Source organism: Bartonella sp. TS82HLJMH, assembly GCF_042193495.1.
In the GTDB taxonomy this organism is placed as follows: Bacteria; Pseudomonadota; Alphaproteobacteria; order Rhizobiales; family Rhizobiaceae; genus Bartonella; species Bartonella grahamii.
This window is the reverse complement of sequence record NZ_JBHILU010000004.1, coordinates 42,590-98,830: the sequence shown is the minus strand read 5'-3', so window position 1 is coordinate 98,830 and position 56,241 is coordinate 42,590. Positions and strand designations below refer to the sequence as shown.

Annotated in this window: 60 protein-coding genes, 1 tRNA gene, 1 other RNA gene and 1 pseudogene; 23 read left to right on the top strand and 40 right to left on the bottom strand. The window is 39.6% G+C overall.

Translation table 11 applies throughout. From position 1 onward, the window contains the following. The first annotated feature begins 1,958 nt into the window (after nucleotides 1-1,958). A complete protein-coding gene (locus tag ACFIKO_RS03210; RefSeq protein ID WP_375673256.1) occupies nucleotides 1,959-2,330 on the top strand; it encodes a helix-turn-helix domain-containing protein in 372 nt (123 codons plus the stop codon). A gap of 363 nt (nucleotides 2,331-2,693) precedes the next feature. On the opposite strand, the gene ACFIKO_RS03205 is transcribed toward ACFIKO_RS03210, so the two are convergent. Further along, nucleotides 2,694-2,858, bottom strand: a complete 165-nt coding sequence (locus ACFIKO_RS03205) for a hypothetical protein (RefSeq protein WP_375620272.1) — start codon at nucleotides 2,856-2,858, stop codon at nucleotides 2,694-2,696. Nucleotides 2,859-3,167: 309 nt separating this feature from the next. Here ACFIKO_RS03205 and ACFIKO_RS03200 point away from each other — a divergent pair, with 309 nt between their 5' ends. Next, the gene (locus ACFIKO_RS03200; protein WP_375620271.1) at nucleotides 3,168-3,350 is read left to right on the top strand and encodes a hypothetical protein; all 183 of its coding nucleotides are present in this window, start codon (nucleotides 3,168-3,170) and stop codon (nucleotides 3,348-3,350) included. 35 nt (nucleotides 3,351-3,385) lie between these two features. Here the strand turns inward: ACFIKO_RS03200 and ACFIKO_RS03195 are convergent, their stop codons facing one another. The 3 genes from ACFIKO_RS03195 to ACFIKO_RS03185 form a co-directional block, all read right to left on the bottom strand. Then, a complete protein-coding gene (locus tag ACFIKO_RS03195; RefSeq protein WP_375620270.1) occupies nucleotides 3,386-3,529 on the bottom strand; it encodes a hypothetical protein in 144 nt (47 codons plus the stop codon). Nucleotides 3,530-4,216: 687 nt separating this feature from the next. Continuing rightward, complete coding sequence (locus tag ACFIKO_RS03190; protein WP_375673255.1) at nucleotides 4,217-4,792, bottom strand: disulfide bond formation protein B; 576 nt, start codon at nucleotides 4,790-4,792, stop codon at nucleotides 4,217-4,219. Between the two features lie 10 nt (nucleotides 4,793-4,802). Continuing rightward, nucleotides 4,803-4,955 (bottom strand): DUF5993 family protein, encoded by a 153-nt coding sequence (locus ACFIKO_RS03185; protein WP_015856857.1) that lies wholly within the window; start codon nucleotides 4,953-4,955, stop codon nucleotides 4,803-4,805. 803 nt (nucleotides 4,956-5,758) lie between these two features. Here ACFIKO_RS03185 and purE point away from each other — a divergent pair. Both purE and ACFIKO_RS03175 read left to right on the top strand, forming a co-directional pair. Then, on the top strand, nucleotides 5,759-6,256 hold the full coding sequence (purE, locus tag ACFIKO_RS03180) for a 5-(carboxyamino)imidazole ribonucleotide mutase (RefSeq protein WP_015856858.1): 498 nt from the start codon (nucleotides 5,759-5,761) through the stop codon (nucleotides 6,254-6,256). Nucleotide 6,257: 1 nt separating this feature from the next. Beyond that, entirely contained in the window at nucleotides 6,258-7,445 is a 1,188-nt protein-coding gene (locus tag ACFIKO_RS03175; protein ID WP_375673254.1) for a 5-(carboxyamino)imidazole ribonucleotide synthase, read from the top strand. A 242-nt stretch (nucleotides 7,446-7,687) separates the two neighbouring features. On the opposite strand, the gene ACFIKO_RS03170 is transcribed toward ACFIKO_RS03175, so the two are convergent. Beyond that, the gene (locus ACFIKO_RS03170; protein ID WP_375673253.1) at nucleotides 7,688-7,828 is read right to left on the bottom strand and encodes a hypothetical protein; all 141 of its coding nucleotides are present in this window, start codon (nucleotides 7,826-7,828) and stop codon (nucleotides 7,688-7,690) included. A gap of 2,637 nt (nucleotides 7,829-10,465) precedes the next feature. Between ACFIKO_RS03170 and ykgO the strand changes: the two genes are divergently transcribed. From ykgO to ACFIKO_RS03145, 5 genes are all read left to right on the top strand, one after another. Then, nucleotides 10,466-10,591: a type B 50S ribosomal protein L36 gene (ykgO, locus tag ACFIKO_RS03165; protein WP_013545486.1), complete on the top strand. Its 126-nt coding sequence runs from the start codon at nucleotides 10,466-10,468 to the stop codon at nucleotides 10,589-10,591. Between the two features lie 141 nt (nucleotides 10,592-10,732). Beyond that, nucleotides 10,733-11,518, top strand: coding sequence for a tetratricopeptide repeat protein (locus tag ACFIKO_RS03160; protein WP_375673251.1), 786 nt, complete (start codon nucleotides 10,733-10,735; stop codon nucleotides 11,516-11,518). Nucleotides 11,519-12,319: 801 nt separating this feature from the next. Then, a non-coding RNA gene (ssrS, locus tag ACFIKO_RS03155) (6S RNA) lies at nucleotides 12,320-12,480 on the top strand. Nucleotides 12,481-12,804: 324 nt separating this feature from the next. Then, nucleotides 12,805-13,410, top strand: a complete 606-nt coding sequence (locus ACFIKO_RS03150) for a 5-formyltetrahydrofolate cyclo-ligase (protein WP_375620274.1) — start codon at nucleotides 12,805-12,807, stop codon at nucleotides 13,408-13,410. An 18-nt stretch (nucleotides 13,411-13,428) separates the two neighbouring features. Next, entirely contained in the window at nucleotides 13,429-14,250 is an 822-nt protein-coding gene (locus tag ACFIKO_RS03145) for a TIGR00282 family metallophosphoesterase (RefSeq protein ID WP_375620265.1), read from the top strand. Between the two features lie 341 nt (nucleotides 14,251-14,591). On the opposite strand, the gene ACFIKO_RS03140 is transcribed toward ACFIKO_RS03145, so the two are convergent. The 3 genes from ACFIKO_RS03140 to ACFIKO_RS03130 form a co-directional block, all read right to left on the bottom strand. Continuing rightward, nucleotides 14,592-14,984, bottom strand: coding sequence for a helix-turn-helix domain-containing protein (locus tag ACFIKO_RS03140; RefSeq protein ID WP_375673250.1), 393 nt, complete (start codon nucleotides 14,982-14,984; stop codon nucleotides 14,592-14,594). A gap of 417 nt (nucleotides 14,985-15,401) precedes the next feature. After that, nucleotides 15,402-16,697: a UDP-N-acetylglucosamine 1-carboxyvinyltransferase gene (murA, locus tag ACFIKO_RS03135; protein WP_375673248.1), complete on the bottom strand. Its 1,296-nt coding sequence runs from the start codon at nucleotides 16,695-16,697 to the stop codon at nucleotides 15,402-15,404. A 159-nt stretch (nucleotides 16,698-16,856) separates the two neighbouring features. Beyond that, the gene (locus ACFIKO_RS03130) at nucleotides 16,857-17,009 is read right to left on the bottom strand and encodes a hypothetical protein (RefSeq protein ID WP_375620262.1); all 153 of its coding nucleotides are present in this window, start codon (nucleotides 17,007-17,009) and stop codon (nucleotides 16,857-16,859) included. Between the two features lie 177 nt (nucleotides 17,010-17,186). On the opposite strand from ACFIKO_RS03130, the gene ACFIKO_RS03125 reads away from it, so the two are divergent. After that, a tRNA-Thr gene (locus ACFIKO_RS03125) sits at nucleotides 17,187-17,261 on the top strand. Between the two features lie 28 nt (nucleotides 17,262-17,289). Here ACFIKO_RS03125 and ACFIKO_RS03120 read toward each other — a convergent pair. From ACFIKO_RS03120 to ACFIKO_RS03100, 5 genes are all read right to left on the bottom strand, one after another. Continuing rightward, nucleotides 17,290-17,547 carry a hypothetical protein gene (locus ACFIKO_RS03120; RefSeq protein WP_375620261.1) on the bottom strand — a complete coding sequence of 86 codons (258 nt, stop codon included), beginning with the start codon at nucleotides 17,545-17,547 and terminating at the stop codon, nucleotides 17,290-17,292. 339 nt (nucleotides 17,548-17,886) lie between these two features. Next, nucleotides 17,887-18,630 carry a YqaJ viral recombinase family protein gene (locus ACFIKO_RS03115; protein ID WP_375620260.1) on the bottom strand — a complete coding sequence of 248 codons (744 nt, stop codon included), beginning with the start codon at nucleotides 18,628-18,630 and terminating at the stop codon, nucleotides 17,887-17,889. Nucleotides 18,631-19,030: 400 nt separating this feature from the next. Next, entirely contained in the window at nucleotides 19,031-19,219 is a 189-nt protein-coding gene (locus ACFIKO_RS03110) for a hypothetical protein (protein WP_375620259.1), read from the bottom strand. Between the two features lie 2 nt (nucleotides 19,220-19,221). Beyond that, nucleotides 19,222-19,611 carry a hypothetical protein gene (locus tag ACFIKO_RS03105; protein ID WP_375620258.1) on the bottom strand — a complete coding sequence of 130 codons (390 nt, stop codon included), beginning with the start codon at nucleotides 19,609-19,611 and terminating at the stop codon, nucleotides 19,222-19,224. Between the two features lie 312 nt (nucleotides 19,612-19,923). After that, the gene (locus ACFIKO_RS03100; protein WP_273788625.1) at nucleotides 19,924-20,241 is read right to left on the bottom strand and encodes an XRE family transcriptional regulator; all 318 of its coding nucleotides are present in this window, start codon (nucleotides 20,239-20,241) and stop codon (nucleotides 19,924-19,926) included. Nucleotides 20,242-20,661: 420 nt separating this feature from the next. Here ACFIKO_RS03100 and ACFIKO_RS03095 point away from each other — a divergent pair, with 420 nt between their 5' ends. Next, nucleotides 20,662-21,732: a YdaU family protein gene (locus ACFIKO_RS03095; protein WP_375673247.1), complete on the top strand. Its 1,071-nt coding sequence runs from the start codon at nucleotides 20,662-20,664 to the stop codon at nucleotides 21,730-21,732. Between the two features lie 487 nt (nucleotides 21,733-22,219). After that, a complete protein-coding gene (locus ACFIKO_RS03090) occupies nucleotides 22,220-24,103 on the top strand; it encodes a toprim domain-containing protein (protein ID WP_375673246.1) in 1,884 nt (627 codons plus the stop codon). On the opposite strand, the gene ACFIKO_RS03085 is transcribed toward ACFIKO_RS03090, so the two are convergent. From ACFIKO_RS03085 to ACFIKO_RS03075, 3 genes are read right to left on the bottom strand one after another with little or no spacing between them, the layout of a single operon-like run. After that, on the bottom strand, nucleotides 24,100-24,564 hold the full coding sequence (locus ACFIKO_RS03085; protein WP_375673245.1) for a hypothetical protein: 465 nt from the start codon (nucleotides 24,562-24,564) through the stop codon (nucleotides 24,100-24,102). The two genes, ACFIKO_RS03090 and ACFIKO_RS03085, sit on opposite strands and share 4 nt — an antisense overlap. 52 nt (nucleotides 24,565-24,616) lie before the next feature. After that, the gene (locus tag ACFIKO_RS03080; protein ID WP_375620253.1) at nucleotides 24,617-25,300 is read right to left on the bottom strand and encodes a hypothetical protein; all 684 of its coding nucleotides are present in this window, start codon (nucleotides 25,298-25,300) and stop codon (nucleotides 24,617-24,619) included. A 31-nt stretch (nucleotides 25,301-25,331) separates the two neighbouring features. Beyond that, nucleotides 25,332-25,946, bottom strand: coding sequence for a hypothetical protein (locus ACFIKO_RS03075; RefSeq protein ID WP_375620252.1), 615 nt, complete (start codon nucleotides 25,944-25,946; stop codon nucleotides 25,332-25,334). A 573-nt stretch (nucleotides 25,947-26,519) separates the two neighbouring features. Between ACFIKO_RS03075 and ACFIKO_RS03070 the strand changes: the two genes are divergently transcribed. Both ACFIKO_RS03070 and ACFIKO_RS03065 read left to right on the top strand, forming a co-directional pair. Beyond that, nucleotides 26,520-27,089 (top strand): hypothetical protein, encoded by a 570-nt coding sequence (locus ACFIKO_RS03070; protein WP_375620251.1) that lies wholly within the window; start codon nucleotides 26,520-26,522, stop codon nucleotides 27,087-27,089. 3,093 nt (nucleotides 27,090-30,182) lie between these two features. Continuing rightward, on the top strand, nucleotides 30,183-30,506 hold the full coding sequence (locus ACFIKO_RS03065) for a hypothetical protein (RefSeq protein WP_375620250.1): 324 nt from the start codon (nucleotides 30,183-30,185) through the stop codon (nucleotides 30,504-30,506). A gap of 470 nt (nucleotides 30,507-30,976) precedes the next feature. Here the strand turns inward: ACFIKO_RS03065 and ACFIKO_RS03060 are convergent, their stop codons facing one another. From ACFIKO_RS03060 to ACFIKO_RS03030, 7 genes are all read right to left on the bottom strand, one after another. Continuing rightward, nucleotides 30,977-32,140 carry a DUF6990 domain-containing protein gene (locus ACFIKO_RS03060; RefSeq protein WP_375673244.1) on the bottom strand — a complete coding sequence of 388 codons (1,164 nt, stop codon included), beginning with the start codon at nucleotides 32,138-32,140 and terminating at the stop codon, nucleotides 30,977-30,979. Nucleotides 32,141-32,149: 9 nt separating this feature from the next. Then, on the bottom strand, nucleotides 32,150-32,527 hold the full coding sequence (locus ACFIKO_RS03055) for a hypothetical protein (RefSeq protein ID WP_375620248.1): 378 nt from the start codon (nucleotides 32,525-32,527) through the stop codon (nucleotides 32,150-32,152). Between the two features lie 478 nt (nucleotides 32,528-33,005). Continuing rightward, nucleotides 33,006-33,212 carry a hypothetical protein gene (locus ACFIKO_RS03050; RefSeq protein WP_375673243.1) on the bottom strand — a complete coding sequence of 69 codons (207 nt, stop codon included), beginning with the start codon at nucleotides 33,210-33,212 and terminating at the stop codon, nucleotides 33,006-33,008. A gap of 24 nt (nucleotides 33,213-33,236) precedes the next feature. Then, the gene (locus tag ACFIKO_RS03045) at nucleotides 33,237-33,521 is read right to left on the bottom strand and encodes a hypothetical protein (RefSeq protein ID WP_375673242.1); all 285 of its coding nucleotides are present in this window, start codon (nucleotides 33,519-33,521) and stop codon (nucleotides 33,237-33,239) included. A gap of 334 nt (nucleotides 33,522-33,855) precedes the next feature. After that, complete coding sequence (locus ACFIKO_RS03040; protein WP_375673241.1) at nucleotides 33,856-34,017, bottom strand: hypothetical protein; 162 nt, start codon at nucleotides 34,015-34,017, stop codon at nucleotides 33,856-33,858. Nucleotides 34,018-34,073: 56 nt separating this feature from the next. Then, on the bottom strand, nucleotides 34,074-34,631 hold the full coding sequence (locus tag ACFIKO_RS03035; protein WP_375673240.1) for a hypothetical protein: 558 nt from the start codon (nucleotides 34,629-34,631) through the stop codon (nucleotides 34,074-34,076). Between the two features lie 278 nt (nucleotides 34,632-34,909). Next, nucleotides 34,910-35,053 carry a hypothetical protein gene (locus tag ACFIKO_RS03030; protein ID WP_375620244.1) on the bottom strand — a complete coding sequence of 48 codons (144 nt, stop codon included), beginning with the start codon at nucleotides 35,051-35,053 and terminating at the stop codon, nucleotides 34,910-34,912. Between the two features lie 483 nt (nucleotides 35,054-35,536). Here ACFIKO_RS03030 and ACFIKO_RS03025 point away from each other — a divergent pair, with 483 nt between their 5' ends. Next, nucleotides 35,537-36,100, top strand: coding sequence for an NADPH-dependent FMN reductase (locus ACFIKO_RS03025; protein WP_375620243.1), 564 nt, complete (start codon nucleotides 35,537-35,539; stop codon nucleotides 36,098-36,100). Between the two features lie 18 nt (nucleotides 36,101-36,118). Next, the gene (locus ACFIKO_RS03020; RefSeq protein WP_375620242.1) at nucleotides 36,119-36,634 is read left to right on the top strand and encodes a short-chain dehydrogenase; all 516 of its coding nucleotides are present in this window, start codon (nucleotides 36,119-36,121) and stop codon (nucleotides 36,632-36,634) included. 1,988 nt (nucleotides 36,635-38,622) lie between these two features. Here ACFIKO_RS03020 and ACFIKO_RS03015 read toward each other — a convergent pair. The 13 genes from ACFIKO_RS03015 to ACFIKO_RS02955 all read right to left on the bottom strand — a co-directional run bounded on the left by ACFIKO_RS03015 (nucleotide 38,623) and on the right by ACFIKO_RS02955 (nucleotide 45,583). Next, nucleotides 38,623-38,787, bottom strand: coding sequence for a hypothetical protein (locus tag ACFIKO_RS03015; RefSeq protein ID WP_375619918.1), 165 nt, complete (start codon nucleotides 38,785-38,787; stop codon nucleotides 38,623-38,625). A gap of 39 nt (nucleotides 38,788-38,826) precedes the next feature. After that, a complete protein-coding gene (locus ACFIKO_RS03010) occupies nucleotides 38,827-39,390 on the bottom strand; it encodes a hypothetical protein (protein ID WP_375673239.1) in 564 nt (187 codons plus the stop codon). A 10-nt stretch (nucleotides 39,391-39,400) separates the two neighbouring features. After that, entirely contained in the window at nucleotides 39,401-39,775 is a 375-nt protein-coding gene (locus ACFIKO_RS03005) for a hypothetical protein (protein WP_375619920.1), read from the bottom strand. 88 nt (nucleotides 39,776-39,863) lie between these two features. Beyond that, nucleotides 39,864-40,523 (bottom strand): DUF6990 domain-containing protein, encoded by a 660-nt coding sequence (locus ACFIKO_RS03000; RefSeq protein ID WP_375673238.1) that lies wholly within the window; start codon nucleotides 40,521-40,523, stop codon nucleotides 39,864-39,866. A gap of 10 nt (nucleotides 40,524-40,533) precedes the next feature. Further along, the gene (locus ACFIKO_RS02995) at nucleotides 40,534-41,025 is read right to left on the bottom strand and encodes a hypothetical protein (protein WP_375673237.1); all 492 of its coding nucleotides are present in this window, start codon (nucleotides 41,023-41,025) and stop codon (nucleotides 40,534-40,536) included. A gap of 13 nt (nucleotides 41,026-41,038) precedes the next feature. After that, nucleotides 41,039-41,395 carry a hypothetical protein gene (locus ACFIKO_RS02990; RefSeq protein ID WP_375673236.1) on the bottom strand — a complete coding sequence of 119 codons (357 nt, stop codon included), beginning with the start codon at nucleotides 41,393-41,395 and terminating at the stop codon, nucleotides 41,039-41,041. A 227-nt stretch (nucleotides 41,396-41,622) separates the two neighbouring features. Next, entirely contained in the window at nucleotides 41,623-41,979 is a 357-nt protein-coding gene (locus ACFIKO_RS02985) for a hypothetical protein (RefSeq protein ID WP_375673235.1), read from the bottom strand. A gap of 263 nt (nucleotides 41,980-42,242) precedes the next feature. Then, nucleotides 42,243-42,602 carry a hypothetical protein gene (locus ACFIKO_RS02980; RefSeq protein ID WP_375673234.1) on the bottom strand — a complete coding sequence of 120 codons (360 nt, stop codon included), beginning with the start codon at nucleotides 42,600-42,602 and terminating at the stop codon, nucleotides 42,243-42,245. Between the two features lie 84 nt (nucleotides 42,603-42,686). Further along, on the bottom strand, nucleotides 42,687-42,941 hold the full coding sequence (locus ACFIKO_RS02975) for a hypothetical protein (RefSeq protein ID WP_375673233.1): 255 nt from the start codon (nucleotides 42,939-42,941) through the stop codon (nucleotides 42,687-42,689). A 416-nt stretch (nucleotides 42,942-43,357) separates the two neighbouring features. Next, the gene (locus ACFIKO_RS02970) at nucleotides 43,358-43,690 is read right to left on the bottom strand and encodes a hypothetical protein (RefSeq protein ID WP_375673232.1); all 333 of its coding nucleotides are present in this window, start codon (nucleotides 43,688-43,690) and stop codon (nucleotides 43,358-43,360) included. 199 nt (nucleotides 43,691-43,889) lie between these two features. Continuing rightward, entirely contained in the window at nucleotides 43,890-44,447 is a 558-nt protein-coding gene (locus tag ACFIKO_RS02965) for a hypothetical protein (RefSeq protein ID WP_375673231.1), read from the bottom strand. A gap of 57 nt (nucleotides 44,448-44,504) precedes the next feature. Further along, a complete protein-coding gene (locus ACFIKO_RS02960; protein WP_375673230.1) occupies nucleotides 44,505-45,056 on the bottom strand; it encodes a hypothetical protein in 552 nt (183 codons plus the stop codon). A gap of 8 nt (nucleotides 45,057-45,064) precedes the next feature. After that, nucleotides 45,065-45,583, bottom strand: a complete 519-nt coding sequence (locus tag ACFIKO_RS02955; protein ID WP_375673229.1) for a hypothetical protein — start codon at nucleotides 45,581-45,583, stop codon at nucleotides 45,065-45,067. 2,204 nt (nucleotides 45,584-47,787) lie between these two features. Between ACFIKO_RS02955 and ACFIKO_RS02950 the strand changes: the two genes are divergently transcribed. After that, entirely contained in the window at nucleotides 47,788-48,357 is a 570-nt protein-coding gene (locus ACFIKO_RS02950; RefSeq protein ID WP_375673228.1) for a hypothetical protein, read from the top strand. Nucleotides 48,358-48,932: 575 nt separating this feature from the next. Here the strand turns inward: ACFIKO_RS02950 and ACFIKO_RS02945 are convergent. After that, a complete protein-coding gene (locus tag ACFIKO_RS02945; RefSeq protein WP_375673227.1) occupies nucleotides 48,933-49,073 on the bottom strand; it encodes a hypothetical protein in 141 nt (46 codons plus the stop codon). Between the two features lie 802 nt (nucleotides 49,074-49,875). Here ACFIKO_RS02945 and ACFIKO_RS02940 point away from each other — a divergent pair. Further along, complete coding sequence (locus tag ACFIKO_RS02940) at nucleotides 49,876-50,820, top strand: YopJ/AvrA family T3SS effector serine/threonine acetyltransferase (protein WP_375619931.1); 945 nt, start codon at nucleotides 49,876-49,878, stop codon at nucleotides 50,818-50,820. 388 nt (nucleotides 50,821-51,208) lie between these two features. Further along, complete coding sequence (locus ACFIKO_RS02935) at nucleotides 51,209-52,138, top strand: YopJ/AvrA family T3SS effector serine/threonine acetyltransferase (RefSeq protein ID WP_375619932.1); 930 nt, start codon at nucleotides 51,209-51,211, stop codon at nucleotides 52,136-52,138. Between the two features lie 348 nt (nucleotides 52,139-52,486). Here the strand turns inward: ACFIKO_RS02935 and ACFIKO_RS02930 are convergent, their stop codons facing one another. Both ACFIKO_RS02930 and ACFIKO_RS02925 read right to left on the bottom strand, forming a co-directional pair. Further along, nucleotides 52,487-52,624, bottom strand: a complete 138-nt coding sequence (locus ACFIKO_RS02930) for a hypothetical protein (protein WP_375673226.1) — start codon at nucleotides 52,622-52,624, stop codon at nucleotides 52,487-52,489. A 120-nt stretch (nucleotides 52,625-52,744) separates the two neighbouring features. Then, the gene (locus ACFIKO_RS02925) at nucleotides 52,745-52,906 is read right to left on the bottom strand and encodes a hypothetical protein (RefSeq protein ID WP_375619934.1); all 162 of its coding nucleotides are present in this window, start codon (nucleotides 52,904-52,906) and stop codon (nucleotides 52,745-52,747) included. 149 nt (nucleotides 52,907-53,055) lie between these two features. Between ACFIKO_RS02925 and ACFIKO_RS02920 the strand changes: the two genes are divergently transcribed. From ACFIKO_RS02920 to ACFIKO_RS02905, 4 genes are read left to right on the top strand one after another with little or no spacing between them, the layout of a single operon-like run. Further along, entirely contained in the window at nucleotides 53,056-53,718 is a 663-nt protein-coding gene (locus ACFIKO_RS02920) for a lysozyme (protein WP_375619935.1), read from the top strand. After that, entirely contained in the window at nucleotides 53,715-53,951 is a 237-nt protein-coding gene (locus ACFIKO_RS02915; RefSeq protein WP_375619998.1) for a hypothetical protein, read from the top strand. Before ACFIKO_RS02920 ends, ACFIKO_RS02915 begins: the two co-directional genes overlap by 4 nt. Continuing rightward, the gene (locus tag ACFIKO_RS02910; protein WP_375619936.1) at nucleotides 53,875-54,087 is read left to right on the top strand and encodes a hypothetical protein; all 213 of its coding nucleotides are present in this window, start codon (nucleotides 53,875-53,877) and stop codon (nucleotides 54,085-54,087) included. The genes ACFIKO_RS02915 and ACFIKO_RS02910 overlap by 77 nt, the downstream gene beginning before the upstream one ends. After that, entirely contained in the window at nucleotides 54,080-54,292 is a 213-nt protein-coding gene (locus ACFIKO_RS02905; RefSeq protein WP_375619937.1) for a hypothetical protein, read from the top strand. Before ACFIKO_RS02910 ends, ACFIKO_RS02905 begins: the two co-directional genes overlap by 8 nt. Before the next feature lie 1,578 nt (nucleotides 54,293-55,870). Here ACFIKO_RS02905 and groEL read toward each other — a convergent pair. Beyond that, nucleotides 55,871-56,074 (bottom strand): annotated as a pseudogene (gene groEL / locus ACFIKO_RS02900) (chaperonin GroEL); the annotation flags it as partial. Between the last annotated feature and the right edge of the window lie 167 nt (nucleotides 56,075-56,241).

Here is a 56,241-nt window from a genome sequence, read left to right as displayed (position 1 = left end):
AACGCCTCTGACTATCCTCCACGACTTACAAACAATCCTCATCCCTCCAACTTTACCTCACCTTCCACACCCCTAAACACGCGCCATTTGGATAAACACCCCTTCCCATCCAAAAGTCCCCTCCTTTTTTCAAAAACCTCCTCCACACACCCATTCACGACATGCTTCACCGCCCCACACTTCACACTCTATGCATTTTCCGTACAGACTGACTCATTTTTCCTCTCACACACTTCATTTAAGCTATCCTCTATTTATGTTGCTCTCCCAGCTTGAAAACACTCCCTATACATTCCGTCTCATTAACCACAACGCCCCCTAACAACATAAAGCCTTTTCCTTTTTTGCATATTTCCATTTTCACGCTTTTACATATTTACAGAAAGAAGCCAAATGAAACCTCCACACCGCCCCGCGCTGCTATGAAAACAATACTCTACAACCCAGCTTCTTACCCAACACCCCCACGCACTTCAGATCCCCCCTCAAATGACACCACTTCATCAAGTACCATAAGCCAAGCGCTATCTCCTCACACCATCCTTCATGCATCCCTTCGCACCCCCGCCTTTTATCCACACCACACCCCTCTAATCTGTTCATTCTCATTCCCCAAACCCTCTCTCCTCTCTCGTCAACGCACCCACCTCTTCATCCAACTTCCCCTCCCTTCACAGACTCTTCATCCCCAAACCATCTTCCCTTCTCCCGTCAATTTCCCACCTCTTCATTCCAGCTTACCACTCCATTCACAGAAACTCTTTCCCCCATTTATCTCACCACATTCCATACCATGCCAAAAGCATACACACTGCACAAATCCTCCACTCCTTTTTCACGAATATACGTTTTCACGCTTTTACATATTTACAGAAAGAAGCCAAATGAAACCTCCACACCGCCCCGCGCGCTGCTATGAAAACAATACTCTACAACCCAGCTTCTTACCCAACACCCCCACGCACTTCAGATCACCCCCCTCAAATGAAACTATTTCATCAGACCAGACAAAGAAATCCAGCCTAATATTCATCACACTCTAAAAAACACCTTGATAAATTGATATGCCTGATATCACCACCCTATAAGCTCCCCTTCTAATCATGATTTCGGAGCCGCGTGAGAGGGATCAAACAAGCCGTTAGGTTCTTTTTGTCAAGGACGCCGTTAGGCGCCATGTAATGGTCTCCTTGACCTTAAGAACCTAGGATTGTTAGTCCCCTCATTAAATGCGGGTCTGATCTCATGATTTTGGTGAGCGTTCCGGAGAGTTTGAGAGGCGGAAAGCCTCTCATTAAAAAATAAAGTTTATAAATAAAAACTATTTTTATTTGCCAATCTTCTGAAATTACTTTATCACTTAAAAGATATTTTGATCGTCCACGCAACGATCAAGAGGGAAAACAAGCCCTAAACCCTAGCGTACAATTGAACCCACTTTTGTGGGGGGCCCGGGATTCCGGGAGTTTTTGCTATGTCCAAGTGCTTTAAGCACTAAAAGCAAAAAAACTGACTAGGGTTCAGTACTTGTGACTCCCGGAATACCAATGCGAGGGCGCTCGCAACCGGAGGGGGCTTAAAGTGCAAACTAAAAGTCCATATTTTATCGACATTTTGATAGGAAAAAACGCGATTTATAATCCATATTTCGCACTTTTTTAAAAATTACCCAATCTTATAGTCTTTGAGATTATTTTGATTTTTCTTGCCAATCTCCTGAAATTACTTTATTGATAAGCACGTGTTTTTGATCGTCCACGCAACGATCAAATAGGGAGCTAAAAGCCCGAAAGCTTAATACATAAATTTATCCCGCATTGCGGGTATCCCGGAATTCCGGGAGATTTTGCTATGTCCAGGTGCGATGAGCACTAAAAGCAAAAAGCTGATTAAGCTCAGTACTTTTAGACTCCCGGAATACCAATGCGAGGGCGCTCGCAACCGGAGGGGGGCTTGAAGTGCAAACCAAAAATCCAAATTTTGTTGATATTTCTATAGGCAAAAGAATTCGTTATAGACGCATTTCAATGGGACTTTCCCAAAAAGCATTAGGCAGCTATTTAGGCGTCAGTTTTCAACAAATCCAAAAATATGAAAAAGGCTTAAATCGTGTAAGCGCAGGGTGTTTACTCGAAATCGCCCAAAAACTGGAAGTTCCCATAAGCTTTTTTTATGCAGACCTTACTACAAAAGAAAATCTTTCAACAAAAGGCACTCTCTTACACCACAATCAAGAAACCTATAGCGAAAAAGAACACACTCTTTTGAAAAACTTTAGAGAGCTCCAGCCGAAAAAACAAAAAGCAATCTTGTGGCTGATTTCTGATTAAGCAAAAGAGCACTAATTAACATTATTTGCCAATATATCCAACATCCTAAAGTATAAACTTCAGATCACCACCCCTCAAAGGATGAGGTTTCATCAAACGCGACAGATACGTCCTATTCTAAAATATTCTTGCCCCTTCACAACCCTAAAGCAAGATCACTGAAAACACCCGATCAACCCCTCTTCAAAAAGCAACTTTCTCCCTCTATTCCCTCACACCCTTTCTTCTCTCTCGTCAACGCCCCCTCGCCTCTTCATCCAAACTTCCCCTCCCTTCACAAACTCTTCATCCCTCACACCCTCTCTTCTCTCTCGTCAACGCACCCGCCCCTTCATCCAAACTTCCCCTCCCTTCACAAACTCTTCATCCCTCACACCCTTTCTTCTCTCTCGTCAATGCACCCGCCCCTTCATCCAAACTTCCCCTCCCTTCACAAATGCGTCCCCCTAGTTCTCTGACCACATTCCATGCCATGCCAAAAGCATACACACAGCACAAATCCTCCGCATCACTTTTACAGATATACATTTTTACGCTTTTACGTCATTACAGAAAGCAGAAAATCTGTAAAAAACGCATTACACAATAACATTTTCAACAACTGTCCTTAAAATCTCGCCTCCCTTTTCATTTAAATCCCCCTATTTTCACTTAAATCATAGATATAAACCGCCCTATTATTTGCATTGGCCAGCATAAAATTTTTCAACAAATTCTAGTTATCAAAAGGGTCATAAGAAGCATTTTACGACTTTTAAAAGAATTTTTATTTACATCCAGTGCTTTCTTGTAACGTACGAGAGTACATTTAATTGACTGACTATAAGAAAATTTGAAATGAGAAAACCTTTTCGCTTTTCTCATTCAACATCCGCAACGATAACTTATCCTTATAAGTCAGTATTTTTTCGTAAAACAAAACGCACCAAAAACAATATACTTGCGTTGCATATTCACACGCTTGTTTTAAAGACAGATCTCTCAACGCTCGTCACACCCATTTCGCAAACGCATCCATAAAGGCATGATACCCCCCATGAAGGGAAAAAATCCATTCAGCCCTCCTTATCTTTACGCTTATAGAGGAACACACCGACACTATCACAAAAACTCTGCCAGCTCCCAATGTTGCAGACAGCCTTCAGTTCAAGAGCCAATTCATTAAAGGCATGCCTTTCTTGTAAAGTTTTTACCCACATGGCCCACCCGCTCATGATGTGCAAGCAAGTAATTTTAATTGATTCAATATGAGAGAACTGGTGATGAGAAAATCTTATTATATTCAGCGTTATACTTCACGTTGAAGGTGATTATTTATCATTATAAATCCATATATTAACAAAAAAGAGAGTCATCTAAACGCTTTATTTTTTCACACTGAAAGAAAACATATAAAAATTAGATAAAAAAAAGGTTTGCCTCTAATAAACAAACCCCTGTAGAAAATTATTAAGATAATTTTCAAAATTTTAAATTAATCCCTCTAAAAGTAGCAAAGATACTTCAGAAGCATCAAAATGAATACAAAAACTTATTTAACACAACGTTAAGAAAAATCAAGAACAAAAAGTTTTTATCGTTAATGCACCTTTAAAAAACGAGTTTTTTAACCCACACAGCTCAACAATTTGGGGCTGCCCTATAAACGCCTCCGACCAATCCCTTCATCTCCCTCAAAAGACCGTATAAAAGGTTCACAGAGCAAGTCTTCGCTAAAAAATACCAATCGCAAGCACTCATAAAAGCCAGCGTTGGCCTAAAAGATCAGATTATCGAATAATCTTGCTGAAATGTCTTCCCAATCAATAAAAAAGAAGCGGACTTTTAAATATTTCCGCCTCTTTAACAATAAAACCATGATGAGGGATTATTTAAAAATTTCAAGACTATGAAGGGAACCAATTTGATAACAATTCATACCTTACAGGATCATCGGCACATTGTCCACCACCACATTCCAGTATGGTAGAAATCAAATTTGCCGCAATCAAAAACACAAATAAAAAACTTGCCGTTTTACTCAAAAATGGAAAAGGAGAAAATTCTTTGAACTTGTGTGCCAATTCGCCTAAAATCATGACAAATGAGACAGCAAAGATACAAAGGACAGAAATAATGAAAGCCCAAGTATAAAAATGTAATCCAAAGAACGTTGAACCATACCCCAAATCATCAGGTGTTATATGCAAAAACACTTGCCGTGCTGCAACAGCACTCGTTACCATACAACCGATAATAACCATACCATAATGAGTATTTTTCACCTTATGGTGAATATTGAGCAAGAACCCACAACCTGCCAGCATCAATCCAACGCGCTGTAGCAAACAAAGGGGACAAGGTAACTCAAACTTTACCAATTGATAATAAAAAGCCACGACCAAGACAATGGATAACCCAATGAGTCCTAGCGTATTCATAAAGATGACGAAGTGAGGATTTTTTTGTTCAACTTGTTCCATGGCTATTCTCTCAAAAAGATAAATTTAAAGTAGAAGTTGCGTGATGATTGAAAGTGAGAAGAATGACAACGAATAAAATTGCCCACAAAGCATAACTTATATTTTTTTTGCCATACATAGTCGTTATTGCAGTACCTAAAGCGATTAAAAATGGAAAAAACATAGCTTTAAATCTCCTTTACATCCGGTGTTGAACTTTTAATTTATTTCAGTTTCCACCATTATTACAAAATTAGGCAAAAAAGAGACCATGGATTTATTATTCACAATTCGTCATTCACTTTTCTTGTCATTATATTTTAAGTGAAAAAACAAAGAACCATACAATCGCTCAGAAACACATCTCAACAAAAGCACAAAAGCGTTGATTATTCGCTGCCCTTTATATCAGCTATTATTAAAGATATATCAACGATTATAAAGCGCATATTCCCCCACTCAATTAAAAGAATCACTTGAACAGCAAAATAAATAGCCTTTGAAATTAAGAGATCGACATCTCTTTATTTCTCAAAAGAATATCCTCACTTTGCAACGCATCTTCGCCATAAAAATCTCTTTTTCTCATAAGCAATTTTTCAAATTGCAGCAGATTTTATAGTATATGGTGGTCATGTTTATTTTAGCAAATAAAAATGAAACATTTTTTAAAAAAACTGATAATCAATGGCTTTCCCCCGATGTATTTTTTCCTCTTATCTTAAATAAACGACAATCCCACAACTCCACAACCACATGGGTCCCACACCCACCCCTTAACATTCATCCCTCCTCCTCAAAAGAAGTGCTTCATGACCTTCAATACTTTAATTTTTCATCTCTCAAGATCCCCCTTTAAATTTTTAGCTTTCCATCTTATTTGAAAAATAACTGTTTCTCTGTCATCAATTGGCTTTGCAAAGAGAATATAAAACTTTAAAAAAATAATGATAAAGAATCGCATTGAACCTTTGAAAAGGATGGTGAATGATGAAAAAATCATGTGATGTCGCGATTTTAATGGGGAGCCAATCGGATTGGCAAACGATGTGCCATAGTGCAGATATTTTGACGAATCTTGGTATTTCTCATAGTTCGCATATTGTCTCAGCACACCGAACCCCTGAACGCCTTTATCAATTTGCAAAAGAAGCAAAAGACGCAGGGTTTAAAGTTTTAATCGCCGGTGCAGGGGGTGCAGCGCATCTTCCTGGTATGCTAGCAGCCCTTACTCCTCTTCCTGTTTTTGGCGTTCCAGTACATTCTCATTCTCTTTCTGGTCAAGATTCTTTGCTTTCAATTGTGCAAATGCCAGCAGGAATACCCGTCGGCACATTAGCAATTGGCAAAGCAGGCGCAATTAATGCAGCACTTTTAGCCGCAGCCGTTATGGCCATTTATGATCATGATCTCGCCCAACGATTACAAGATTGGCGTCAACAACAAACAGCCAATGTCGCCAAAACGCCTGTAACGGAGGTTTAAAATGGCACCGTTTTCCAACACGCCCCCCTCATCCAACACGCCCCCCTCATCCAACACGCCCCCCTCATCCAACACGCCCCCCTCATCCAACACCCCCTCACCTAACATGTTACCTCTAGGCAGCGTCATTGGTTTAATCGGCGGCGGACAGTTAGCACGGATGCTCGCCATAGCGGCCGCAGAATTAGGATTTCGAACAGTTATTTTTTGCCCTGAGGCCGATTGCCCAGCCGCTCAAACAGCAAACAACCATATTGTTGCCTCCTATGACGATACATCAGCCTTAGATCATTTTATTTCTCAGTGTGATGTTGTCAGCTATGAATTTGAAAATCTTTCACTTCAAACGGTTCAATATGTAGAGAAGAGTAAGCCTGTTTATCCTTCTTCCAAAGCATTAGAGATCACGCAAGATCGACTTTTTGAGAAGCAATTTTTACGTGATCAAGGGATTGGCACCGCCTCATGGTATGCTGTTGATAATTCTTCTTCTCTTCTTTCTGGTCTCAATGCATTAGGCGGACGTGGTCTTTTAAAGACGCGTCGTTTTGGTTATGACGGAAAAAATCAGATCAAACTTGATCGCCCCGATGAACAAACCCTTGACGAAGCCTTAAGAACTTTTCAGAAGCAGCCTTGTATTTTGGAAGAAATAGTTCCTTTTTTATCGGAAATTTCAGTTCTCTCGGCTCGCACAAAACAAGGGGAACATATTTTTTATGATTGCCCTGAAAACCAACACAAAAATGGGATTCTTCATAAATCCTTTGTTCCATCACATATTCCATTTGATGTGCAAAAAGCAGCCCAAAAAATCAGCCTAACAGTAATGGATGCCCTCGATTATGTTGGTGTTCTTTGTATTGAACTTTTTGTTTTAACGGATGGTCATCTTTTAGTGAATGAACTAGCGCCGCGTGTACATAATTCTGGTCATTGGACACAAAAAGCATGCATAACTTCACAATTTGAACAGCATATCCGTGCTATTTGCGGTCTTCCATTGGGCAGCACATACCGTCATAGCGATTGCCAAATGACAAATCTTCTTGGGAACAATTTAAACACGTTAAAATATTTTCTCACGCAAGAGCGCACCTCGATCCATTTATATGGTAAAAGCACTGTTCACCCCCACCGAAAAATGGGGCATGTCATCCAATTAATGGGACCAGCTAGCAAATCTTAACGCCCACATATAAAAACGCTTTTGCACCCAAGTGAAGACAGAAAAAACACCCTCTCCCCTCACACCGATATCCAGCGGCTCAAAACGCGCGGCGCGCCTAACCTTTTAACGCGCGCGCCCCTGACAGAGCTTCACGCCCTCCTACAAGCCCTGCTCTTTTAAAAACATCACCTCTTCTCGCCCACAAACTGCTTCACATCTCATCCCCCCTCAAAAACAAATCTTCACTCCACACCGATTGACTACCCATGCGGCTCAACAAGCGCTCCCCAACCCCTTTCACCCCTTCTTTCCCACCCAAAACTCTGTCCCCCTTTTTTTCTCAAAAACATCATCCCCTCATCCAACATCACCGCCTCATCCAACATGTTACCTCTAGGCATCATTATTCTCCCATGATAGAGGCAGCCCCTTCATTTTTCTTTTAATCCCAATCTTTAGAAAATAGACTGATCTATTGCGCCCATAGATCCCAATCCACGATGCGCTTTTATTGTCTCTAGCCTCTCTTCTTATGTTTATTTTTGCACAAAAGCATTTTCACAAAAGCGTCGTTTTGTTTTCTCATAAAATCGCTGAGAAGTAAAACGTATTACTCTCCCCAAACAACTCTCGCAAACGCAGCCCAATATCGGCCAGAAGATAGCCACCCAGCATGGCAACTTTCCTCTCTCTCTTTTTTCCTTAACGGATAGAGGACCTTCTTCTTTTGTTCATCCGCTCAACATCTTTCTCGAAAAAGTTTTCCCAACGTCCTCCAAAGGCTTAAATTTCTTCTTTACAAATCAATTTTTCTTCTCTCACGCTTCCCCTCTTTTCAGCGCATCGATTTTCCCACCTTTTCTTTAAGCTTGTTAAGACAATAAATTATAAGGCGCATCACCACCGTATAATGCTCATGGGTTTTATGGCATATCTTTATTGCATCCCGCACAGTTCTTTATAAACTCCCTTATCGTAAGCGTACTTTGTTTACGCATACTCTCACCCACAAAAGACTCTCTGTAACCCTCTATCCTGCTCCACAATGACATTTGTCAAGACCTTCAGACCCGCACTTCATGAAGTTCCAAATTTTTTCGCGCTGCAAGCTTCTTTCAAGAGCACCTAACAGCACCCTTAATTGACTAAGTATAAATGTTTATTTTATTATCCTGATAATAACTAAAATATACTTTTAAATACTATCATTTTAATACTATTATTGCCTTTAAAAGGCTTATTTAGCGAAAAAATACTTCATTTCTAAAAATAACGAAGCAACTTTAAATGAGGCACAGTCTGTTCCTCCTCAAAAACGTAAAGGGGGTCCATTTAGACACATGTTGTTCCTCTTTCTTTTAACCTTTCGTAAACCCATTGTTTTCGTAACGAAAATCCTAGCGATAGGCTTTTTATTAATGGCAGGAATTCTTTGTCTAACATACCTCGCAGTAGGAAGAGAGTCATTACCCCTATCGATCGGGATACCAATGATCATTACGTCAGCTCTCTTTGGCATTTGCAACATGTATATAAATTGGTATTATGACATGCTTTTATTACGTTTATCGCCAGACAATGTGAACCTTTCACTCTTTCAATAAACATCATCATAGACCACCCTTGAGAAAACCACCCTTGGGAAGGTCAAATTTTTTCTACAGCATGGATATTAAAAGGAATTCAAACTATCCACATTCAAGAACCAAAAGTGTATTCTCAGTATACTGGCTCTCTCACCGGATGATTTAAATTCCCCATCCGCTTGACAATATCCAGCAATCCACCCCACATAGAAATACACGTAGAAATCATTGGGGTGCAAAGAATCATAAGCTATTGCCCTAAAATAGAAATTTATGCAGAATCTTTCACTCTAATAGCACAAATTTAATCCCCCATTAGAAGTTCCAAGCGCGCCACTCCGTTCCTGATCTCCACGTCAAAGATATAATTACAGGACGTGATTACAGCACTAAGCTTATCCATTCCCAAACATCCTCTCAGCCCTCACGTAAAATAAAAAGCCTCAAACAGAAGACACTTGTGTTGCCAATTTACGCACTTATTTTAAAGAAATACTTACTTTAAAGAAACACTTGGCCAATGCACATTGCCACCACTTCACAACAGCCCCTCATCATAGAGTATAAAAGCTCTCGATAATAGCTTAAACATTCATACATAGTGCACCACCCTCTTCAAGCTCATGAAGCGTAAACGCCAGCCTCATCACACCGTTTTGCCAGTCCCCAATGTTGCAACACTCTCTTAGCATTTGAAAGCATTTATAAAAGACCATTTTATTCCTTACTCTTCAAGTGTCTTTACCCATACACCAATCCCGCTTGTGATATGCAAGCAGCAATTGCTATGGTTAAAGATACACAGATCTGCAATGAGAAAACCATAATACTATGCGAAACTTTTAAGTTTGCTATGTTTACTATGAATAATAGAATTTGATCCTTATCAATTCATCCCATTTGTCTTCATTATGCAATATTGTGCAATTTATTTTCTAGGTTTTAAGAGCAAACTTTAAGAATATCATCACACACTAACAAAAAACACCTCATGGTATAAATTTTACATAAGCCTTATACACCGCCTAAACGATGATATTTTACGGAAAAACAAGATTCTTTTCTCACAAATGAGAAGCTTTTACTTATTTCCACTTTTTATCCTTCTTTTTTGCGAGAATATTTTTACCTTCAAGGCAACCATTAACCCACCATAGGAAATGTATAATACACCCTTGACAAGAATAAGACTTCTTGTTAGATCTCTCTTACTTTTTTTGCAATTTTTACTTATTCGTTGTGCTAATGAAGTGTGTTAATGCGTACCTTTAGAGTGCGTTTTTCTTTTTGTGATCACAGTGAAAAAGTGTGTCGTGTGATGTTATGATGCAAGTACGATATCGCGATGCAATGTTCCTAGAGTGAGCAGTGTATTGGGGTTGTGGTGTTGTATTTTCGTGTTTTAATGTTGTATTATAGTTGTATTACGTAAACTGTTTAACGGTGAATATGATGAAAATTAAAAATTCGCTTAAAGCACTAAAGGAGCGCCACCGTAACAATCGTTTGGTGCGTCGTAAGGGTCGTATTTATATTCTTAATAAAACGAACCCACGTTTTAGAGCGCGTCAGGGCTAATTCTTTTAGGGTTAATGTTTTTATGCCTACTCTTTGTAGGCTTAAAAATTTTTTCTTAAAGTTTTTTTGGTTATAAGTCCGTTGGTTACGAGTCCATTGTTTGATAATATTTGGTGATTTATCTTTTGGGGGCTTGTTTTTATGGATTCTTCTATTTTTCTAAAAGCTTTTCGATTTTTTCAGCTGCGTTTTTTCTGTATTTTCCAGCGTATTTTTTTTCTTTTTTTTGTTGGCACTTTTTGTTTTGTTCCCTCGAGTTATGGGCAAAATCCTCCTTCGCTTCCTGAAGATCGTCCTTCTCCACAATCGCTTTTACCGTTAGATGATCTTATTCCCAATTCTCCTGCCCCTTCCTCAACACCCTCCGATTCTGATTTGTCTGCGATTACTCTTGAAGATTTTGACAAAGAGCAGCTTTCCCATGTTGACAGAATTAAGCAACGCAAAGAAGCCGAAATTTTACGTTTACTGAAAGAGTTGAAATATTGTGCTGATGTTTCTCAGGCGAAAAAGATCAGTCAACAACTTCAACATTTATGGTCCCAATCGGGGAGTGAGACAATTGATCTTTTAATGTCATGGGCTGAAAATGCGATCAGTAGCGACGATTATGGACTTGCACTTGATTATATTGATAATGCTCTTGCACTTTTACCTACTCACGCTGAAGCTTGGATAAGACGTGCTTGGATTCACATTCAACTAAACGATTTCAAGCTTGCCATGCTTGATCTCAACCATGCTCTTAAACTTGAGCCGCGCAACTATATAGCTTTTTTTGAACTTGGCGTTACCATGGAAGCAACAGAGCGTCCAAAACTTGCTCTTAAAGCTTATGAAACAGCATTAAATTATTATCCACAAATGCGGAGAATTCAAAAGCGCGTGCAAGCTCTGTTAGACGAACAATCACCGCAAACTCTTTGAAACCATTCAAAAACAAGAGCTTTACGCATCCCTTCAAACTTGGATAAGACGCAAGCCGGCTTCACATTCCACTCAATAAACTAAAAGCCCCCTGCTTATCACCACATCATCAAACGCCCCCACGCAATTGACAATGTCTTTTTTGAATTTTGACCTGTTTTGTATTAAAGGAAGCTTCCAAACACTTTCAATATACCCCCCTACAGAATTTCTTCTCATAGCAAGCAAACGCTTCACGCCTGCGTCCTCTTCACACCGCGTCTTTTTTTACATCCCTCCATCATGGATAAAAAAATTTGTAAATAGGATCCTCAAAAAATATTTTTTTTTGAAAAAAGCTTCAAACATCGCTTAGCACCTCTGATAAACTATCATCGTCTGTTTTTATTTTTATGAGCTTCAACCATAGCAGCACATACCGTATCAGCTCTCCTCTACCCCTCAAAGTTGACAAAATAGCACTGAAATATTCCCCATGAGACAAAAACTTCAAAGACGCAACGTCAGTTAAACAAACATTTTTGAATAAAAAACATCCCCTTCACCCCTCCTCCAAACATTCCCGCAAAACATAAAAATCAAGCTATTGCCAATAAACTGTTCTGCGTCACTCAATCACACACCCCCCACTCATATTTTTTGCTTTTTTTACTTTGAATAAAGCGTTCTATATATCATACAGCCATTTCTAGCAGCCACCAGCAAGATTGTAAAACCATCTTGAAAAAACTTTATGAAAAATAAGAGACTGAGGTTATTTTATCTCTAGCAGAAGATCTGAAATTGTTTTATATTAAGGAGGGTGTTCTGCGCTTCTCGACAGGAAATAACGTATTCCTGAGACCTTAATGATCTCCAAGGGAGCTGTCCCTGATCAAGCCCGTGGGCTTTTTCATATGGCGCCCACCTATTTGTATAGGTTCCCGGGATCAGCTTTTTCCATCGGCTGTTGTGGATCACCCTTTTTTACATCAATAAAATTTTTCCATATAAAAATTGAGAGCGCCCTTTTACATAAGACCAATGACGATACTCTCTTTTCAAAAAATAAAAATTACGAGGGGCTTTATTTTATGAAACAGACAGCGCTTACAAAAATAATCCCCTCTGTGAATCTGCTTCCTCCCTTAGCACGCAAGCAACGCAAAAGCGGTTTATCGCATCAAGATGCCCCTCTAACATAAGAGCGCACATTTTTCATGAGCACAGCTCTTGTCCTAACAGAGATTTACAAAACGCCAACAATAGATAAAATACCAGCATCTTATAAAACAATTGACGAGACAATGACACAAAATCCCCTCTGTGAATCTGCTTCATCCCTTCGTACACAGCAGCGCAAAAGCGGTTTATCGCGTCGTGATGCTCTTTTAATAGAAGAGCGCACACTCTTTTCGCAGCGTGCTTGTTTCCACTTTATTGAATACCTTGAAAAAAAGGGAACAGATTTTTCACGCCTCATTTTAGCAGGCTATTGGCCCATTAAATCGGAAATTGACCCGCGTCCTTTACTGGATGCTGTAGCGTTACGCGGTGGGCATTTAGCCTTACCAGCAGTGCTTGATTCCACCACCATGATTTTCCGTGCATTTTCGCCTAACACGATTTTAGAGCCCATGCGCTTTGGCACCTTTGGTCCAGGTGCAGACAATAGCGTTGTTGTCCCCAACAATATTATTGTTCCGCTTTCTGCGTTTGATCGTCAATGTCACCGTCTTGGCTATGGAGGAGGATATTATGACCGTGCGGTTGAAGCTCTTGAAAAACAAGGACATCAAATGACATTATGGGGCATGGGATTTTCATGTCAAGAGGTTTCCTCTATTCCCGCAGCAGAACATGATCTACAGGTACAGGGGATTTTTACAGAAAAAGGTTTCTTAAAATGTTAAAATGTGATTAAAGCGCCTATGCGTTTTTTATTTTTAGGTGACATTGTTGGTAACACAGGCTGTAAAGCTGTTTTTGAACACCTTCCTCAACTAATTGAGAAATGGCGGCTTGATTTTGTTGTGGTAAATGGTGAGAATGCCTCTGGTGGTTTTGGTCTCACACAAGAAACATATCAAGATCTTTTGATGATCGGTGTTGATGTTGTCACCACAGGCAATCATGCTTTTTCTCATAAAGAAACGTTGCAGTATGCCCATGAGAGCGATCGTTTTTTACGCCCTGCCAATTTTTCGAAAGAAACTCCTGGAAGAGGTGCTGGTATTTTTACAGCAAAAAATGGAGCCCGTGTTCTTGTCGCCAATCTGTTGGGCAGCGTTTTTATGCCGTGCAAAGTAGAAGATCCATTTGAAACAGCGGAAAATATTCTTTTAGCCTGTTCGTTGATGGAGCAAGCCGATACAGTTATTTTTGACTTTCACGCAGAAACGACAAGCGAGAAGCAATGTTTTGGCCATTTTCTTGATGGTCGTGTGAGTGTTATCGTTGGCACACATACGCATATTCCCACGGCTGACGCGCAAATCTTAGAAGGTGGAAGCGCCTATTTAACGGATGCAGGCATGTGTGGAGATTACAACTCATCTCTTGGAATGGATAAAGAAGAACCCCTACACCGCTTTCTTTATAAGACGAAGCAAAGTCGTTTTGAACCAGCGTGTGGTCCCGCCACCCTTTGTGGTTTAGCAGTTGAGATTTCAGATCGCACAGGTTTAGCAGAAAAGGTCTCGGCGGTACGGATTGGTCCTCATTTAAAGCCTGAAGTTCCAGATTTTTGGTAGCTTCTTTTAAGCCACCCCCTTTGATGATCGCTCTCCACTGTGCGCCCTTTGGATGATTGTTCTCCAATGTTTCCTGTTGAGAACTCTTTTTGGCAAGACGACTTTTCAAGCCTTTTCCAAATCCCTAAAAACCCGCGCCATCCAATTTTCCTAACACAAATAAGTCACTCTTTAAAAAGAGGAAAGGTCCAAATTTTCATGATTTTCAAAATGATGAGAAGGCGGTTCTATTGGGACATTTCTGCGGGGGGGGGAGGGAGAAATGCTAACCCCCTTCTCTAAAGAAAGGTCTATATAATAATTTATTATTTAGCAAGAGAATCTTTAATTTTTTTTTAAATCTAACGAAAAATTAATCTTAAAATTGCCTTCTGTTTCTTAGATTTGAGTTCTCTAAAACTTTTCAAAAGGATGTGCTCTTCTTTGCTTGAGATCCTTTCATCACAGGGATACAAGACGTTTTCTTTTGTTGAGAGATCAGCGTAAAAAAAGGAAATGGGAACATTGAGAATATCAGCAATTTCTTGTAAACGCCCCGCTCCTATACGATTAGAGCCTTTTTCATATTTTTGGATTTGTTGAAAAGTCACACCTAACTGGCTGCCTAATTTCTTTTGCGACATTCCCAGCATTGTTCTTTTAAAGCGAATTTTTCTGCCTATCGAAATATCGTTAAAGTGTGGATTTTTAGCTTTCACTTCAAGCTCCCCTGCCGGTTGCGAGCGCCCTCGCATTGGTATTCCGGGAGTCAAAAACACTGAATCCGAGTCAGCTTTTTTGCTTTTAGTGCTAGAGCGCACCTGGACATGGCAAAAACTCCCGGAATCCCGGGATACTTATAAAGCAGGCTAATGTCTCAGCTTGGATTTTCAGGCTTTGGGTTCCACCATTCAACCACACTGTACAACGAAAACCCTGGTGTTGGTTCATAAAATAATTTCAGGAAATTAGCAATAAAATTAAAAAACAGTCTTTATTTTATGAGCTCCACCCCCGCCTCTCAAACTTTTATGCCCGCTCGTAAAAGCTCCAAAACGTAAAAGCTTCAAAACCATGAGATAAGACCTGCATTTATTGAGAAGATGAACAAACCTTGTTGTCTGAGATTAAGCCCCCCGAAAAGAGAGATTAAAGAATACCCTCAAAGGGAATTACACTGTGATGCGTTGGATTTTTGCGCCACAACGGACTAATTTTTCCTCCAACCTCTCAAATCCACGATCAAGATGATAGACACGATTGACAATTGTTTCTCCCTTTGCCGCCAATGCTGCAATCACAAGAGAAACAGAAGCACGCAAATCCGTCGCCATGACAGGAGCCCCTTGCAAATTCTCTGTTCCATAGACGGTTGCCGTCTGCCCATCAAGCTTTATCGACGCCCTCAAGCGATTGAGTTCTTGAACATGCATAAAACGATTTTCGAAAATCGTCTCTGTAATATGCGCGATTCCTTCAGCACGTGTCATGAGCGCCATGAATTGTGCTTGGAGATCGGTTGGAAAAGCAGGATAAGGTCCTGTTTTAATATCAACGGGCATAATTTTTGTGTTTTTTGGATTTCGTTTAACGTGAATTCCTTGAGGTTCTATTTGAATCTCGAGTCCTGTTTTTTGGAGCACCTTAAGCACTTTTGTGAGATGGTTAGGATTTGCATTTTTAAGAAAGACATCTCCTCCTGTCATAGCAACAGCCATTGCATATGTCCCCGCTTCAATTCGATCAGCAATAACGCGTATTTTTGTCCCTTTAAGTTTTTTAACCCCTTCAATTGTAAGCGTTTTTGTTCCTTCACCGGTTATTTGAGCCCCCATAGCATTCAGGGTTCGAATAAGGTTTGCCACTTCTGGTTCACAAGCCGCATTCTCAAGAACGGTTGTTCCCTTTGCCAGTGTCGCCGCCATAAGGATCACATGTGTTCCACCAACAGTGACTTTAGGGAAACGATAGTGAGCACCTTTTAACCCCCTTGGTGCTTTTGCATGAACATATCCATTTTCGATCGTAATCTGTGCGCCTAAAGTTTTGAGTCCCTCAAGGATAAAATCGACAGGTCTTGTTCCAATAGCACATCCTCCAGGAAGCGAAACATAAGCCTCTGCGCATCGTGCAAGGAGAGGTCCGATAACCCAAAAGCTTGCGCGCATTTTTTTCACAAGTTCGTACGGCGCACGTGTTGTAGCTATTTTTTGCGCAGTAAAATGAATTGTTCTTGAATTCACACACTCATCGTTAAACTCTTGTCCATCAACGGCATATCCCACACCATGATTATTGAGGATACGAATAAGCAATTCGACATCGGCCAGATGAGGAATATTTTCTAAAGTGAGCGTTTCTTCTGTCAAAAGTGCCGCAATCATAAGAGGCAATGCAGCATTTTTTGCCCCTGATATAGGAATTGTTCCTTGAAGTTTTTTTCCCCCAACAATTTGAATAGAATCCATAGTGTTTTCCCTCTTTTCCTTTGTGCCTGCCCTTCCAAAGGTTTTTCCCCCTTCGGGAAGTTATGCTTTATTAATCGTTTTAGAACGCACTCTAAATATGAGAACAAATTATTGAGAAGTTTAGTTGCAAAGCTTCACTAAAAAACATTTTTTTGCATTTTAGAGCTCTGTTTGCGCTCTTTGTCGGCTTTGCTCTTTTCGACGTTTCAGGTTTTGACGCAATTGTTGCGCCAATCTTTCTTGACGTCGTTTTGTTTTTTCATCTTGGTGATTCATTTCATTTTGTTTTTGTTTTTGATGCATTTGTGTCATTGCGCAACCTTTTAAACAGTGTTGAGCTTCTATCCAAGCAACTCATAGCCTTAAATATTTAAGTGTATAAGAAACATATGTCATGACATAAGATACGTTTTCTTGCAAGAATATACAAATGTTCTCTTGCCTATTTTCTGACAATATGGCACAAGACAGCGCAAAGATTGAAAAGGGGCTGCGGTAGCTCAGTGGTAGAGCACTCCCTTGGTAAGGGAGAGGTCGAGAGTTCAATCCTCTCTCGCAGCACCATTTTATGCTTCTTTTGTTTATTCTTCTCTTACCCCTCTCCTCTTTTTCTACAAATATCAATCACCTCCATTGAATCCTCCATCAACGAAAGTATCATGCACAGCACTCTCTCAGTAAGAAAAGCTCTTGCCTTATTTATTAGTGCCTCCCTAATACTCAACATAAAAGCAGCTAAAACCCACGCCCCAACATGCCTCCCTTTCCTTATCACTCCCCCTAACCATCCTTTCCCCATTTTCTCCCTAAACCACCTCACTTCCCCCACACCTCTCCCACAGTTCTTCATGCATAGGCTCTTCATACCTCTCTTTCCCCATACTGACTAAAACAGATAGCCTTAAAAAATAAAAGCATAACGCGCACCATAGTCACCACAATAAAAAAGCACTTGGCCCATCATGAGTAAAATAATGCCCCCCTTAATACTCAGCACAAAAGCTCCCAGAACACACGTGTCCCAATACGTCTAAACAAGCTTTAACGCTCCCACTTCGCCTTCAAACATCTTCCTCCATTTTCCAGCATACTTTCATATTCACTCCAAACTCCCTACTTGCGGTCTCCTCAAACACCCCACTTGCTTTTTCCCCTCTGCTCTTTCCTTTTTATAAAACTTTTCCCCCATTCAACGCTGTACAGATCCCTTTCTTGCCCGCCTCATTCTTGTTTTGCCCACCAGCAGACGCTTTGCATTCGTTCCCCACTCTCTGTTTTTCCTTTCTTTCAAAACAATTTCTGTCCTTATACTAAAACCTGTCTCAACACACTTAATTTGCTGTACCATCTTCTCCAAAGCCTCATTAAAACGGCTAATTTCATTTTCAAGCTTGCAAATATACGCTTCATCACGATAAGCACGTTTAATCAAAGGTGGCATATCAGGCCAATAGAGCATTAAATCCACCCATTCGCGTTGAGAAATCCATAATCCTCCTTGACATTGTGCTTTATGTTCTGCTGGAAAATTCTTTTGCATGAAATGAGGGATCAAAATTTCAGGTTTTTTTGTTTTAATTTCTAATAAGCCATTTTTTCCCACAAAAGCATCGGGGGAAAATCCTTGTCCGCGATCATCTGCCAAAACAAAGCCAATACATTCAGGTTCTGTATGCGTAAGTTTTGCATAGAGTTGTCGTGCGATTGGTTCTAATTCTGTCCCGCGTCGCTGAGAAACCGTTGTTCCTTCCTCAACGGTTTTTCCTGTAATTCTTTCTCCCGCCAATTTCATCATCACACTATGGTATCGTGAAGTTTTTTGCCCCTGTTTTTTTTGTGCCATAACCATCTCAAACAAAGAAGCCGTAATCAAACCATTACGCACTTTCTGCCATTCTTCCGTTCCCTGAATACAATCGATAATGATTGGCATAATATTTCTCCCCTTCACCTTTAAAGTGTTTTTTGCAATACATCCTCTTTGAAATATTCACATTGTTTAAGCTGTGTCCCTCACACGGACTAAAGGCGACAGCATACTTCAATGCATCCTTAAATATTGTGCCCCTGAAAACACAAAAACTGCCCCCCTCAACATCCTCCTCCCCCGCAAGTTTCTCAATCCCCCCAATAAAACCCAGCCGATAACTTTTCCCCTCGCAAAGCGCCCGTAATTTCTCATATATAGGCTCTTTTCTTCATGCTCCCTGTCTCATATCGGCTAAAAATTTCCCCCAAGCTCCTCCCCCCAAGAAGGAAAACATAACGCGCACCGTGGTCACCGCAATAAAAAAGCACTTGGCCCATCATTGCGGCTCTCTTTTTCAATCTCGTTATTGCACGACGAAAAAATCATGGCGGCAATATTCTTCCTCCAATTTTTTTGCCATCGACTGAGCCACCTCTTGCGATATGAAAAGAATAGCGTTGTGTTTTTGTGGTTCGAGTCTGATTAAATTTCGCGTATTTCCAGCATAATAAAGTGGAATCCCTTGATAAGAAGTCTTGAGATAACTTGGCATGTTTACCACCAATAATCTGTCAAGACATCACATGGGCGTAAACGATGCTGTTTTTCATAAGAGCCATAGAGATTATCTTCATACTCGCAAGCCGCTCTTTCATTTAAACAAGCATGATAAGCTTCGCTATTCAAAACGAAGGGCTGCAATGGCGTATTTTCTTCATTTATTTCATGATTTTCGACATAAAAATCAGCGAGTTGTTCCGTAACATCTTCAGCATGAGAAGTTGTCAGGTCGAGTCGTAAAACTCTATAAACAGTTTCACATTCTTCAATCAGTTCGAGCACTTCTTCGATTTCGTCGATTGGTCCTTCATAAGTATCAGGATTTTCCTCTTCGCATAAAACGATAATGATTTCATCCTCTTTAACGAATGGAATATTTTTCATTATTTCCCCCTTTAGATAGTTGATAAAGCATAGCCTTGTCTTGACAAGACTAAATATAGCGTTAGTCTTATATCCTCTATAGGAGAGATGTCAATCATTTTATCCTTCATAAAAGATATATTTTAAATCTCTGCGGGGTTCAAATGACATATGTAAATAAAAGTCTATTATTCTTTATTCCCCTCATGTCCCTTTGTTGTTCTCTATTTGTTCTTACTCGATTACAATTATAAACACATAGGAGAGATAAAATGAGTGATATAATATTAATAAAATACTGGAGTCGTCTTAATTCAAAAGCACAGAAAGAACTTATTTTGGAGCTTCGTCAACGGGTCGCCGCAAAAGAGTCAAAATCGCCTGTCTCTCTTGCGGAGAAAGTTTTGAAATAAGCTCTATAAATTCTTTATCTTCAGGGCTAGCCCCTTTCCCGTAAAGAATATAATTCATACTGATATTAATTTCGTGACAAATTCGCGAGAGAGATTCGATTGTTGGTTCTTTTCCTTCAGAAAGAATAGAATGAAGGTACCCCGCGCCTTTACCGGCCGCGAGGGAGATCGATCTCTTTGACCGCCCACTTTTTTCCAAAGCGATTCTTAATCTTTGACGCCAACCATCGATATTCATAATTCCACCATATAGCGCGTCTTTTTAAAAAAACACGCCCTTTTTATAAAACGGGCTTGCATTATCCTCTAAAAAGGATAAAATTAAGGAAACAAATTTTACTTTTAGGAGGAAAAATTTTTTATTTTTGGATCATAAAAACACTTTAACCATCCCATAAAAGGCCACCTCCAAAAGTTGCTGCCCAAAGCAAATACCCCAAAGCAGATACATTGAAAATGTGTGCTACTCTTTATTTTTTCCATCACCGCAATCTTAAATCGTAAGTTTGCATGCGCTTCAAGCACACCCAATCATTTATAAACGTCGTAAAGAAGCCTCTAGTCATCACCAAACAGAGCCAAACAAAACATAAGTTAAATTCCTATTTGCGCTTTTATCGTCAATAAAAATGTATAAAAAAAGAAAGTAGATTGCAGTATGAAACACGCTAATCAACAAGAAACTCCTCATTATGAATCGTCTAGGCTTCCGTATGTTTGTTGGTATCAAAATGACTTTCTAGGAGGTGTTCGTGGGATGCGTGCACACGAAATTGGAATCTATACGATTCTTCTCAATGAAATGTATGCTCGCGGTCGTCCTCTAGAAATATCGGAAGAACGTTTAGCGCGTCTTTGTGGTTGTGACAAGCGAACTTTTGTTAATGTTTTAGAAATGCTCATCCAAGAGGGTAAGATTTTAAATTTAGCCAATGGATTATGGAACAAGCGTTGCGAAAATGTTTTTCAAGAGCGTGAAAAATTGCTTGAACAAAAATCCTTTGCGGGTCGTTCTTCGGCAAAAAAGCGCAAGAAAATCAATGCTGAGATTCAACAACTGCTTAACGAGAGTACAAAAGATGCTGCACAAAGCTTAGAAGCTCAAAAGACAGAAGAAAAGAAAACACCTCACGGTGTTTTTGAAAAGAAAATTTTGTTTGATGAGACAGAACCTTGTTTTTCCTGCGAAGAGACCTTTGAACAAAGCGATCACCAGTCTCTCTCTTTAGCTCTTGATTCTGCTCTCCCTTCCCCTCCACAAGAAGAAGCGGAGCAAAAAAACGCCTCTCCCTTAAACGCTCCACAAGCCGATTTTGCCCCCGCCCCTATTACGCAAATTGTCACGAGGGAAAAAACAAAATCCGCCACCAATCTTCCACTCAGCAATCTTCCTGTATCCATCCCGCCTTCTTCCAACAAAAAACCCACTGCCTCAGTTACCAAAGGGCACCGTCTTCCTGAGCATTGGCAAGCAGACATCAAGGCAGCAGTTTCAGAAGGCTTGAATGAAAGCCAAGCCCATTGGCAAGCCAAAAAGTTTCGCGACTATTGGCAAGCCAAAAGCGGCAAAGAAGCTCTCAAAGTAGACTGGCAAGCCACATGGCGCAACTGGTTTCGCCGTGAGATCGAGCGGCTAGAACAGCAAAAACAGGGGAGCTCCTCATCTTTCATCTCTGAGAGCAACGACATGCTTTACCGCAGTTTGATCAACTATAGCGACAATTTTTGACATCACACGAACAACGTATTTTTCAAGCACGCGCGGAGATAAAAAATGTTTCAAAACCATAAAAATAATAACAAAAACAACAATGAAATAAGCTATTCATACAGCAAAACGAGTCAACATCACCCCTACTACTCTCACCACAAAAGCGCTCGCTCTACACGCCTCATCTCTTGGACGCAAAGGAACACAAAAGCTCTCCAACCTCTCTGTATCCCCCTCCTCTTTCTCGAGCAACACCCTTCTTCCAATTACCGCCTTTGCCAAAAGGGGTACCGTCTTCCTAAGCATTAGAAAACAGACATCAAGGCAGCAGTTTCAAAAGGTTTGAGTGAAAGCCAAACCCATTGGCAAGCCAAGAAGTTTCGCGACTATTGGCAATCCCCATGGCATCACAGATTTCACTATCAGATCGAATGGCTAGAACAGCAAAAAGAGAGTCCTCATCTCCTAAATCTTGAGAAAAACAACAATCATTTCACGAATAACCATGAGCACAATTTTTGAAATCAAACAAAAACTTATCTCACAAGCAGATAGAATAGCAGAAATGCTTCTTCCCCAAGGGCACAAACGAGGCAACAACTGGATTGTAGGCAACACACGTGGTGAAGCTGGTCAAAGTTTATCAATTTGCTTGAGTGGTAGTAGAGCAGGACTTTGGTATGATTTTGCAGAAGGCACTGGAGGAGATCTTTTAGACCTTTGGTGTGAAGTCAAAGGCATTAGCCTCTCTCAAGCATTAGAAGAAGCACGCGCGACTCTCAATCTGACACGCCCCAAACCCTTTATGGTCCCTCATCGTTCCTATCGCCATCCACCGGTTCCTACAGGGCAGAGCCCGCAGAATCTCGTAAAAAACTATCTCCACAAAGAACGCCACATTCCTCTAGAAGTTATAGAGCGTTACCGCATAGGAGAAGATGGTGAAAAAATCATTTTCCCCTTTTATAAACCCGATGGTACTCTTGCTTTAGTCAAAGAACGGCTCGCGCAAGCAGGAGCAAAAACCAAACCAACAGCCTCTCAATGTGAACCGATTTTGTTTGGTTGGCAAGCCCTTTGCTCCCCCCAAAACACACCGCCAACCAACCCAGCCTCTACACACGCATCCCAGCATGTGCCCTTAACGGAGTGCACGCCATTTCCCACGCTTTCTTCAACAAAAACAAACCGTACAATTGTTATCACTGAAGGAGAAATTGATGCGCTTTCTTTAGCTGCCTATGGATATCCGGCGGTTTCTGTTCCCTTTGGGGGAGGAAGTGGAGGCAAACATAACTGGATTGAAAATGAATTTGATCATCTAGAATCTTTTGAAACGATTTTTTTAGCCACCGATATGGACCAGCCCGGAGAAGAAGCAGCCCGTGAAATTGCCAGCAGGCTTGGACGCCACCGTTGCTACCGTGTACGTTTACCCTGCAAAGATGCTAATGACTGTTTAACCGCAGGGATTGATAGAGCCACCATAAAAGCCGCCTTTTCCTCAGCACAAAGCTTTGCACCAGAAGGTTTACGGCGCGCCTCAGACTATAAAAATCAAGTAATAGGGCTTTTTTGGCCAGAGCCTGAAAAACATCTTGGTTATACGGTTCCCTATCCTAAACTGAAGGACAAATTGCATTTCCGCCCAGCAGAATTAACGCTTTGGAGTGGTGCGAGTGGTGCAGGCAAAAGCCAATTGTTATCAGACTGTATTCCCCATTGGATTGCGCAAAAGAGTCGACTTTGCTTAGCGTCTCTAGAAATGAAAGGAGAACAATCTTTACGGCGTTTAACCAAACAAACGGGCGGCTTAGAGAAGCCTACAAAAGAGACGATTGAACGGATTCTTCATTTTTTAGACAATGGGCTTATTCTTTATGAACATGTTGGCAAATCAAGCGTTGACACCTTGCTTGATGTCTTTGACTACTGTCGTGCGCGCTATGGCTGTGATCAATTTATCATCGACAGTCTTATGCGGCTTGGCATTGCCTCTGATGATTATGCAGGACAAGAACAAGCCGTTTATAAAATGGTTGATTGGGCTGTTTTAAACAGTGTACACATTCATCTTGTAGCCCATGCCCGCAAAAGCGGTCTGGATAAAGATATCCCCAGCACAGAAGACATTAAAGGCGCCTCAGAAATTGGTGCCAATGCCTTTAACATTATCACCATTTGGCGCAATCGATCCTTAGAAGACAAAATCTTTGCCGCCTCTCTAGCACAAGAAAAAGCAGATTTAGCCAAACGCCCTGGCGTCATTATAAATATAGCCAAACAACGTTCTGGCGATTTTGAAGGCAAAGTTGGTCTTTGGTTTGATCCCCAAACCTACCGCTATCGCTGTTCTTTTGAACAATCATTCCCTCGACGTTATCTTTAATACTCCATAAAGCCCACTCTCTGAAAAAACGCCTCCGCCTTCACACGCGCACGCCTTGCTCCCACATAAACAACAGGAAGAATAAATCCACAAATGATAAAAAACACCCAATCCTTCGACAACCAAAGCCAGCCCAACTCTAGATTCTCTGCTCCCAAACGCAAACAAAAAAAGGTCGCTCCAGCAATGGCGCAAAACACCAACCCCTTCAATAACCACAAACAACGCGTCAGCACCCCATCTTGCCGCCCCCTCATATGCAAAATCAAGAACCACTCCAACACTACAGCAAACACGATCCCTATCAAGGACAGAAGTCCCCACGGTATGTCCATACTCTCCATCCCCTCAAGAGCCAAAAAAAGGACGACTCCTAAAATGCCGTAAAACAGCACTTCCTTCAAAAAGAGGAAAACACCAACAACAGCAAAAAAAACAAATCGTTCGACATCAATATCCAAAATAAACCACAGTAAAATTAAAGGTCACACCCATAAGGAAAAAAAACACCCCCTACCTCAAGAACCAAGCCCCTAGAACACGCGCACGCCTTACACCCTGATAAATAAAGGGAGAAAGAAATCCAATAATAAAGGAAAACACCCTCTCATTCGAGAACCAAAGCCAGCTCAACCCCATATTCTCTGCTCCCTCGCGGGTAAAAAAAAGGATTAGTGCCAAAATGCAGCAAAACAGCACAAAATTCAAAACACGCAACGACCTCTGTAACACCGTATCACCTTGCTCGCGTATAAAGAACCCCAAGAGCACTTTCAACAATACAGTCAAGAGCAATCCCTTTAAGAATACCGCCCTTATGCTATCCATATCCCTGACGCCCACAGCAGCAAACCACAGGATAAAGCCCATCATGCAACAAAACATGACCGCCTTCAAGAACACTTGCCAAGCAACAGGCATACTCTTGACGCCCAGATGCACCAAACCAAGGACAGTTGCAAAAATGCAAGAAAACACCGCCCCCTTCAAAAACAGCTCCCCGTCAACAGCGCGCCTGCCCACGCCCACATAAACAAAACCCAAATAGGTGGCAACAACGCCATAAAGCACCACCCATCTCCAAAACATCCACCCTGCAACAGAGCGACGCTTTGCTCCCTCATAAATAAAAATCAAGGCAAGAGCAAAAAAGCAGAAAAAACCCAACAACAGCCAAAACATCACATCGTTCGACATCAAATACCCCTCACAGCAATAACATCAAAGATCACGCCCATAGAGAAGAGAAATGCTCATTTTTTAAGCCCCCCAACAGTACACGCATACACCGTACCCCCTCCAGAGCAAAAAAAGGAACAAGTCCAATAGTGCCCGCAAACACCCCATTGTTCGAGATCACAAACCAGCGAACCCCCATATGCTTGGCGCCATTATGCGCCAATCCAACAACAGCTCCAACAACGCAGGAAAACACCGCTAACTTCAAAAAAGACACCCCACGCGATATCCATTTACCCCGCACCCTCATAAGTAAAACCAAGGACAGCTCCAGCAATGCAACAAACACCGCTCCCATCACTAAAAATTCCCACGATATATCAAAACGCTTTGCTCCCTTATAAGCAAAGCCAAGAACCACTACAGCAATGGTGCAAAACACCACAGCCTTGAAAAACACGCCCCACGATACAGTTCTACTGTTTGCTCCCACAACAATAAAACAAAAGGTTGCTCCAGCAATGCAAGAAAGTTCCACCCCCTGCCAAAACACCTCCCACGTAATAACCGGTCGCCCCGCACCCTCATAAGCAAAACCAAGGACCAAACCAATAACGCAGCAAAACATCAGCCCCTTCAAAAGCATGTCCCGCGCAACCACCATACGCCCCGCTCCTTCATAAGTAAAAATCAGAGACCATGCCCAAAATACAGCAAAAGATCAATCCTTTTCAAAGAATGAAAGCCTAAACCCAAAACGCCTTGCCCTTAGATAAATAAGACCAAGGATAAGACCAAAGACAACGCCAAAAAGAATGTTAAACACCCACTTGTTTGAAAACCACACCCAAGTCAAACCAAAATGCTCAGCTTGCGCATAAACAAACTTAGAGACAGCGATAAGAATGAAGCTCAACGCCTTTTTTTAAAAAAAGCCTTCCTTGTAACCCCGTAAGACCTGATTCCCGCATAAATAAAAACAAAGACAAGAGCCCAAAGGCAGAAAAATGCCAACCCTTTCAAGAAGAAAATCCACGCCAAACAACATACTCCGCTCCCGTAAAGCCTCCCCTATAAACCAATAACAATGCCAACAGAAGCGCCCCCTCACCCTTTTAGAAAATTGCCCCTCACGCAAAAAAGCAGACATAAAAACGCATCCCTCAACAAGCATATAACAGCATAATCCCATTTCTTTTGCACAGCGAAGCAAATTTAAAATTTTTAAGGAGATGATATGAACCATCAAGAGAAAAAAAATACGCAAACCTGCCCGCTTGATCATCAAGATAAAGGAAAGCACATTGGTCATTTAAAGGCGCAAGAAATCCCTGTTGAAACGAGTAATCCTTATTTTCAACCCAATCATCCAGAAAACTCTAGCAATCCACGCACCATCAATGCCATTGCCAATGCACAAAGCCATCCCATTGCACTTTTATACGCCAAAGGACATCTCAGCAAAGCCCAATATAAAGCGGCAGAACGTTTTTATTTTTACTGGCGTCAAAGTCAAGCCGATCTCCACATGAGCCTTGACTACACCCGTGAAAAGGTTTCCTGTAGCCAAGGATACACACACCCCATTGAACGTCAAATAGAAGCATCTAATCATTTAAAAACAATCAAAGTTCAACTGGGTATTCTTGGCTATTCACTGCTTGAACGCGTTATCGGCTATGGACAAGCAATCAAAGAATTAAGTTCTTCAAAACGCAAACAAAATTCCCTTGCCGATCATTTACGAGATTGTTTAGACTTGCTAGCATTTCATTGGGGATATGCAAACCATAAACATTTTGAATAATCCCCCTCCTCGCCATTCAAAGCTGCCTCCTATGTTGCTGCCCCCTCTACCCCCCCCCCACACACCGCTTAATCATCCAACAGCTCTCCCCCCCAACCTCTTCCACCACTTCACCCCCCACACCCAAAAGGACAATACTTCACTCCACACCCACTCAAGATACACTCCACACCCTTAAAAACAAAAATCCTTCCCCCACACCAGTCCTGTCATCATGAGGTTCTTTTAAGTTTATTCATTTTTTATTGAAGAATAAGTTTTGTTTAAGATGCTTGCATACATCATAACAGCTTTAAATACAGTTTATTTAAATACAATTTAATTGTTTAATTAATGTCGAGTCTCAAAATAAATATTCAATTGAAAAAAGTATTCATTAATTTTTAATGCAAAATGACACAATCTTCTTTTTTGTAAAAAGTATTTTTTATATTGATATCTTTTCAATTCTCTGCTAATTGTAGCGTAATAGTTTTGTAAGTATGGATCTGTGGATTGAATACGGTCTTTTGGATTCATTTTTTAACATGTCCTACTAGCCAATGTTAAAATTCTCCTGCTTTTAGTCCTCTGATTGTAACGGAGGACTTTTTTTATGACTGTACTTTTTTATAATTGTATTGTCTTAAATCACTCTCTTATGAGCTTTATTATATTCCTCCATAAAATCTCCCCGCAAAATAGATCATTCTTTTGTCAAATTGGCTTGCGTTCCATCCTCAAAGAACAAAGGTTCTTAACCCAATCTGATCTACAAACAGCTTGGATAGACTTCACTCTTGGTTTTCCATTCAAGGTTTTCAGCTAAACTCAAGGCGCAACAAAACAAGCCCTGCCCTAAAGATTCACCACGCCCTTAAAAAAACACTTAAAACATATCCAAGGCGGCTGGCTCTCATATCACTAAACCGCAAATGACAGTGTTTTACGACATAACAGAATAACTTATATTTGATGACTTTCTTTATTCTGTAGCCCACCAACAGGTTGATGTATCACGACACCATATTGATTTATAATTATAATCACCCGTTCTTCATATTAAAATAAGAGACCCGAATATCATAGGGGTTCTCTCATTTTAAATTTATTTCATGTTGCAACAATCAACGCCGTGTCTTTTGCACGTTACCAACATGAGAGACATATGAAATAAAACACGTCAAAGATAAAGAATCAAAATGCCTCTTATGAACACTCTCAAGAGCCAAAGGCTGTCATCATATTAGACGCTAGAATAGTATGATAGTGCTGGCTTTCCCCTTATGAGATTTTAAAGAAGGGCTTCTACACTTCACAAGAGATTTCTCCATTATCCCATTTACCAACATTATTGTGAGATAAGACAACATGATGTTTTTTAAACAAAGACATAAATGTGCAACACAAGTATATTCTGTTTGGAACATTCTGTTTTACGTAAGGCGCGTAAGACCCCATTAAAAAACTGGCATTCCCATGAGAAAAAATCTAAAGCGTGAGGATAAAAACATGAAGCAAGCGTGATTCCATTCAGCTATTGCTCTTTAACCGCCAAACCGAATAAGAAATATATCCGGAAAGACGGAGGGAAGCTTTATCCATAGCACTTCATATTCTTCTCAAATATGTTGATCTTCCTGCTTTAAAAGATAAACTAAAAATATATACAACATCTCTCCTAACATCCCCCTCTTTCTAGCATCCCGCAAGAATCACAAGAATCAAACGTTATACAGCTCATTTTGTCATATTATAAAGCACTGTTATTTTAAGGCGGTGTTGAAACAGTTAAAATAATTGAAGTGTTTAGCCAACGCCATTAGCGAAGCAAAAAAACAAACTGTTGAAAAGCAGTGTAAATCTTGTGTAAACATAAAAAAAACAAGAAAAAGGCACAAAAATATCTTAATTTTTATAAAAATACTCAGCGTCTTTTACGATTGTATTGACGAACAACCCTGATCACATAATCATCTTAAATATTGAGAATAAAGAATGAATAGCCCTAACAAATACAGCAACCTATCAATAAAAATATAAAAACAAATCTTTTGGCTATCCCTGTTTTTTACGGAATAGGCCTTTCCCTATGGATACTGCTCACTCTCATGAAGCAGTATCCAAACTGTAGAGGATGCACTCCGCCTTCAAAAGAGTGCACCCTTCCCCTCAACGGGATACTGCTCAACCCTCATGAAGCAGTATCCAAACTGTAGAGGATGCACTCCGCCTTCAAAAGAGTGCATCCTTCCCCTCAACGGGATACTGCTCAACCCTCATGAAGCAGCATCCAAACTGTAGAGGATGCACTCCGCCTTCAAAAGAGTGCATCCTTCCCCTCAACGGATACTGCTCAACCCTCATGAAGCAGCATCCAAACTGTAGAGGATGCACTCCAGCCCTCAAAAGAGTGCACCCTTCCCCTCAAAACACGGGGCGGATGCATCCAACCCTCTCAAGGATGCATCCAAACTGTAGAGGATGCACTCCAGCCCTCAAAAGAGTGCACCCTTCCCCTCAACGGGATACTGCTCAACCCTCATGAAGCAGCATCCAAACTGTAGAGGATGCACTCCAGCCCTCAAAAGAGTGCATCCTTCCCCTCAACGGATACTGCTCAACCCTTGATAAGGCAGCATCCAAACTGTAGAGGATGCACTCCAGCCCTCAAAAGAGTGCACCCTTCCCCTCAACGGATACTGCCAAACCCTCATAAGGCAGAATCCAATCCATAAGAGGATGCACTCCAGCCCTCAAAGAGTGCATCCTTCCCCTCAACGGGTTTTACTTAACTTTCATCGCATCTCATTCTTATGAACCCTCATTTTATGAATCCTTAGTCAAAGACACAAAAAAGATGTTTGCTAGCTACTATTGTATCACCCATCTTATGGGATTCCACTTCCCTACAGAGCTTTCAAACTTTTTTACGCCTTCATAAAATCGAATCTAAAAGAATTCATTAAGGCAATTAAGGGTAAATTTTGTCAAAATGTAGACAAACTTTATTCTTTTTTGTGACTGTTGTATTTTTACTATAGTTATTCAAATCAATTTTATATATGATACGTATCGATATTTATTTATCGAAATAAATATAGGAGAAAAACTATGAATATCAGATATTTTTTCATAGCGGGGGCAATTACAAGTGGTTTAGCTCTCGCGATTCAAAAATCTGATCGTATAGTCAATAAACAACCCTCTCCTATTGTTGCACCTTATACTGTCGAGAAAACAAATTTACAGTTTGTTAAACAAGTAAGGGACACATCGGATACATTGAATATACTGAGAGTCAGTAATAGAAGCGCATCAGAACAAGCATCAATAAACGATATATACGAAAAAGGAAAAAGTTTATTGAATGCAATAGCTGGTTTTTTAGGATCAATTATTATATATTTTATACAATTGGTTTCCGCTAGAGTATAAGATACAAAAATTTCTTAAAATAAGGTTATATACATTTTGTATATATTGTAAAATTTAAATAAAGAGGCCCTTTTAAAATGGGGCCTTTTTTAGTTTAATTTTTCCAATGTTTTTATTTTTATTGGCTAAATATCACCGCCTTCAAAAATGACATTTTTTACTTGTCCCACATCTCAAATAATGAGGGCTATCCCCCTAAGCTCCCCCCTCTCATACCACTTTAGTTAATAGACTTCCCTCATAGCGCTTGAATAAGCGATAATTTATGAGCATTTTCTAACAAAAAAGAGACCGCCTTTAAGAAGATAGCAGAATTTATAATCGATTTTTCTCCCCTATTCTTGAGGATCAAACCATTTTCAGTCTATTTTTTAAAATCTTGGCTATTATTCTTGATTTTTCGAGCACTTTATTTTGCTCTGGTGTGAAAGCGTCTCAATCATAGTGCTTTTCTTTAACAGAAGAGTAAACTAATCAATTTTTATATCCATAAATGCGATTTTACCATCTTTAATATAAGTAATATCAGGAGAATATTTTACCCCCTCTGCTTCAAACACGAACTGTTCATCACTCACCCCTTCAAATCCTTGTTCCCTTAATTCTTGTTTTTTCTCCTCAACTAATTTTTTATGAAAATCTCGTTTTTGATTACACGTATTAGGAGATCTTACTCTGAAAAGCTGATAGTCCATGGCTATAGACCACTTCTCAGCAACCCGTTCCAGAAGATCGTAACTGAACTTTCCTTCCCTTTTCACTTCTTGAGCAATCACCATCGCGCGTTCCAAATGAACTTTTTCAATGGTTTCATCAAAGCCAAGCTTTTCCCCTGCCGTAAAACTTTCGTCATAAGAAGCTAAAGTCTCAACATCACCCAGCAAGGCAAGAGCTGCAAGATGCAGCAAAGCATAAGGTGCGAACTCTACTTCATCACCCAGTGCCCAAGATAAAGAGTCTTTTTCCCAAGGGGGAAGACTATATTGAGAGCGAAACATTTCATGCAAAGAATCATCTTCCATTGTCCATTTTAAAGTTTTATCGAGAGCTTTCTTTAAACGCTGGGCGCTCACTTTTTCTTCAAAAATTTCCAATCCATTGGGCACAAAGTTCATAAATACCGTTGGCAAAACCCCAGAATTATGAGGATTAATCGTCTGACAAGCCGCAGCAAAAATACCGCTCATAATTAAAAGTCCACGATCAAAGGGGGAAAATTCTTCCACTCGTTTCTCGTTATAAAGAAACTGCACTTCACGATCTGGTAAAAAGAGGGTTGCCAAATAATCTCCTTTTCCCTCGATTTCCACCGACCATCCCAAGCTTCTTAAAAGCCCTGTTGCACTTTCTATCGTGAGAATTTCATCATCATCATAATCGACAGAGAACTCTTTTTCCTTTAGTTGCAAACGCCTCTCCTGCACCACGGCTTCGTCTTTCCAAAACTGCTGCGTTGCAAGATCATTTTCTTTAAGCACTCTTTCCAGCGCGCCTTTCACTTGGAAATTCATTTTCATCCGTTTGAAGACAGAGGTATAAAGAGCCACAACAAGCATGATAATGATCATGAAAATAGCAATAAATACCCAGAACTCGGGATCTAATAGAAGTACGGCTATAGGATCACTGTTCATTTTCCCCTCTCAGTCTTTACAAAGCCCGTGCGACAGAGAGCTTATGTGCTCTCCTACAGAGATTGCTTCTTCTAGTTTCTGAATATTTTTTTGCAACTCACACGTCACTTTGGTGCGAAGCCGTAACATAACCGGAATAAAAATAATGACACAGACCGTTATGGCGACCGTCGTTTTAAAGAGAACGGCATGCACAATATATTGCCACCCTGTCAGCTGCCAATTTAATACATCTGGTATTTCTAGAATCATTCTCCAGATGATGATAAGAACAGCAGTAGCAAAGATAACTTTATAATCCTTTGCTGAAAGAAACGCTTGCTGGAGCGAAAAAGAATGCGCTCTTTTATGCGTTTCTTGCTCTGATGTCCAATTTTGCTCCTTCATGTATTCCCCTCTCACTCTTTGAAAAGACCCGTGCGACAGAGAGCTTATTTGCTCTCACACAGAGATTGCCTCTTCTCGTTTCTAGATCTTTTTTTCCAATTTACGCATTATGATGATGCAAAACCCAAATATCACCAGAATAAAGAAAAGTACACAGGCCGTTATGGTTTGCGTCATAATAAAAATTATAATATTCCGTGCTACCTTGGGCCCCTCTTACCTTCCTCACATTTCAAACAATAAAGATTTTCAAACCGCGCCAATCTGTAACCGATAGTCACAATTCAGCTTTTTTCCAAAAAATTCTCCTATTTTCAAAAAAATGCCCCTGCATCCCCACTTCAATAGGATTCATTTCAAAGCTTGAGTGAACAAAGCGCCTAAAAATACGAAAACAACCCATATACCGCGCCCCCCTACGAGCAAAACCGTTCCTTCCTCACATTTCAAACGATAAAGTAAGTCCCAAGCGCTCACTCTAAGCTCTAAACCCTACGCTCTCATGTAATAACGCTTTAATCAATAATGGCCCATAATCAATGATCCATAATCGGCTTTTCTTCCACTCAAAGCCACCCAAACTGCTCCTTAGAGCAATGTTTACGGACAACCCATAAAGAGCACCAAAACATAACAGAAGCAAAATGGTATAGAGAGCAATCCCTTTAAATGTTGAATCTCTCATAATTTTTTCATTATTTTTTCCCTCTCATGACTTCTCAAGCGCTGTATCCTGTTCTTGCAAGACGCTTTTCAGTTCTTTTCTTAAACAGCAATACGTTCTCACCTGCTTAAAGACACCATAATAAAGTTCCAAAATCATCATGGGAATAAAAGCAACCCACACTGTCACGAATATAAGCAAGAGACCAAATATCCCGACAAGAATATTGTCCATTTTCCACCTCACTTTTTCTTTATACCGATCCTTTTGATCGGTTATTTTACCCCGTTGCTGGTTTATTTCTTTCAATTTCCGAGTATTTTTTACCAACAAACGCCACAATATGATGCAGAGTATCAACATAACTGGGAACAAGACCCAAACACACACTGTAATAACTTTCCAAAACGCACACAGAGAGAGAAAAAGGGGTGTATCCTGCCACCCTGTCCATTCCCCATTGCTCCCTAAGGATGGGAAAAAGAAAATCCTGTTGCACAACTCAATAATGAGTGAGAGGAAACAAATGACAACATACTCTCGCGCAGAAAAATACTCTTTCCTAAAAAAATAGCACAGTTCATTACAAAATGCTGAATTTTTCCACTTCATTGCTCTTCCTTTTTTTATGAAAACCGCATTTCTTTATCTCATGCCCGCTCTTTTAAGCACCACTAAAAGTACGATGCATGGCACTTCCCTTATTTTCAACAAAAAACCCCAACTTTCTAAAAGCGCAGTTGCTCTTCCAAATGATAAGAGCATCCTCCTCATTACAAACCTGATAGGCTTCTTTATCCTCTTTGTCTGATGATTTTCCAACCAATCCCCTCTTCTTGTGTCACGAGCTTCCAAACATTGCCTCTTCCCCCTTCACTATAGCTACAAAAGCGCCTTATCGCGCTCTTTTCTTATGCGTTTTAATTCCCGTTTTACTCTACAATACGTTCTCACGCGCTTGAAAACAAAATAATAAAATTCCAAAATGATCATGACAACACTCGCAGGAAAAAAGACTTCCAGCAGAAATATCAACCAAAGGAATACGATAAAAAAACTGCTTATTTTTTCTCTATCCTTTTTTACCGGATTATTTTGTTGATCGGTTGTGTGATCCCGTTGCTGTATAGCCTCTTCTAACTGCTGAATCTTTTTTTTCAACAAATACGTTAAGATGAGATAAAGCACCAATAAAACAGGCATCAAGGCAACAACACACACCATGACGACTTCACGCAGAACAAAGAGCGCCAAAAGAGCGCTATCCTGCGATACACTCAACGACCACTTGGATTCTAATGGGATCAAAAGAGCTTTATGACCTATCCCAATAATGATAGAAATAAGACAAATGATAATATGGTCTTTATAAGAACGAAATGATTTTCCAAAAACAAAAGAGCACAGTTTGTTATAAAATGTGGAATTTTCCCCCTTCATTTTCTCTTCCTTTTTATACAACTTTTTGTCCCTAACTTTATGAGAACACGAATAAGCTCTCAAATAAAATTTCGTCCATTGTCGTTAAACAAAACACCCCAGAAAACACTCGTATTGCATATTTATGTTGCCAATACTTTTGCCAATTCACGTGCTTGTTTTAAAGAAACATCTCTCAACACTTGCAAACCAACGCGCACACACCCCATTTCACGAACAGCACCCATGAAGAGGATAACAATAGCGCCCTCATGAATATATCCCCCTTACTATAAAATCTATCCCCACCATTGTTTCAATAACAAAGTGTAATCCGGCGCTATCGCTCCCCCTGCTGCCTCTATAATAGTCTTACCCTCCCTTGCAACAAGCCATACTCGTTCCTCTACGATAGCCCTTATTACTTGAAACGATAGAGGCATTTTTTTTCTTTTCTCAATTGTTTTCTGCCCCCACTTAAGACATGAAAAAAGGAACTTCCATTGATGCGCAAATGATTGCGCAATAAGAGCATTTGAAATGAGAAAATCTCACAACACTCTTATTCCAATTAAAAAAGATCAATGATTATTATAAATCAAAATATGACGATATCTTCCTTTTTTTCATTGAGGATCTTGCAAGCCAATAGCTCAGAATATATTCATAGAAGTGCTTCTAAGACAGAGAGACAGCCGCGATTCTTGAGATCAAGCATTTTAATATTAATGAAAGCACTAACATTCCCTTACAAGTTTGAGGTGTTGTTTTGTCAACAATCTTGTTAGCATGGACTGATTCTATAACTATGCGGTATCATCACAACTGCTCCTTATAAACAGCATAATGATACGCGTCATTTTACTCACAATTCTTTTTAAGCCTTGCGTTATAGGCTTGTCTGGAAAAGATAAAGGAGAATCCTATTGAATATAGCAATTATTTTGGGGTCTGTGCGTCAACCTTCCTTAACAAGAACTTTAGCCAATTATTTAGCGGATTGCCTCATGAAACGGGGTGCATCACTTCAGTGGGTTGATTTGCGTGAACAGCCCTTACCGATGACAGATCCAGATTATCATCATCAGGTTGAGGCTAATCCAAATGCTGCGGTTCGTGAGTTTGTAAAAACCATTGCAGCGGCTGATGGTATTATTTTAGCAAGCCCCGTTTATCAAGGGTCTTATTCAGGTGTTTTAAAGAATGCTCTTGATAATTTAGCTTATAATGCCTTTTTAAATAAACCTGTTGGGCTTATCTCTCATGGGAGTACCGCCAAAAAATGCGCACAACCGTGTGAGCATTTAGTGCCGGTGGTGCACACGCTTTATGGTTATACACTCCAATGTCAAATCGCCTCTTCCAACGAAGATTTTTCCTCAGATGATGAAGGACGTACTTGGAAAGTTATAAGTGAAGAGGTACAAACCCGTTGTGAAAGGCTTGCTGATGAAATGTGTACATTTTTAAAGCAACGAAGTGTGATTTAAAGCAAAGAGGGAGGGGGCATGAAAAAAAAGGATGCACACTATCGTTATTTAGTGGTAGGGGGTACCGGGATGCTTGCCCCTTTCTGTCAATCACTAGAACCGCAAGAAGTGATTATTGTTGCACGCTTTCTTTCACATAAAGTCCAGCTTGAGGCATTGCACAACAAACAATTGTGCGTGCCGTTGGATTATGATTGTGCCGCATCAAAGGCACAATTTTTAGAAGCTGTGAAGCAATGGCATGATCTAAAATATTGCATATTATGGATTCATTCGCCCGCCCATGCATTTTCTTGCGCATTAATTGAGCAGTTAGCTCTTTTGCCTAAACCACCCTGTATTCTTCATATTTTTAATTCCAACACGCATGATCAAATGATCCTCGAGTGTGCGCGCAAAAATAAGGTTGATTTTATCCCCATTCGATTAGGACAAAAAACAACACCAAAAGGTTCACGATGGCTGACCCATCAGGAGATAAGCCAACAGGTACTGGATGCCATAAAAAACCATATGAATAAACAAAACTTATGATCAATACCTATGCTTTGCAAAGAAGCAACGCCCCTTCAATCTCTATCCATACCCGAACATCCTCTTGAGTATCCCATACTCTTTACATCATAGGCTTTGCGAACGAACAATCCCCCTCCCTTACCGCCTCTAAACAGCATCCTTATATCAACAGCCCCAGAACCAAGCGTTTTTTTAAACCATTCTCACACAGGCTTATCCCCCTCTGACGGTTTATGATCTTCACACGGGCTTATTCCCTCTCACGGTTTATTCCCTCTCACGCAACTTAGAGAACATAATCTTATGGGGCGTTATCTTAAGGGGCAGCATTATGGCATAAAACTTAAAACAGCAAATTATGTTTAGAATTTTTTGTCTATTTTAAAGCTGACCTTTCTTTCCACACCTCAAAGAACGATGATTTCTAAAAAACGTAAGGTTCCCACGAAAAACTTCTCTTTCAACAGTCCAAATTTTAGCAGGTTCGAGTTGACTTCCCGCTCATAATCTTCCCATAATACTCATACGCGACAAACTTTTTTAAAGAAATTTCAACACGCTTCTTAAAACAACACTTAAACATACCAAGAAAGCTTATATCAAAACAGAATTTTATGACATCATGGGATGATATATTATAAAAAGCACCATATCAGAACCGAATGAAAATTAGGCACCCTTACAGTCAGCGTGCAAAAAGCACCCTCATAGAGTCAACATGATAAAAAATTATCGCAATAAACCGAAAAGAAAAAACCGATAGAAAACACAATTAGCAAGCATACTTGCTTTAAATGCATTTTACGACAGCAAATAAGAAAACGTAAAATAAAGAACCGTGAACTTTCAAGCCATTAAACTCAAAAAAGTGGTGAATTCAGCTAAATTTAAAGCCTTATAAGGAAAACTCACTAATCATATACAAGATACCAAAGATACGAAAAACTTCTCTCAATTTTAACGCATTTCACAATCCAACCTTTGCGTCTCCGTTGGCACCCTCTTCTCCTAAACCGCCTCACAACCCTCACGGCTCTTGACCAATCACACGTTCTAGCCGTTACAGTTTCACGTTTTTACGATTTTGCAAATTCACAGAAAACAGGAAGCCTCCGATAAACAGCCAAAACCTGTTACAAACCTATCATCAGCCTATTCATTGCCATCAGCTCTTTTCCCCCAGAGATCAGCGTAAAATGAGAAAAACAATCGATGCCCTCCTCCCAAGCCATGAAGCAATGGCATGATCTAAAACTTATGCCTCCCCCATGACACGAGCACTACATGCGCTTTTTCAGCGCTGCATTTAATTGTTTCGTAACCTTGTAATACGAGATCAAACGCTTAATAAAAGAAATAACAGCACCACACGCGCGCTTTATTTTTCTTATCTTTTTAACACCATTCCACACACACTTCCCTTTCACAAAACTCCCCCTATTCCAATGACGCATTTCACAATCCAACCTTTGCATCTCCATTGGCACCCTCTTCTCCCAAACCGCCTCACAACCCTCACGGCTCTTGACCAATCACACGTTCTAGACGTTACAGTTTCACGTTTTTACGATTTTGCAAATTCACAGAAAACAGGAAGCCTCCGATAAACAGCCAAAACCTGTTACAAGCCTATCATCAGCCTATTCATTGCCATCAGCCCTTTTCACAAAACTCCTCTATTCCAATGACGCATTTCACAATCCAACCTTTGCATCTCCATTGGCACCCTCTTTACCCAAACCGCCTCACAACCCTCACGGCTCTTGACCAATCACACGTTCTAGCCGTTACAGTTTCACGTTTTTGCGATTTTGCAAATTCACAGAAAACAGGAAGCCTCCGATAAACAGCCAAAACCTGTTACAAGCCTATCATCAGCCTATTCATTGCCATCAGCTCTTTCCCCCAGAGATCAGCGTAAAATGAGAAAAACAATCGATGCCCTCCTCTCAAGCCATGAAGCAATGGCATGATCTAAAACTTATGCCTCCCCCATGATACGAGCACTACATGCGCTTTTTCAGCGCTGCATTTAATTGTTTCGTAACCTTGTAATACGAGATCAAACGCTTGATAAAAGAAATATACAGTGCCACAATGGGTATTGTTAAGAAAAAATCAAAAACACCCCCCAGCAGAATGATCAAAATCACCGTCCAAGCTGCCGCCATTCCGTAATGCATTTTATCCCCTTCCTTTTATAAATTGATTTATTTGGTTACTTCAATCACTTCTTCTAATTGCTGAATCTTCTTTTTCAATCGATGGGTTAAAATTTCACGAAGGATCACAACAACAGGCATCGTTGCAAAAATACATACCGATAAAAAAAACCAGAAAAACAAAAGAGTGAGAATATATTCAAATCTGCTCTCATCTATCTCAGCAGCTAGCCCTTTAGAGCAAATCACATAGACATAAGCTTTGAAAAACATAATGATGAAAGAGAGGCACGCGTGGAGGATATAATCTTTGCGTGAAAAAGCGAGCCATTTTTTTAACGAATGGGAACTTATCTGTGTTTCTAGTGCTAAGTTTTGCAGCACTCTCTCTTTCTCTTTTCCGCTTTTTTCAAAGAAACAAAAACGCTGTGGATGTTCTTTCATCAAACGTCTTTGTTTTTTCACTCTGTAATAGAGCCTCAAACGCTTGATTAAAGAATAATAAGGCGCCACAATAATCATATTCACAAAAATGGCAAAAACTGTAACTGCATTTAGAAGAAAATATCCAACCGGCAGAAACAACATAAAAACCGCGGCCTCACCCCTCATGCGTATAACCTCATTGATTAATCTTTTGTTGCTTTGTTTTTGCTTTTAGTTTTTTCTTTATTTTTTCCAATCTGCGCTCTTTAAAACGATAAAGCCCCCAAAGGATCGGAAGAGGAGTAAGAAGACAAAACCAAATCAACACCGGTAAGAGAAAAATAAGAGAACCAATTCCTTCCCATCTTGTCCATTGCAACGGCTGTACCAGAGATTTTGCACCAACAGGAACGTCTAAAGCCATCATGATAAGGCATGTGCAAAACATAGTGAAAAAGCGGCGCCCTATTATTTCACAACTCCCCACCCCTTTACGCCTTTCCCCTGAAGACACCATAAATTTTCTAAATGAAAAGAAAGACTCTCCAAATATTGCTTTTTTCTCCTGCATTGTTCCCCTCTGTTTTTACGCTGCGCGCTTTTTACGCATTATTTTTAGGTTTAAGCTCTTTTTAATTTATCTAAACTCTTTATTTTTCTCAATAAATTTTTTCATCAATCCCAATTTCTACATCCATATATCTTACTTCCCCATCCTTTATGTAAAGAATATGGGGTCGATAATTTTTTCCATCAACCTCACAAATCGCGTCCTTTTCATAAACAAAATATCCCTGTTGCCTTAATTCTTCTCTTTTTTCCTCGATCAAATTTTCGTAAATATATCTTCTTCTATTGCAAAAATTTGGATCTGAGGCTCTAAAATATTCATAGCTCTCCACCTCCATGGAAAAATCCTTTGCCGCCTGTTTAAGTAAATCGTAACTGGGTTGCTTTGTTTTTTCTACCGCCTTAGCGATGATCATCGCGCGTTCCAGATGCTCCTCTTTGATGCTTGTCTCAAAGCCCAGCGTCTCACCTTCCAGAAAGCTTTTGTGATAAGAGTGTAAGGTTTCAACATCGCCCATCAAAGCCAGAGCTGCAAGATAGCGCAGCGAATAAGGAGTCAATTGAGGAACTACAATTTTGTTTTCCCAAGGAAGGATGCGATATTGAGAGCGAAGCATATTGCCAAGATCAACATCTGTCATTGCCTTTTCTAAAGCTTTCTCGAGAGCACAGCATAAACGCCGGGCGCTTACCTTTTCTTCAAAAATTTCCAACCCCTTCACATCAAAACTCAATTCAAGAGCAATCAAGCCTCCAGAATTATAAGGGTCTATCGTTTGGCAAACCGCCGCATGGATACCAGAAGCCCACCGCAATTGCACAATCAAATTGCGGATACCCCTTCTCAGCATTATAAAGAAACTGCACTTCACGATCTGGTAAATAATAGGTGGCCAAATGATCCCCTTTTCCTTCAATTTCCACCTTCCACCCCAAACTCTTTAACAGCGCCGTTGCACTTTCCATCGTTAGGATTTCCTCATCAGAAAGAGAAAACTCTTTGAACTCTTTTACCTCAGATAACGGCTTAATCATCGGCATTTCCCCACTAGACGGCTCAAAAGCAATAGGTTGTTCAAGCACGCGGCTTAATTCTTTTGTCACTTGGCAATACAGTCTCACCCGCTTGAAAGTAGAATAATACAATGCCCAAATGAACATCGTGACCACAGCAGAAAGCAGCGTGAAAAGCGTCAAGCCCGCACCCCACGAGAATATAACAATAATATCTATCATTTTAATATCTATCATTTTCCCCACCCCTTCACGCGCTGTTTTGTTGAGAAGCGGTTTTTCTTCGCTGCCAGATTTCTTGATCCAACTTATCAATCTTTTTTTTCAACAAATGCGTAAAAATGATACGGACTACAAAGACAACAGGGATGAGCACAAAAAGAAGCGTTGATATAAAACCCAATATTAATGTTAAAATGAACAGAATATAATTCCACCACTCTGTCAAATCCCACTCAAAAAATATAAAGAGTGCCACTTTAAAAGCGCTAATAATGAAAGCAATGCAAAAGATGATTTTATAATTTTTGCTTGTCAAAAACGCTTCTTCAAGCGAAAACGACCGTGGTTCTTCATCCAATAGTGCATTTTTTCCATTGCCCCTCATTTTTTATCCCTCATTTATCTCAATTTTAAGCCATTTTCATGAACCGAAGCTCTCGTCCTCACAATGAATTCAATTCATCAATACCAAGCGCTTGTATCCCTCATCTTTTATGAAAACAATATCAGGGTTGCATTTTTTTTCCATTACCTTCAAACATCGCACGAAGAGAAGTGCTCCTACAACGCATGAGAATATGTAAAGACCGGTATTCATTTTCTGCCCTCCCTTCACACGCTGTTTTGTTGAGAAGCGGTTTTTCTTCGCTGCCAGATTGCTTGATCCAACTTATCGATCTTTTTTTTCAACAAACGCGTAAAGATGATACGAACCACAAAGGCAACAGGAATAAACACAAAAAGAAGCACTGATATAAAACCCAATATTAATGTTAAAATGAATAGGATATAATTCGACCACTCTGTCAAATCCCACTCAAAAAATATAAAGAGTGCCACTTTAAAAGCGGTAATAATAAAAGCAATACAAAAGATGATTTTATAATTTTTGCTTGTCAAAAACGCTTCTTCAAGCGAAAAAGACCGTGGCTCTTCATCCAATGATGCATTTTTTCCATTGCCCCTCATTTTTTATCCCTCATTTGTCTCAATTTTTAAGCCATTTTCATGAACCGAAGCTTTCGTCCTCACAATGAATGAGGGTTCATCAATATCAAGCGCTTGTATCCCTCATCTTTTATGAAAACAATATCAGGGTTGCATTTTTTTCCATCACCTTCAAACATCATGTTTTCATCACTCACAGTGTACCCCCTATTGTCTTAAGGCTTCTCTTTTCTCGTCGATTAAATTTTCATAAAAATATCTTCTTCTATTGCACAAATTTGGGTCTATGGCTCTAAAATTCTAATCACTGCTCTTTTTATTTCCAAGAGATAAGCTTCTTTCCAAAGAAGAAGCCAACTGGTGCAAGAAAATCGTAACGAAGTTGCTTTGTCTTTATGACGATTTGAACCACCAAAAAAGCCGCCCAAATGGACTTTTTCGATATTTTTTTCAAAGCCCAAACTTTCATCTTCCATAAAGCTTTTGTGAGAAGGGTGTAAAATTTTAACATCAGCCCTCAATACCAAAGCCCCAAAGTAGCACAGCAAAGAAGAAGTCCCTTGAGAGATATCATTATTTCCTTTTTCCAAGGCGGTGCCCCCATTTTGAAAGCCAAGCACACTGCCAAGATCAACCTCATTCATCGCCCTTATCTAAAGCTTCCTCAAGCACACAGCGTAATCACCAAAGGCTTACCTCTTCCTCAAAAAATTTCCAATCCCTTTGCCTTAAAATCCACCCCTTTGCTTCAAAGTCCAGTTATAAATCTGGCAAAGCCCTAAAATGATAAGGATTAATATTTGGCAAGCCGCCGCATGGATACCAGCGCCTCCTACAATTCCATAATCAAATTGCACAAAACCTTTTTCATCCAGAGATGAGAAACTGCCCTTCGCGGTCTCGTAAATAAATAGGTGTCCCCCTTTTCTTTCAATTTCTCTCCTCCAACCCAAGCTCTTTAAAAGCACTGTTGCACTTTCCATGGGGAAAAACGTCTTAATTAAAAACTTGAGCTTTTGGCGCGCCTTCTTTATGCGCCTTGTCTCTCCACCTGCAAAAAATGGGCTCTTCTTCCCCAAACACCAGAATATCTTTTGCTTTAAGTATAGATTTTTTGCTCTCAATATCGCTTGGTAAGGCACATTTTTATACTTGATAAAAAGAAAATAAGTTACAAGATTTTCTCTCTTAAAGAAAACACCAACAGCAAGTGAAGCCCAAGAACAATAACAGCCTCTCTTCACTTTTCGTCACAACCCACGCAAGCAAAAACCTTACTCAAGCAAGAGCCTCAATTTTTCTCAAAAACACGACACAAATATAAAAAAGCATAAAACGAGAAGCACACCCATGCTCCTTAATGAACAAGTCAAAAGCAAGGCTCAATAAAAGCCTCTCTTCACTTTTTCCCCTCGCTCACTTTTCCCTCGCTCACATCGTATAACATGACTGGAGCTTTTTTCTGCTCAACCTCTTCTTCTAATTGCCGCACCATTTTCTTCAACTGACGAGTCACGATAAAACGCATAATAAAAACAATCGGTAAGAATAAAAAAGTACAGGCAAGCATCCATGCCAGTGGCTCGAATACGACAAGAGAAACAAAGTCCTCCCCTCTCCATATCTTAACAACAGCAGTTATAACTATTGGAGCAGTCGCCATGACTGTAGAAATATAAAATATTTTTTTATAGTCTTGCCAAACAAGAGAAAGCTGTTTTTTATCAAACATTCTACTGCTTTTTTATTTTGGGGAGATCTGTTTTAAGGCAATATCGCGTTCATTCAGCACGCATTTCAGTTCCTTTTTCACGCGACAATAAAGCCGCGCACGCTTGATAAACAGGTAATAAACGGCAAAGAGCGGCCCCCATATTAAAACATTTAAGAGCGTAAAACACAGGAAAGAAATGGCTATTAATGTTATAAGACTACTCGTCATTTTGTCCCCCTACCACATTCTGCATACGGATTGCCTGATCGCGTTGTTTTATCGCTTCTTCCAATTGCTGAAGCGTTTTATTCAATTTTCTCGTTAATTTTATGCACATGATCCCAATGATCGGAAAAAAGAGAAAAATCCCTAACCATATAAGGCTCAACAGCTGCATGATAAAGGCAACACTATCATTTTTCCACCATACAAAATTTGCGATAGAGAAAGAAGATTGCAAAACAGAAAAGAGAATAAGGATAAAAAAGATTATTTTACATTCTTTTGAAGAAAAGGGCAGAGATTCTTTGAAATTAAGAAAGCGCATTTTCGCATCAAGTGTCTCAAGCGCGAGATTGTGTCTTTTCATTTCTCCCCGATCATTGCGCAATTGTTGTATGGCTTGTTTTTGTTGCGTCGTACTCTTTTTCAAGTCTTGAGCGAGTTTAAAAGATAACTTCATATGCTTGATCAGCAGGTAAGGAAGCCTAACAATGACCATAACCATTAAAATGGCAATGATAACGAACCCTAAAAAAGCCAAATGCTGCATCATAATGCTCCCTTTTTTTCCCTATCGCATTGATGTGAAATCATCATTTTTATCCTCTGCTCAAACAAATGTTTCTAATTCCTTTACTGTTTCTTGCACGCCATACTGAAGGAAACTATGGAGAATTAAAATGACAGGTAAAGAAACAACAATACATGCCCAGACCCAAAACAGCAGTCGCATGACAAAATCAATCATGTGAAGCACTATCATAGGCGCGTAATTGTGCAAAAAAATTGCAGATTTTGGAAGAAAAGCTAAAAAAATGACAACACCTGTGCAAAGTGCAACCATAACGAAGGCGATAGAAAAGATCATAAAATAATCTTTTTTTGAGAGAAGCAAAGATTCTTGAAAAGAAAAGGCACTGAACTTTGTTGCAAGAACTGTATTCTGTCCTCTCCCTCCTGCCTGATTATGCCTCAAATTCTGCGCTGCACCCTTTTTTAATTTTCGCTGCGTCACCAATAACAAGATTGTCCGTTTTATCAACGAATAATAAAGTGCAACGATTGTCACCATGGTAGAAAGGAATACCATAAAAATTGTAAAACAAATAAAAATTGCCGTCCCTACGGCAATCAACATTCCAATGATTAAAGAAGCGGTCACTTTTCCCCCTATTGTCTTCTGTTAAGAGATTGGTTGTCTAGCTGTTGCTGCTCTGGCAATGTTTCCCATTGCATCATAATCTCCTTCACATCCCGTTTAAATATGGCGTTAAAGACAAAAAAGAGCGGAAACAACCCAAAAAGAACGCCAAAAATCATTTGCGGCAAGAAACATAAAAAAGCCCAAACACTATTCCACCCCGCATCAAGCAAATGCTCGATGATAGGATTTTTAAAAGGGTGTTTAAGACTTTCCTGAATTATTTCCTGAAAACTTTCTTGTTTCATTTGTCTCAGTACTTGGAGCTGTTCTTTGGACATAATGTGAAAAAATTCCAAAGGGCTCATATAGACAGTCGCGGAAAAAAGCACCAACAAGAGGATAGCCAAACAACAAATGATGATATAATCACTTGTTGAGAGAGCCATCCATTTTTTGAAAGTTGCCGACTGATCCAACACTGGCTTCGATACAAAAGCCTTATTTCCCTCATGGGCAGATTGGTGTTGTGATTTATCTCTGATCATACAGATACTCCCCCCACTTCTAAAATTCCCACTCTTCAATATTTGATAGCACGCGACCAGCGCAGCAAATTCGCTTAGCACTCTTCTCAGAGTAAAGCAAGCACTATAATCCCTTCTAAATATTTTATTCACTTGGCCCTATACGCGCTTATACATGACGCGCTTACAAGCCCAAACACCCCTTTCCCTCTCTTTATCGATCACATACCCCTAAAAGACACCGTTTTAAAAAAAATCCAACAAATATCTAATCTAAAAAACATCCCATGTGGAAAACTGACATGCCCACCATAAACGACAGTGTTTTCACCGCTTAAATGAAGCCGAGTATATATAAAGCAAAGGATGATGATATTCCCTCCCACATCTCAAAGAATGAAGATTTTAAAACCCACCTCAGTTTGTAAACAATTCCATTGCTCTTAAGTGCACTCCACCTGCCGAGCACTTATGGGCTCCACTTGCATAAAGCGCTCTACGGAAAACTCCTTCCTTAACATTGGCACCTAATTTTTAACACTTAATGCGTCAAGCATTGTAATGCCTCATAAACCTTCCCATCCCCGCCTCAAATGACAGTATTTTATGGCATAACAAGATAAAAAACATTTTCACAAGCGCTTCGTGTCTTGATCATCAACACATCCTAAATGCTGTAAGATTCTCTCATTTCAAATCTACTCCCTGTTGAATCAATCAAATTTATTTGCTTGTACGTAAAAAGTGGGGGAGCCATGCGGAGTGAAATTGTACAATGAAAATGCCTCTTATAAACCATCTCAAGTGCCAAGAGCTTGTAATACACCATATTGGGATTGGCAAAGTATATAATAATACCAGCTTACGCTTTTATGAAGCCTAAAAATGATGACACTTAATAAAGTTATATTATCAAAGCTTTACCATGATACCCTTCTTGAGCCACCGTCGTGAAATGGGCTCGAGCACATGTAAGAGATGACTCTTAAAACAAGCGCGTGAATATGCAACAATAAGTATATTCCATTTGGGGCATTATGTATGACATGAGAAATGTGCCCCCAGAATGTGAGAAATAAGAATGCGATAAACAAAAGCGTGAAGCAATAAGCACGCCCCACAAACCAAACCAAACAACCGATTATCTAAAATGCGCCCACAACAGCTTTGCAATTTTTCAATTCTCATTTTAAAATTTCTTGATTAAAAAAGCCCCTATTTTAAAATTAAAAAAGAAATGTCTCACACCTCATAGCCCCCACCTTTATAAAAGCATCTCTTAATAAACGCCTCTTTTATCAAGCTACCTGCCACTTATAAAGCTTCTTTGGATATTGAATCCCGTCATTTAACCATTTAAGTGACCACTTCCCTTTTTTATGATGAAATCCATTAAAACAGCAAAAACAAAAATATCCTCCATAAAAGATGATCCTAAATTGCTTGATCCTCCACAGTTTATTTTGTTATTTTGAACTAATGAACCATATTTTATTTGAAAAGATAAGGATCTTATGCTATTATAAGCACATTGAAAAGTTTGTTTTTTTAAGCTCTGTGCCGCTCAAAAAAAGATAAAGTCCTCTATAAAGGATAAATGTATATTTCGCAGCTTAATCTACATCAAACATCTTGGTACAGCGCCCGATAAGAAAACCCCAATATGCCTCCCAATAACAAAGATCAACGGATGATAAAAATCCACGAATAATAAAAACGATGACTTTTCAAAGGTGAAACTGAAAAGTTTCCACAAAGCGCTCATGAGAAAGAAGGAAAATGATCCTATGAGAAAAGACTTCCTGTTAGAAAGATGACGACATACCCATAAAACATCATTCTTGTTTATTTATTCACATGTGACAAAAGTTTCTTTTCAACTGTTCCAGAGAAGTTGAGAAATCTTTAGAGAGCAAATAATCCGCTATCCATGATAAAAATAAGCATGATAGGGGCGAGAAATAAGACTGATAGGGATAAGATAAAAATGGCAAGAAACACCTTAAAGATGATTTTTTCTCCCCACACCGTTGCTGTTCTTTGTGCTGAAAGACGCCTTTAGTATCCGTTTCTCCTTTGATCTGCAACGGCTCATATTCCACCAATATTTGCTCCCCTCAGTATTTGCTCCCCAGTATTTGCTCCCCAGTATTTGCTCAAAGTGCTTTTTACATCACTGTCCCCCATCAACAGACAGTTTATTTTTCATTTAAATGGTTAAGTTCATGAAAATACGTAAAAAACGCGGTAGACCGAGAATAACAGGCAAACTCAGAGAATCCAAAGGCCGTATTTCACGTGCCCAAAACCCCAGCGAATCTGCGCTTCAATCTGCAATTGAAATGCGTGCAAAACACTTTGGTTTAAGCCTTGAAGAAGCGAAAAATCCGCTTGTCGGAACCTATATTGGGCGTCTTTGTTTGCTTGGCTATAAAGGGGATTCATCAGGCATCAGTAAAGAGCAATATGACACGGCGCAACGATACTTGCAAATCAGAAACGACTATTTATGTGCAAAAGGCTTACCAAACGGCTATTATGATGGTTTTACGCACAGCGCATCAGATGAGAAAACAAAAAAGCAATGGATTCAAAGAGCAACGAATTGCTATGAAGATATGCAAGAAGCGATTAAAGAAGCGCAATATTTGCATCGTCAACACAACTTTCATGCGGCATTACAATATCTTGTTATAGAAGATCAACCGCTGCCTAATCTTGTTGGTTCGTTGCGTATTATTCTTGATGCCCTTTATAAACATTTTGACTGTTCTAGCAAAAAGAGCATTGGCTAAAAACACCCATCGTTTTCTCTTCCTCACAGGATAAAGATTACAAAACCTCCTTTGTAACATGCCTCTTTGTAACCAGCTCCGTTGTAAAGAAATAATCCTTCTTGGCAAGTTACACTTGAGATCCACCGAACTTGCCTTTCATAGAATTTCATGGGATTGACGAGCTTAAAGCACACAACAAACAAGCTTTAAAATATCCACCACGCCCTTTAAAAAACGCTTCAACCTGTCAAAGAGACTTATCACCATACCTCAACTATATATCTACCCATGCCTCAAAGGACAATAATTCACGGCATATCTCACGACATCGGCAAAATAAATATTGTCTCCCCTCTCCAGACAGCAACATTTTCCCCATCACCTCCCCCTCCCCATCACCTCCCCCTCCCCATCACCTCCCATTGTAACAAACAGCCCTCATCATCCACTTTTCCCCAATATCGCGACATCCTTAGTTTTTGAGACAATTCATTATAGTCATTGTGCGTCTTTTCTTGTACAATTCTATACGGCTTTCCTGATCTTATGACGAACAAGAGACATGGCTTTGACTGCAGCATAATCTGGATTTCTCATTCAAGATCAATAACGACAAAAACATCATTATAAATCAATAGCTTATTATTAAAACGCCCCATTGATTTTTTTACAAAATTAAAAGCATCATCCCTTAAACGAAAGAAAAAGCCCCCACCAATAATCTTCTCCCTCATCAACAAGTTATACCAGCAATCATCCCCCCATCACACCACTACTAATACGACAGCCAGCACAGTCCCAATCGCCACCACAATCACCAACACCTATGCTTTGCCCCCGCAATATCTTCTAACCATCGCCCTCTCAATTCCATCAATAAAATACCACGGATTTCAAAACCACAATTCTCTCCTCTCCCTTCACCTTGCCCCCTCCTTTTCTCAAAGGAGAAAATGTTTTTTGCCACATCAAAAACTTTCCCATTAAAACAACATATTTTACTGCATAGCTAATGAATGAGCTTTTTTCTGTAAATTTTTTCCCGCGATAAAAAAGGAAAAATCGTCGTTTTGCTGTTGACAGAATATGAAAAATCGTATTTAATGACAGGTGCGGTAAGGGGTTTTCTGCGTCCAGATTTCATCATAAAATTTTCGCATTATTATAGACTGTTATAAACAGTGTGTTTCGCGACAATCTTTAAAACTTTACGGTTTGAAGGTATCTTTCATTTTTTTATGACTGTTTTCTTTTGCATCACCCAATTTGCATCACCAACAACTCTATAATTTTGAGATTTTCAAAACAAGCCGTATTCACGGGCTCCCAATAGAACGCCCTAATCCCCCCATAAAATACCAATATCATACATCACAGCAATGATGAGCAATACACGCATAAAAATATGAAAACGGCATCATTATGCTCTCATCGCCTCACCTTTCAAGATGCAAAGGCTTGTTTTTCAAAACATTGTTTAGCCAGAATTGAAGAAGATAATATCACCTATCGATCATCAACATGGAGGCTAAGATTATGAAGCCACAAGATTTCCCCCCACCTCATTCCTCACAAACCCCAGAAGGGGCAAGTGCACCAGAAGGGGCGCATGCAAATGCATCATTAGACACTCTTACTGCACATTTAGAACAGCTTAACATTGAAAAAATAAAAAACACCCCTTTCAATCGTGCAGAGTTAAAAGATATTGTTGCTGGTTTAGAACAGCATAATGCCGATGGCAGTTGGATCAAAAATTATTATGATATTTTAGATCTTTACATGATGCCAGCCTTGGTCGATCAAGCAAATCGTAAATATCCAGAGATGAATCTCAAACTTACAAGCCCCCCAGACGGCTTTGCCCTTGCACTCAAAGACACTTTCGAGCGCGGTATAACATCTTCCAGATTTATTGTTAACGCACAAGATAGGGGAATTCATTTTGCGGTTGTCGATCATCAAACCATTGATAATAAAACATCTTTGATCTTTTTTGAACCGACCTTGCTGCGTGACACGCTTCCCGCATTACTTGCATTAAGGACGCGACAATCCATTGAACATCACCAATTTCCGAATATTCATTTTGCCATGGTAGAAATGGATATTCAACGAAGCTCCTCTGAATGTGGGATGTTCAGCTTAAGCCTTGCCAAAAAGCTTTATCTCGAAGCTCAAAAATTAGAAAGACTACACAAAGATAATATTAAGGGTGTGTTATGTGAACCAGATACGCCTTTACCTGCTGAAAAATTAGATCCATATCTTCCAGCCCGTTTATACAAACACGTGCAAGGCAGAAAACGTCTTCGGGAATATCTAAAAGCCAACCCAGAAGCAGCACATGAAAAAGTAAACAAAAAAGGTGAAACCCTAAACGAGAGGTTTGAGAGAAGCTTGGTAGCAACAGAGACAAAAACTGTTTCTGTTTCACAACACAGAAAAAGAGCGACGGAATACAAATCTCTGATGATGTAATGAGTGTTTTCGCCATATCCGTATTCCACATCCACAAAGAATGAAGCTTTGCGGCTTTATGATTAAGCATAAATTGCTGTCAGCCAATCTTCTTTTCCCTTTGAAAGAAGTGACAATGCAAAAAGTGAGCAATTACCTCTTCAAACAAAAGGCAAAAACAATCGTATTCTATTAAAAGCAGCCCATTTTAAAGCCCGTATTTTAAGACTTTGAACAAACATAAAACACGCAAATTTTGAAAAGACCTGCCCGCACTTTCTTATAAAGCAGCCGAAAAATGATTTTTTCCTTAATCTTCAAGAGATAAAGGTTCTTTTTCAAAACATTATTTGGTCAAAATATAAGAAAATAATATTGCCTCCCGATTATAACCACGGAGGTTCATATTATGAAGCCACAAGATTCAAAAGATACTGCCGCTCATGCCTCACAAATAGCAGAAAGTAACATCGAAAATGAATCCTTAGAAAGCCTTATTGCCCGTTTAGAACAACTCAACGCTCCTCAAAAAGAAGAGAGCACCTTGAGTCAGGAAAAGTTGAAAGCTATTATTACAGACTTAGAGGATGATCTCGTCACCAGCCGTTGGATTAACTCTTATTATGAAAACATAGATTTTAGATTGATGCCGGCTCTCGTAGAAAAAGCAAACAGCAAATATCCAGAAATGAATCTCAAATTGGCTCTTACAGCAGAAGAGTTTTCGCACGCACTAAAAGAAGTGGTTGAGAGCGACGCAAAATCTGCTCGATTTATAGTAAATTCGGGAAGCAAAATCCACTTTGCAGTCCTTGATTATCAAAAAGTTGATGACAAAATCTCTTTGATTATGCTTGAACCTACAACATTTCAGAATATCACTGCTTGCAAACTAGGGATAAAAATAAATCAAACCCTTCAATGTCTTCAACTGCCTCTTTATTCTTTTACCACGGCAGAAATGGATATTCAGCGAAGCTCTTCTGAATGTGGGATGTTCAGCTTAAGCCTCGCCAAAAAGCTTCATCTTGAATCTGATAAATTAGCAAGATTGCACAAAGATAATGTTAAGGGTGTATTATGTGAACCCAATTCATCTTTATCTGCTGAAAAGTTAGATTCCTATCTTCCCATCAGTTTATACAAACATGCGCAAGGAAGAAAACGTCTAGAACAATATTTAAAAACCAATCCGGATGCTGAACATGAAACAGTAAACAAAAAAGGTGAAACTCTGAGAGAGAGATTTGAAAAAAACTTAAGAACAACAGAAGGAAAAACTGTTTCCGTTTCCTCCCACCAAAAAAGGCTCACTGAATACAAATCTTTGATGATGTAATTGAGACTTTTTCATACCCATAAAAAACGAAGCTCTGCTGCTTGACGGTGGGGCATAACTTGCTGTTAGCAAATCTTCTTTTCCGTTTGTAAGCAGGTAAAGATGCAAACAGCAAGCAACGTAATCTCTTGAAAGACAAAAGGCAAAACAGGACTGTTCTATCAAAATCAGTCGATTTTAAAATTGTATCAAAATTCCAAAGCTCTTCTTAACAATGATCCATATTTGAATAGACAGAAGGCTGAATGCATAAAATATTTTATGATTTTAGATGTTAAGTAAAAGCACCCGCCTCCTCCTGTAGCTTTTTTCTAAGAGTTGTCCGCTTTTATCTCAAGCGCCTCCACATCAGTACCACTGGCTAAAACAACTGTGCACAGCCACTCTCTTGTCCCTCACAATCACACCATCCGTTCTCCCCATCTCTCCCCCCTCACAACCACCGCCAAAACAACCGCAATCACCAACACCAAAAACACAAATCATTATGCACCCCTCCCAACCCCTGCCGCGCCAACAGTGCCTTCTAAGAGTTTCATTCACCAACATATATGTCACCCCTCCAACCTCACCTCTCATGCCACCGCTAACACAACCGTAATGCCATCATAATGCCATTGCGTACACCAACACAATCGCCAACCTCACCAGCACCAACAAGACCAGCACCAATAAGACCCTATCAACAACCCAGCACCAAATTTCAAAACCAACAACACCCCTCAACGGAAAACACCAGCCCGACCAACCATTATCCCACTTGGCCAACCATTATCCCATCCCTTAAGATGCCACAACTAACCTTTTGATTTCATTAAATTTTCACGTCTTGTCTGTTTTTGCAGAGTGAAAATTTTCATTTTTAATATGTCGACCAGCCTCACGTTAACGTGAGGCTTTATTTTATGGAGAAGCAAATGAGAAAAATATCATCAGCAGGGCTTGCACTCATTAAACAATGGGAAGGATTGCGTTTACAAGCCTATAAAGATGCCATCGGGGTATGGACAATCGGCTATGGACATACCAGCATTGTTGGCAAACCATTCGTTCACAAGGGCATGATCATTACTGAAAAACAAGCAGAAGAAGTTCTTTCTCAAGATTTAAGACAATTTGAAAATACCGTTGAAAAAAATGTAACGGTTTCCTTAACGGATGAACAATTCGCCGCGCTCGTATCGTTTTGCTATAATATAGGAACATCAGCTTTTTGTAATTCGACCCTGCTCAAAAAACTCAATAACGGCGAATATGAAGCCGTCCCTGCTGAATTACAAAAGTGGACCAAAGCAGGAGGAAAACGTCTTCACGGTTTAGTGCACCGTCGTGCAGCCGAAGCAGGACTATGGGCAAAAGGTGCTTATGTTTCTTCCAACTACCAAACCGTAGAAACGCAAGCACCAATGGGATTTTTTAAAGCAGAAGCACTTACACCGATTATTGGTTCTTTTTCTGGACTTGGAGGCTTATTAGCAGGCAATGGTCCCATCCAATGGGCATTGGCAGCCATTATGGTTTTAGCCGCCTGTGCTGGCATCTTCTTTGTAGCAAAACGGTTTCGGGAGCAGCGCTTATAATGTGGTGGATGAAAAAAAATCTGATGATAACAGGAGCGGCTCTGACCGCTTTTTTTATCGCTTTAGCAAAAGTTTTCACTCTTGGAAAGAAGATTGAACAACAAAAGCAAATACAAAAAACACTAAAGTCATCAACAACACGGCTAGAGGTGGAAAATGAAATTAATCAAAAAAGTGATCCTGATGTACGCGCTGCTCTTACTCACTGGTTGCGCGATAAAAAAAATAAATGAACCTTTTTCTTGCGTTGGTTGGATGCCCATTTATTTAGACAAAAAAGATCTCAATATCATCAGCTCAAATCTCGCAAGAGATATTTTAAAGCATAACAAACAAGGGGAAGGCTTGTGTGGGTGGAAACATGGCTAGAAAAAAAACAGAAAAACAAATAGAGCTTACAGAAAAGGAAAAAGAAATCCTACAAGAAATCATCACAACTTATAAAAGTGTAAAAATAATGTCACGCTATACGAAGTGGATTATATTCATCATTTTCTTATTAGCGCTTGATTTTTCACGTATCGTGGATGCATTGGCAAATATTTTTACACAAAAATCAAATATTCAGCTCTAAAATAAATAAAAAACATGAGACGTGTTAAATCTTTTTTTTAAATATAAAAAGCCATTCGTTATTTTTTGAAAACACGAATATTTTATTGATGATTTTTCACGTCTCATGGAAAATTTTTACACACTCTTCACAAATCGCATCGGGAAGATACCATCGCGAAAAAATTTAAAAATATTTAGAGATATTTTTTTAATAATTGCATAAATAAACAACGCAAGAGTATTAAATTGCCTAAAATCCCCTTTCTTTATGCTTAAAAAAAGAGCAATCCGATCCCACCCTACGCATTACCAATCCCCAATATTTATAAAAATCCCCGTTTATAAAACTCTGTTTATAAAAAACTGACTATTTGAGAATATTCATGAGAGGCATTTTTATTTTCTTTAAGTATTTTACCCTAACTCCCTCCACTTGTGAGGTATAAGAAAATGATAGAGATTGTTTTAACATAAGAGAGAATTTAAATTTAAAAAATCCACCGCAATAAAAATCTCTTATTCAACATACAAAACAATGAATTATTATTATAAATAAAATTATTGCTCCATTAAAATCCATTAAACAATGTGCAACAACACATGATTATCGTTATTTGCAAAAATGCAATGCTCTTGAAAACTGTAAAACCACATTACATTGATTTATAATTATCATTAAGCCTTATTCAACTTGAATTAAAACCCTGCATATCGTAGAATTTTCTCATTTCCAAACCTGTTTCCTTTTGAAATAATCCAAACTATGTCGCTTGCACATTACAGTGTAGGGGTCAAAACTATACAAGAAAGGCATGCCTCACTGTCTCACGAACCAACGGCTTATCATAACATTGAGAGCTGAAAACGTGTATAATAACGTTAGCGTATTCTCTTATTAAGCGTAAAGATGATCGTGCCCTATAGTTTTATAAACTTCATGAGAACTTTGCCCTTATACCTTTCACAAATCCATTGCGAAATCGATGTAACAAGCGAGATGTCTCTTAAAAAACACGTCAATATGCAAAAACGTATATTTGGAGACAAATATATTTGCGGCTTTTCTGTTTTACGTGAGGGATTTCACCCAAAAAGACACGAAAGCAACAAAAGTTTGAGGCATCATCTTCATTATTTAATAAGATATTACTATAAATACCCTTAAAGCAAAAAGATGATGACAAAACGAGGATTATATGCCTTTACATTCTTTCTCAATGAAGCTGTCTTTTTATTGCAGAGATTAACCAAACAGAGATACGCTTATCCCAGTATACAAAAGCCCTTTAACAGAGAACACCCTGAATTTTTTCATACAAAAGCTTAAACACCAGCATCTTATTCATAAAAAAACAAACAAGACCCAACATACTCTGTCTAACTTTCTCTCTTCAACTTTCAATGGGCACAAACTCTTGCGTTTATTCATAAAAACCATTCGCCCTTCTAAAGCGCAAACACGAAAGTACAAATACAGGATTTTTTTAATGGTGCATGCATAAACTTAAAATAAAAAGAAAGAACTGTACGAAACATGAAAAAGCATAAAAAACGGGCACAGAAGGCCCGTTTCTTTATTACTTCTATAGAAAAGAGCTTAAAAATCCATTCCACCCATTCCACCCATTCCACCACCTAAGCATTGGAGGCATTGGTGTATCTTTCTTTGGAACTTCAGCAACCATTGCTTCTGTTGTAATCAGCAAGCTAGCAATTGAAGCCGCATTCTGGAGAGCAGAACGCAAAAACTTTCACTGGATCAACAATTCTTGAAAGCAATCAAATCACCAAATTCACCGGTTGCGAAACGTGAAAAAGCATTAAAAAAACGGGCACAGAAAGCCCGTTTCTTTATTACTTCTATGGAATAAGAGCTTAGAAATCCATTCCGCCCATTCCACCCATTCCACCACCTAAGCATTGGAGGCATTGGTGTATCTTTCTTTGGAACTTCAGCAACCATTGCTT

What these genes read in the sequence shown, in the direction of transcription:
- ACFIKO_RS03205 (WP_375620272.1), bottom strand. Translation starts at nt 2,858, where the DNA reads ATGTATATCTGTAAAAGTGATGCGGAGGATTTGTGCTGTGTGTATGCT.
- ACFIKO_RS03200 (WP_375620271.1), top strand. Translation starts at nt 3,168, where the DNA reads ATGAGAAAACCTTTTCGCTTTTCTCATTCAACATCCGCAACGATAACT.
- ACFIKO_RS03195 (WP_375620270.1), bottom strand. Translation starts at nt 3,529, where the DNA reads ATGTGGGTAAAAACTTTACAAGAAAGGCATGCCTTTAATGAATTGGCT.
- ACFIKO_RS03190 (WP_375673255.1), bottom strand. Translation starts at nt 4,792, where the DNA reads ATGGAACAAGTTGAACAAAAAAATCCTCACTTCGTCATCTTTATGAAT.
- ACFIKO_RS03185 (WP_015856857.1), bottom strand. Translation starts at nt 4,955, where the DNA reads ATGTTTTTTCCATTTTTAATCGCTTTAGGTACTGCAATAACGACTATG.
- purE (WP_015856858.1), top strand. Translation starts at nt 5,759, where the DNA reads ATGATGAAAAAATCATGTGATGTCGCGATTTTAATGGGGAGCCAATCG.
- ACFIKO_RS03175 (WP_375673254.1), top strand. Translation starts at nt 6,258, where the DNA reads ATGGCACCGTTTTCCAACACGCCCCCCTCATCCAACACGCCCCCCTCA.
- ACFIKO_RS03170 (WP_375673253.1), bottom strand. Translation starts at nt 7,828, where the DNA reads ATGCCTAGAGGTAACATGTTGGATGAGGCGGTGATGTTGGATGAGGGG.
- ykgO (WP_013545486.1), top strand. Translation starts at nt 10,466, where the DNA reads ATGAAAATTAAAAATTCGCTTAAAGCACTAAAGGAGCGCCACCGTAAC.
- ACFIKO_RS03160 (WP_375673251.1), top strand. Translation starts at nt 10,733, where the DNA reads ATGGATTCTTCTATTTTTCTAAAAGCTTTTCGATTTTTTCAGCTGCGT.
- ACFIKO_RS03150 (WP_375620274.1), top strand. Translation starts at nt 12,805, where the DNA reads ATGACACAAAATCCCCTCTGTGAATCTGCTTCATCCCTTCGTACACAG.
- ACFIKO_RS03145 (WP_375620265.1), top strand. Translation starts at nt 13,429, where the DNA reads ATGCGTTTTTTATTTTTAGGTGACATTGTTGGTAACACAGGCTGTAAA.
- ACFIKO_RS03140 (WP_375673250.1), bottom strand. Translation starts at nt 14,984, where the DNA reads ATGCGAGGGCGCTCGCAACCGGCAGGGGAGCTTGAAGTGAAAGCTAAA.
- murA (WP_375673248.1), bottom strand. Translation starts at nt 16,697, where the DNA reads ATGGATTCTATTCAAATTGTTGGGGGAAAAAAACTTCAAGGAACAATT.
- ACFIKO_RS03130 (WP_375620262.1), bottom strand. Translation starts at nt 17,009, where the DNA reads ATGACACAAATGCATCAAAAACAAAAACAAAATGAAATGAATCACCAA.
- ACFIKO_RS03120 (WP_375620261.1), bottom strand. Translation starts at nt 17,547, where the DNA reads ATGAAGAACTGTGGGAGAGGTGTGGGGGAAGTGAGGTGGTTTAGGGAG.
- ACFIKO_RS03115 (WP_375620260.1), bottom strand. Translation starts at nt 18,630, where the DNA reads ATGCCAATCATTATCGATTGTATTCAGGGAACGGAAGAATGGCAGAAA.
- ACFIKO_RS03110 (WP_375620259.1), bottom strand. Translation starts at nt 19,219, where the DNA reads ATGCCAAGTTATCTCAAGACTTCTTATCAAGGGATTCCACTTTATTAT.
- ACFIKO_RS03105 (WP_375620258.1), bottom strand. Translation starts at nt 19,611, where the DNA reads ATGAAAAATATTCCATTCGTTAAAGAGGATGAAATCATTATCGTTTTA.
- ACFIKO_RS03100 (WP_273788625.1), bottom strand. Translation starts at nt 20,241, where the DNA reads ATGAATATCGATGGTTGGCGTCAAAGATTAAGAATCGCTTTGGAAAAA.
- ACFIKO_RS03095 (WP_375673247.1), top strand. Translation starts at nt 20,662, where the DNA reads ATGAAACACGCTAATCAACAAGAAACTCCTCATTATGAATCGTCTAGG.
- ACFIKO_RS03090 (WP_375673246.1), top strand. Translation starts at nt 22,220, where the DNA reads ATGAGCACAATTTTTGAAATCAAACAAAAACTTATCTCACAAGCAGAT.
- ACFIKO_RS03080 (WP_375620253.1), bottom strand. Translation starts at nt 25,300, where the DNA reads ATGTCGAACGATGTGATGTTTTGGCTGTTGTTGGGTTTTTTCTGCTTT.
- ACFIKO_RS03075 (WP_375620252.1), bottom strand. Translation starts at nt 25,946, where the DNA reads ATGGTGGTTGCGCGGGACATGCTTTTGAAGGGGCTGATGTTTTGCTGC.
- ACFIKO_RS03070 (WP_375620251.1), top strand. Translation starts at nt 26,520, where the DNA reads ATGAACCATCAAGAGAAAAAAAATACGCAAACCTGCCCGCTTGATCAT.
- ACFIKO_RS03065 (WP_375620250.1), top strand. Translation starts at nt 30,183, where the DNA reads ATGAATATCAGATATTTTTTCATAGCGGGGGCAATTACAAGTGGTTTA.
- ACFIKO_RS03060 (WP_375673244.1), bottom strand. Translation starts at nt 32,140, where the DNA reads ATGAACAGTGATCCTATAGCCGTACTTCTATTAGATCCCGAGTTCTGG.
- ACFIKO_RS03055 (WP_375620248.1), bottom strand. Translation starts at nt 32,527, where the DNA reads ATGAAGGAGCAAAATTGGACATCAGAGCAAGAAACGCATAAAAGAGCG.
- ACFIKO_RS03050 (WP_375673243.1), bottom strand. Translation starts at nt 33,212, where the DNA reads ATGAGAGATTCAACATTTAAAGGGATTGCTCTCTATACCATTTTGCTT.
- ACFIKO_RS03035 (WP_375673240.1), bottom strand. Translation starts at nt 34,631, where the DNA reads ATGAAGGGGGAAAATTCCACATTTTATAACAAACTGTGCTCTTTTGTT.
- ACFIKO_RS03030 (WP_375620244.1), bottom strand. Translation starts at nt 35,053, where the DNA reads ATGCCTCTATCGTTTCAAGTAATAAGGGCTATCGTAGAGGAACGAGTA.
- ACFIKO_RS03020 (WP_375620242.1), top strand. Translation starts at nt 36,119, where the DNA reads ATGAAAAAAAAGGATGCACACTATCGTTATTTAGTGGTAGGGGGTACC.
- ACFIKO_RS03015 (WP_375619918.1), bottom strand. Translation starts at nt 38,787, where the DNA reads ATGGCGGCAGCTTGGACGGTGATTTTGATCATTCTGCTGGGGGGTGTT.
- ACFIKO_RS03010 (WP_375673239.1), bottom strand. Translation starts at nt 39,390, where the DNA reads ATGAGGGGTGAGGCCGCGGTTTTTATGTTGTTTCTGCCGGTTGGATAT.
- ACFIKO_RS03005 (WP_375619920.1), bottom strand. Translation starts at nt 39,775, where the DNA reads ATGCAGGAGAAAAAAGCAATATTTGGAGAGTCTTTCTTTTCATTTAGA.
- ACFIKO_RS02995 (WP_375673237.1), bottom strand. Translation starts at nt 41,025, where the DNA reads ATGATAGATATTAAAATGATAGATATTATTGTTATATTCTCGTGGGGT.
- ACFIKO_RS02990 (WP_375673236.1), bottom strand. Translation starts at nt 41,395, where the DNA reads ATGAGGGGCAATGGAAAAAATGCACTATTGGATGAAGAACCACGGTCG.
- ACFIKO_RS02985 (WP_375673235.1), bottom strand. Translation starts at nt 41,979, where the DNA reads ATGAGGGGCAATGGAAAAAATGCATCATTGGATGAAGAGCCACGGTCT.
- ACFIKO_RS02980 (WP_375673234.1), bottom strand. Translation starts at nt 42,602, where the DNA reads ATGAATGAGGTTGATCTTGGCAGTGTGCTTGGCTTTCAAAATGGGGGC.
- ACFIKO_RS02975 (WP_375673233.1), bottom strand. Translation starts at nt 42,941, where the DNA reads ATGGAAAGTGCAACAGTGCTTTTAAAGAGCTTGGGTTGGAGGAGAGAA.
- ACFIKO_RS02970 (WP_375673232.1), bottom strand. Translation starts at nt 43,690, where the DNA reads ATGTTTGATAAAAAACAGCTTTCTCTTGTTTGGCAAGACTATAAAAAA.
- ACFIKO_RS02965 (WP_375673231.1), bottom strand. Translation starts at nt 44,447, where the DNA reads ATGATGCAGCATTTGGCTTTTTTAGGGTTCGTTATCATTGCCATTTTA.
- ACFIKO_RS02955 (WP_375673229.1), bottom strand. Translation starts at nt 45,583, where the DNA reads ATGATCAGAGATAAATCACAACACCAATCTGCCCATGAGGGAAATAAG.
- ACFIKO_RS02950 (WP_375673228.1), top strand. Translation starts at nt 47,788, where the DNA reads ATGAAAATACGTAAAAAACGCGGTAGACCGAGAATAACAGGCAAACTC.
- ACFIKO_RS02945 (WP_375673227.1), bottom strand. Translation starts at nt 49,073, where the DNA reads ATGAGGGAGAAGATTATTGGTGGGGGCTTTTTCTTTCGTTTAAGGGAT.
- ACFIKO_RS02940 (WP_375619931.1), top strand. Translation starts at nt 49,876, where the DNA reads ATGAAGCCACAAGATTTCCCCCCACCTCATTCCTCACAAACCCCAGAA.
- ACFIKO_RS02935 (WP_375619932.1), top strand. Translation starts at nt 51,209, where the DNA reads ATGAAGCCACAAGATTCAAAAGATACTGCCGCTCATGCCTCACAAATA.
- ACFIKO_RS02930 (WP_375673226.1), bottom strand. Translation starts at nt 52,624, where the DNA reads ATGATTTGTGTTTTTGGTGTTGGTGATTGCGGTTGTTTTGGCGGTGGT.
- ACFIKO_RS02920 (WP_375619935.1), top strand. Translation starts at nt 53,056, where the DNA reads ATGAGAAAAATATCATCAGCAGGGCTTGCACTCATTAAACAATGGGAA.
- ACFIKO_RS02910 (WP_375619936.1), top strand. Translation starts at nt 53,875, where the DNA reads ATGAAATTAATCAAAAAAGTGATCCTGATGTACGCGCTGCTCTTACTC.
- ACFIKO_RS02905 (WP_375619937.1), top strand. Translation starts at nt 54,080, where the DNA reads ATGGCTAGAAAAAAAACAGAAAAACAAATAGAGCTTACAGAAAAGGAA.